General features: G+C 44.3%; 55 protein-coding genes, 1 tRNA gene and 1 riboswitch (2 of these 57 running past the window's edge). Of the genes, 24 read left to right on the top strand and 32 right to left on the bottom strand.

The features are described 5' to 3' along the window. Both QNI24_RS03955 and bicA read right to left on the bottom strand, forming a co-directional pair. A protein-coding gene (locus QNI24_RS03955) for a M14 family metallopeptidase (RefSeq protein WP_267174984.1) crosses the window boundary here: on the bottom strand, window positions 1-1,697 show its 5' portion. The gene continues 1,231 nt to the left of window position 1, outside the view; the window shows 1,697 of its 2,928 coding nt (coding positions 1-1,697); its start codon is at window positions 1,695-1,697; the stop codon falls past the left edge of the window. 123 nt (window positions 1,698-1,820) lie between these two features. Further along, the gene (bicA, locus tag QNI24_RS03950; RefSeq protein ID WP_267174983.1) at window positions 1,821-3,467 is read right to left on the bottom strand and encodes a bicarbonate transporter BicA; all 1,647 of its coding nucleotides are present in this window, start codon (window positions 3,465-3,467) and stop codon (window positions 1,821-1,823) included. A 203-nt stretch (window positions 3,468-3,670) separates the two neighbouring features. Here bicA and QNI24_RS03945 point away from each other — a divergent pair, with 203 nt between their 5' ends. Beyond that, the gene (locus tag QNI24_RS03945; RefSeq protein ID WP_267174982.1) at window positions 3,671-3,889 is read left to right on the top strand and encodes a BON domain-containing protein; all 219 of its coding nucleotides are present in this window, start codon (window positions 3,671-3,673) and stop codon (window positions 3,887-3,889) included. Window positions 3,890-4,476: 587 nt separating this feature from the next. On the opposite strand, the gene QNI24_RS03940 is transcribed toward QNI24_RS03945, so the two are convergent. Then, window positions 4,477-4,659: a hypothetical protein gene (locus QNI24_RS03940; protein WP_283708499.1), complete on the bottom strand. Its 183-nt coding sequence runs from the start codon at window positions 4,657-4,659 to the stop codon at window positions 4,477-4,479. A gap of 83 nt (window positions 4,660-4,742) precedes the next feature. Next, a riboswitch (TPP riboswitch) is annotated at window positions 4,743-4,854 on the top strand. A gap of 41 nt (window positions 4,855-4,895) precedes the next feature. On the opposite strand from QNI24_RS03940, the gene QNI24_RS03935 reads away from it, so the two are divergent. From QNI24_RS03935 to QNI24_RS03915, 5 genes are all read left to right on the top strand, one after another. Beyond that, window positions 4,896-6,998, top strand: coding sequence for a TonB-dependent receptor (locus tag QNI24_RS03935; RefSeq protein WP_267174980.1), 2,103 nt, complete (start codon window positions 4,896-4,898; stop codon window positions 6,996-6,998). A 14-nt stretch (window positions 6,999-7,012) separates the two neighbouring features. Then, the gene (locus QNI24_RS03930; protein WP_267174979.1) at window positions 7,013-7,267 is read left to right on the top strand and encodes a YkoF family thiamine/hydroxymethylpyrimidine-binding protein; all 255 of its coding nucleotides are present in this window, start codon (window positions 7,013-7,015) and stop codon (window positions 7,265-7,267) included. Beyond that, entirely contained in the window at window positions 7,260-7,877 is a 618-nt protein-coding gene (gene pnuC, locus QNI24_RS03925; RefSeq protein ID WP_267174978.1) for a nicotinamide riboside transporter PnuC, read from the top strand. The genes QNI24_RS03930 and pnuC overlap by 8 nt, the downstream gene beginning before the upstream one ends. Continuing rightward, window positions 7,837-8,589 (top strand): phosphotransferase, encoded by a 753-nt coding sequence (locus QNI24_RS03920; RefSeq protein ID WP_283708498.1) that lies wholly within the window; start codon window positions 7,837-7,839, stop codon window positions 8,587-8,589. Before pnuC ends, QNI24_RS03920 begins: the two co-directional genes overlap by 41 nt. A 93-nt stretch (window positions 8,590-8,682) precedes the next feature. Beyond that, a tRNA-Leu gene (locus QNI24_RS03915) sits at window positions 8,683-8,769 on the top strand. 19 nt (window positions 8,770-8,788) lie between these two features. On the opposite strand, the gene QNI24_RS03910 is transcribed toward QNI24_RS03915, so the two are convergent. Then, a complete protein-coding gene (locus QNI24_RS03910; RefSeq protein ID WP_267174976.1) occupies window positions 8,789-9,007 on the bottom strand; it encodes a hypothetical protein in 219 nt (72 codons plus the stop codon). Between the two features lie 251 nt (window positions 9,008-9,258). Between QNI24_RS03910 and QNI24_RS03905 the strand changes: the two genes are divergently transcribed. Further along, window positions 9,259-10,173, top strand: coding sequence for a M23 family metallopeptidase (locus tag QNI24_RS03905; RefSeq protein ID WP_267174975.1), 915 nt, complete (start codon window positions 9,259-9,261; stop codon window positions 10,171-10,173). A gap of 41 nt (window positions 10,174-10,214) precedes the next feature. Here QNI24_RS03905 and QNI24_RS03900 read toward each other — a convergent pair whose 3' ends face one another. Beyond that, the gene (locus QNI24_RS03900) at window positions 10,215-10,679 is read right to left on the bottom strand and encodes an Lrp/AsnC family transcriptional regulator (RefSeq protein ID WP_267174974.1); all 465 of its coding nucleotides are present in this window, start codon (window positions 10,677-10,679) and stop codon (window positions 10,215-10,217) included. A 134-nt stretch (window positions 10,680-10,813) separates the two neighbouring features. Between QNI24_RS03900 and QNI24_RS03895 the strand changes: the two genes are divergently transcribed. The 3 genes from QNI24_RS03895 to QNI24_RS03885 all read left to right on the top strand — a co-directional run bounded on the left by QNI24_RS03895 (window position 10,814) and on the right by QNI24_RS03885 (window position 14,562). Continuing rightward, on the top strand, window positions 10,814-12,925 hold the full coding sequence (locus QNI24_RS03895; protein ID WP_267174973.1) for an alpha-ketoacid dehydrogenase subunit alpha/beta: 2,112 nt from the start codon (window positions 10,814-10,816) through the stop codon (window positions 12,923-12,925). Continuing rightward, window positions 12,922-14,187: a dihydrolipoamide acetyltransferase family protein gene (locus tag QNI24_RS03890; protein WP_267174972.1), complete on the top strand. Its 1,266-nt coding sequence runs from the start codon at window positions 12,922-12,924 to the stop codon at window positions 14,185-14,187. The genes QNI24_RS03895 and QNI24_RS03890 overlap by 4 nt, the downstream gene beginning before the upstream one ends. Window positions 14,188-14,361: 174 nt before the next feature. Next, a complete protein-coding gene (locus QNI24_RS03885) occupies window positions 14,362-14,562 on the top strand; it encodes a hypothetical protein (RefSeq protein ID WP_267174971.1) in 201 nt (66 codons plus the stop codon). Between the two features lie 108 nt (window positions 14,563-14,670). On the opposite strand, the gene QNI24_RS03880 is transcribed toward QNI24_RS03885, so the two are convergent. Then, a complete protein-coding gene (locus QNI24_RS03880) occupies window positions 14,671-15,345 on the bottom strand; it encodes a tetratricopeptide repeat protein (protein ID WP_267174970.1) in 675 nt (224 codons plus the stop codon). 67 nt (window positions 15,346-15,412) lie between these two features. Beyond that, window positions 15,413-15,817 carry a hypothetical protein gene (locus tag QNI24_RS03875; RefSeq protein ID WP_267174969.1) on the bottom strand — a complete coding sequence of 135 codons (405 nt, stop codon included), beginning with the start codon at window positions 15,815-15,817 and terminating at the stop codon, window positions 15,413-15,415. 250 nt (window positions 15,818-16,067) lie between these two features. Between QNI24_RS03875 and rph the strand changes: the two genes are divergently transcribed. From rph to QNI24_RS03855, 4 genes are all read left to right on the top strand, one after another. Beyond that, entirely contained in the window at window positions 16,068-16,784 is a 717-nt protein-coding gene (rph, locus tag QNI24_RS03870) for a ribonuclease PH (protein WP_267174968.1), read from the top strand. Further along, on the top strand, window positions 16,785-17,390 hold the full coding sequence (gene rdgB, locus QNI24_RS03865; RefSeq protein ID WP_267174967.1) for an RdgB/HAM1 family non-canonical purine NTP pyrophosphatase: 606 nt from the start codon (window positions 16,785-16,787) through the stop codon (window positions 17,388-17,390). It begins immediately after the preceding gene. After that, entirely contained in the window at window positions 17,387-18,544 is a 1,158-nt protein-coding gene (hemW, locus tag QNI24_RS03860) for a radical SAM family heme chaperone HemW (protein WP_267174966.1), read from the top strand. Before rdgB ends, hemW begins: the two co-directional genes overlap by 4 nt. Window positions 18,545-18,618: 74 nt before the next feature. Beyond that, window positions 18,619-19,812 (top strand): alkaline phosphatase PhoX, encoded by a 1,194-nt coding sequence (locus QNI24_RS03855; RefSeq protein WP_283708497.1) that lies wholly within the window; start codon window positions 18,619-18,621, stop codon window positions 19,810-19,812. A 69-nt stretch (window positions 19,813-19,881) separates the two neighbouring features. Here QNI24_RS03855 and QNI24_RS03850 read toward each other — a convergent pair whose 3' ends face one another. After that, on the bottom strand, window positions 19,882-20,334 hold the full coding sequence (locus tag QNI24_RS03850) for a GNAT family N-acetyltransferase (RefSeq protein ID WP_267174964.1): 453 nt from the start codon (window positions 20,332-20,334) through the stop codon (window positions 19,882-19,884). Window positions 20,335-20,440: 106 nt separating this feature from the next. Here QNI24_RS03850 and QNI24_RS03845 point away from each other — a divergent pair, with 106 nt between their 5' ends. Together QNI24_RS03845 and QNI24_RS03840 are read left to right on the top strand one after the other, a co-directional pair. After that, window positions 20,441-21,379, top strand: a complete 939-nt coding sequence (locus QNI24_RS03845) for an MBL fold metallo-hydrolase (protein WP_267174963.1) — start codon at window positions 20,441-20,443, stop codon at window positions 21,377-21,379. A gap of 127 nt (window positions 21,380-21,506) precedes the next feature. After that, complete coding sequence (locus QNI24_RS03840; protein ID WP_267174962.1) at window positions 21,507-22,301, top strand: ion transporter; 795 nt, start codon at window positions 21,507-21,509, stop codon at window positions 22,299-22,301. A 79-nt stretch (window positions 22,302-22,380) separates the two neighbouring features. Here the strand turns inward: QNI24_RS03840 and QNI24_RS03835 are convergent, their stop codons facing one another. The 5 genes from QNI24_RS03835 to QNI24_RS03815 form a co-directional block, all read right to left on the bottom strand. Continuing rightward, window positions 22,381-22,665 carry a hypothetical protein gene (locus QNI24_RS03835; RefSeq protein WP_267174961.1) on the bottom strand — a complete coding sequence of 95 codons (285 nt, stop codon included), beginning with the start codon at window positions 22,663-22,665 and terminating at the stop codon, window positions 22,381-22,383. A 310-nt stretch (window positions 22,666-22,975) separates the two neighbouring features. Further along, window positions 22,976-23,470: a molybdenum cofactor biosynthesis protein B gene (gene moaB, locus QNI24_RS03830; RefSeq protein WP_267174960.1), complete on the bottom strand. Its 495-nt coding sequence runs from the start codon at window positions 23,468-23,470 to the stop codon at window positions 22,976-22,978. A gap of 13 nt (window positions 23,471-23,483) precedes the next feature. Further along, window positions 23,484-24,659, bottom strand: a complete 1,176-nt coding sequence (locus QNI24_RS03825; protein WP_267174959.1) for a vWA domain-containing protein — start codon at window positions 24,657-24,659, stop codon at window positions 23,484-23,486. Window positions 24,660-24,668: 9 nt separating this feature from the next. Further along, window positions 24,669-25,514 (bottom strand): AAA family ATPase, encoded by an 846-nt coding sequence (locus QNI24_RS03820; RefSeq protein WP_267174958.1) that lies wholly within the window; start codon window positions 25,512-25,514, stop codon window positions 24,669-24,671. Between the two features lie 68 nt (window positions 25,515-25,582). Further along, complete coding sequence (locus tag QNI24_RS03815) at window positions 25,583-26,272, bottom strand: cupredoxin domain-containing protein (protein WP_267174957.1); 690 nt, start codon at window positions 26,270-26,272, stop codon at window positions 25,583-25,585. A 165-nt stretch (window positions 26,273-26,437) separates the two neighbouring features. Between QNI24_RS03815 and QNI24_RS03810 the strand changes: the two genes are divergently transcribed. Together QNI24_RS03810 and QNI24_RS03805 are read left to right on the top strand one after the other, a co-directional pair. Further along, window positions 26,438-28,243 carry a DUF1800 domain-containing protein gene (locus QNI24_RS03810; RefSeq protein ID WP_267174956.1) on the top strand — a complete coding sequence of 602 codons (1,806 nt, stop codon included), beginning with the start codon at window positions 26,438-26,440 and terminating at the stop codon, window positions 28,241-28,243. 10 nt (window positions 28,244-28,253) lie between these two features. After that, on the top strand, window positions 28,254-29,579 hold the full coding sequence (locus QNI24_RS03805) for a DUF1501 domain-containing protein (protein ID WP_267174955.1): 1,326 nt from the start codon (window positions 28,254-28,256) through the stop codon (window positions 29,577-29,579). Here the strand turns inward: QNI24_RS03805 and QNI24_RS03800 are convergent, their stop codons facing one another. Together QNI24_RS03800 and QNI24_RS03795 are read right to left on the bottom strand one after the other, a co-directional pair. After that, a complete protein-coding gene (locus QNI24_RS03800; protein WP_267174954.1) occupies window positions 29,580-30,437 on the bottom strand; it encodes a hypothetical protein in 858 nt (285 codons plus the stop codon). A 49-nt stretch (window positions 30,438-30,486) separates the two neighbouring features. Further along, window positions 30,487-30,690 carry a DUF465 domain-containing protein gene (locus tag QNI24_RS03795; RefSeq protein ID WP_267174953.1) on the bottom strand — a complete coding sequence of 68 codons (204 nt, stop codon included), beginning with the start codon at window positions 30,688-30,690 and terminating at the stop codon, window positions 30,487-30,489. Window positions 30,691-30,766: 76 nt separating this feature from the next. Here QNI24_RS03795 and ttcA point away from each other — a divergent pair, with 76 nt between their 5' ends. Then, the gene (ttcA, locus tag QNI24_RS03790; RefSeq protein ID WP_267174952.1) at window positions 30,767-31,570 is read left to right on the top strand and encodes a tRNA 2-thiocytidine(32) synthetase TtcA; all 804 of its coding nucleotides are present in this window, start codon (window positions 30,767-30,769) and stop codon (window positions 31,568-31,570) included. Window positions 31,571-31,604: 34 nt separating this feature from the next. On the opposite strand, the gene QNI24_RS03785 is transcribed toward ttcA, so the two are convergent. The 4 genes from QNI24_RS03785 to QNI24_RS03770 form a co-directional block, all read right to left on the bottom strand. Continuing rightward, window positions 31,605-32,984 carry a GntP family permease gene (locus tag QNI24_RS03785; protein ID WP_267174951.1) on the bottom strand — a complete coding sequence of 460 codons (1,380 nt, stop codon included), beginning with the start codon at window positions 32,982-32,984 and terminating at the stop codon, window positions 31,605-31,607. Between the two features lie 86 nt (window positions 32,985-33,070). Then, complete coding sequence (locus QNI24_RS03780) at window positions 33,071-33,832, bottom strand: 3-hydroxybutyrate dehydrogenase (protein ID WP_267174950.1); 762 nt, start codon at window positions 33,830-33,832, stop codon at window positions 33,071-33,073. Further along, entirely contained in the window at window positions 33,829-35,760 is a 1,932-nt protein-coding gene (locus tag QNI24_RS03775) for a 3-hydroxybutyrate oligomer hydrolase family protein (protein ID WP_267174949.1), read from the bottom strand. Before QNI24_RS03775 ends, QNI24_RS03780 begins: the two co-directional genes overlap by 4 nt. A 64-nt stretch (window positions 35,761-35,824) precedes the next feature. After that, window positions 35,825-38,047, bottom strand: coding sequence for a TonB-dependent receptor (locus QNI24_RS03770; RefSeq protein ID WP_267174948.1), 2,223 nt, complete (start codon window positions 38,045-38,047; stop codon window positions 35,825-35,827). Between the two features lie 146 nt (window positions 38,048-38,193). Here QNI24_RS03770 and QNI24_RS03765 point away from each other — a divergent pair, with 146 nt between their 5' ends. Beyond that, window positions 38,194-38,835, top strand: a complete 642-nt coding sequence (locus QNI24_RS03765; RefSeq protein ID WP_267174947.1) for a TetR/AcrR family transcriptional regulator — start codon at window positions 38,194-38,196, stop codon at window positions 38,833-38,835. A gap of 49 nt (window positions 38,836-38,884) precedes the next feature. Here QNI24_RS03765 and QNI24_RS03760 read toward each other — a convergent pair whose 3' ends face one another. From QNI24_RS03760 to QNI24_RS03750, 3 genes are all read right to left on the bottom strand, one after another. Then, entirely contained in the window at window positions 38,885-39,478 is a 594-nt protein-coding gene (locus tag QNI24_RS03760; protein ID WP_267174946.1) for a hypothetical protein, read from the bottom strand. Between the two features lie 232 nt (window positions 39,479-39,710). Then, entirely contained in the window at window positions 39,711-40,421 is a 711-nt protein-coding gene (gene mtgA / locus QNI24_RS03755) for a monofunctional biosynthetic peptidoglycan transglycosylase (RefSeq protein ID WP_267174945.1), read from the bottom strand. Between the two features lie 29 nt (window positions 40,422-40,450). Continuing rightward, on the bottom strand, window positions 40,451-41,263 hold the full coding sequence (locus tag QNI24_RS03750; protein WP_267174944.1) for a M23 family metallopeptidase: 813 nt from the start codon (window positions 41,261-41,263) through the stop codon (window positions 40,451-40,453). Between the two features lie 76 nt (window positions 41,264-41,339). On the opposite strand from QNI24_RS03750, the gene tsaB reads away from it, so the two are divergent. Next, complete coding sequence (gene tsaB / locus QNI24_RS03745) at window positions 41,340-41,990, top strand: tRNA (adenosine(37)-N6)-threonylcarbamoyltransferase complex dimerization subunit type 1 TsaB (RefSeq protein ID WP_267174943.1); 651 nt, start codon at window positions 41,340-41,342, stop codon at window positions 41,988-41,990. Window positions 41,991-41,994: 4 nt separating this feature from the next. On the opposite strand, the gene mgtE is transcribed toward tsaB, so the two are convergent. Next, on the bottom strand, window positions 41,995-43,356 hold the full coding sequence (gene mgtE, locus QNI24_RS03740) for a magnesium transporter (RefSeq protein WP_267174942.1): 1,362 nt from the start codon (window positions 43,354-43,356) through the stop codon (window positions 41,995-41,997). Between the two features lie 131 nt (window positions 43,357-43,487). Here mgtE and rimI point away from each other — a divergent pair, with 131 nt between their 5' ends. Beyond that, entirely contained in the window at window positions 43,488-43,967 is a 480-nt protein-coding gene (gene rimI / locus QNI24_RS03735) for a ribosomal protein S18-alanine N-acetyltransferase (protein WP_267174941.1), read from the top strand. Between the two features lie 58 nt (window positions 43,968-44,025). On the opposite strand, the gene QNI24_RS03730 is transcribed toward rimI, so the two are convergent. From QNI24_RS03730 to rsmG, 5 genes are all read right to left on the bottom strand, one after another. Next, window positions 44,026-47,100 (bottom strand): Ig-like domain-containing protein, encoded by a 3,075-nt coding sequence (locus QNI24_RS03730; RefSeq protein WP_267174940.1) that lies wholly within the window; start codon window positions 47,098-47,100, stop codon window positions 44,026-44,028. A 254-nt stretch (window positions 47,101-47,354) separates the two neighbouring features. Next, complete coding sequence (locus tag QNI24_RS03725; RefSeq protein ID WP_267174939.1) at window positions 47,355-49,103, bottom strand: phosphoenolpyruvate carboxykinase (GTP); 1,749 nt, start codon at window positions 49,101-49,103, stop codon at window positions 47,355-47,357. Between the two features lie 154 nt (window positions 49,104-49,257). Beyond that, complete coding sequence (locus tag QNI24_RS03720) at window positions 49,258-50,178, bottom strand: ParB/RepB/Spo0J family partition protein (RefSeq protein WP_267174938.1); 921 nt, start codon at window positions 50,176-50,178, stop codon at window positions 49,258-49,260. Then, window positions 50,171-50,944 (bottom strand): ParA family protein, encoded by a 774-nt coding sequence (locus QNI24_RS03715; protein WP_267175173.1) that lies wholly within the window; start codon window positions 50,942-50,944, stop codon window positions 50,171-50,173. Before QNI24_RS03715 ends, QNI24_RS03720 begins: the two co-directional genes overlap by 8 nt. Before the next feature lie 7 nt (window positions 50,945-50,951). Beyond that, window positions 50,952-51,590, bottom strand: coding sequence for a 16S rRNA (guanine(527)-N(7))-methyltransferase RsmG (gene rsmG / locus QNI24_RS03710; protein ID WP_267174937.1), 639 nt, complete (start codon window positions 51,588-51,590; stop codon window positions 50,952-50,954). 136 nt (window positions 51,591-51,726) lie between these two features. Between rsmG and QNI24_RS03705 the strand changes: the two genes are divergently transcribed. Together QNI24_RS03705 and QNI24_RS03700 are read left to right on the top strand one after the other, a co-directional pair. Then, on the top strand, window positions 51,727-52,365 hold the full coding sequence (locus tag QNI24_RS03705; RefSeq protein ID WP_267174936.1) for a protein-L-isoaspartate O-methyltransferase family protein: 639 nt from the start codon (window positions 51,727-51,729) through the stop codon (window positions 52,363-52,365). Window positions 52,366-52,439: 74 nt separating this feature from the next. Further along, on the top strand, window positions 52,440-53,723 hold the full coding sequence (locus QNI24_RS03700) for a TolC family outer membrane protein (RefSeq protein WP_267174935.1): 1,284 nt from the start codon (window positions 52,440-52,442) through the stop codon (window positions 53,721-53,723). Here QNI24_RS03700 and QNI24_RS03695 read toward each other — a convergent pair. From QNI24_RS03695 to QNI24_RS03680, 4 genes are all read right to left on the bottom strand, one after another. Then, the gene (locus QNI24_RS03695) at window positions 53,698-54,030 is read right to left on the bottom strand and encodes a PilZ domain-containing protein (RefSeq protein ID WP_283708496.1); all 333 of its coding nucleotides are present in this window, start codon (window positions 54,028-54,030) and stop codon (window positions 53,698-53,700) included. The genes QNI24_RS03700 and QNI24_RS03695 overlap by 26 nt on opposite strands. A gap of 20 nt (window positions 54,031-54,050) precedes the next feature. Next, window positions 54,051-56,348: a DUF1631 family protein gene (locus QNI24_RS03690; protein WP_267174933.1), complete on the bottom strand. Its 2,298-nt coding sequence runs from the start codon at window positions 56,346-56,348 to the stop codon at window positions 54,051-54,053. 197 nt (window positions 56,349-56,545) lie between these two features. Then, window positions 56,546-57,145: a DUF937 domain-containing protein gene (locus tag QNI24_RS03685; RefSeq protein WP_267174932.1), complete on the bottom strand. Its 600-nt coding sequence runs from the start codon at window positions 57,143-57,145 to the stop codon at window positions 56,546-56,548. A 174-nt stretch (window positions 57,146-57,319) separates the two neighbouring features. Further along, window positions 57,320-57,671, bottom strand: partial view of a glyceraldehyde-3-phosphate dehydrogenase gene (locus QNI24_RS03680; protein WP_267174931.1) — the end only. Its footprint extends 1,121 nt past the window's final position; 352 of the gene's 1,473 nt are visible here — the last part of the coding sequence; the start codon falls outside the window, past its right edge; its stop codon occupies window positions 57,320-57,322.

Genomic DNA, 57,671 nt, shown 5'->3' with positions numbered 1-57,671 from the left:
GAGGCATCATCGGCGCCATCAATGACATAGGCAATGGCATTGGGTTTGTTGATCAAGGCAACTGGTTGCTCGGGTGCTTGGTAGGGCGCTATATTGGTGTCAACAAAATCATTGATGGTGTAAGCCTCAAGGCCATGCATCATGGTTAGGTTCCAAGCAGTGGTGTCATACATGATGCTGCCGCCGTCTCGCAGCACATTTTGTCGCTCTTCAACCAGCACTTTATCATCCAATTTCACATCAAACTCCAAGATGGCTGCCAGTAACCGAGCCTCTGGCTGTCTGTTTCTGATGATCAGCGAGCCCTTAGGCAGCTTGGCCTTGACCTTATCACCGAGTTGATTGCTGGCATCAGAAAAAGTAGTTTCCTTCGATAAAGTAAACAACTCAAAACCTTGTAATTCCATCAAATCAATAAACCCTTGCATGCGTTGGCTGTTTTTATTAGGCGGTAAGGCAAAGGTGGTATTGGCATATACACTGTCAGATGAAATGCTTTTTCTTCGATCTTTCAGGAAGTCTCGATACATCTCTTTTGAATGTTTGGCCAGGGTTTTTAAATTGGTGATGGTGCTGACCAATTGGTGATGCACAGACTCTTGGTAAGTAACAATTCTGCCATTGGCTTGGCGAACGCCATCCTCAGCTATGCGTGCTTGTTCATACAAGATATGAACACTGCCTCGAAACTCAGCATAGCTGGAGTAACCTGGGTACAAGTTTTCAAACCATTCTCCAGTAAAGTATGGCCAATTTTCATCGTCAAATGATGCCGCTTGATCATCGGCAAAAATGTTGCCCCACTTTTTTGTCGCCGCAGACATGTTTTTATTAATCGGCTCTCTTGAAGGTGAAAATAAATAAGTACTTTGTGAACCCATTTCATGGCCATCAATCATCAATTGAGGGTACCATTGATTGATGGCCTTCACGCGACCAATGGTTTCTGGGTGCACCCCTAAAATGAAGTCACGATTTAAGTCAAATAAATAATGATTGGTCCTGCCATAAGGCCAAGTACCAGAATGCAACAAAGATTGGTTATCGACATTAGGTGCAATGCCTCGGGCTTGTTGCAGGCCTTTGGTAAAACGAGCTCGGCCATCTGGATTCATCGATGGGTCGATGATAACAATACTTTGCTGCAACAGTTCTTTGATGTCATCTGCTTCAGAAGCAATCAAATGATAGATAGCAGCCAGTGCCGCATCCGAACCAGATGATTCATTACCATGTATCGAATAGGCCATCCATGAAACTGCTGGTAATCTTGCGATGATTTCATCGGCATCAGTGGCACTGAGTCCTTTTGGATCAGCTAATTTAGCCAAGTCCGCTTTGACCTCATCAACTCTGGCTAAATTATTTGGGGTAGAAATCAAAGCGTAATACAGCGGCCGGTTCTCATGTGATCGCGCATATTCAATGAGTTGCATTTTCGGGCTGGCTTTATGCCATTGATTAACTGCCTCTGCTATTTGTTCTGGCGTGGCAGTTCGCTGACCCACTGCAAAGCCGAGGATTGACTCGGGTGTGGGGATGGAATCATCGTAATCACCTGTCAGTAAAGCCTTGTTGTAATCCAAACCCTCCAGTGGTGTCGGCGTCATTTTAATAGCAGCTTGACTGGTATGACTGAAAAGAAGCACTGTAAAAAACAAAGTTTTTACTGCTAACCCTGAGATAAATTTAATCATGAATTCCACCTTTACTGTTATTTTGGCCAATACAATAACACATAACTAAATCCTTGTTTTACCCAAAACCTCCTGCCAATCAACGATCAATAGATGGCGATCAAACAAATAGCAGATTGAATGTTAAATGAGTAAATCATTTTTAGCTAATTCTAAAGCTTCTTTCCGGCTGGATTTTACGTGGTTCAAAGGCATCATTTCAAAAACCGCTAGCTTTTCCAATGTCGCAAAAGCGTGCTTACCTGGCTTGACCATGTAAACCTGTTTATTCAGTTCGACCGCTTGTTTGATGACATTTTCAATCGCCAATGATACCGTGGTGTCCATGTGTGGCACATCAGATAAATCTAACAGTACAGATTCATAGTTTTCAATGGCGCGATGCTCTCTAGCAATCGCTTTGGATACACCAAAAATCATTGGCCCACTCAGATACATCACTAAGATTTTATCATTGACCGCTCTCAATACAGACTTTTCGTCGTCATTCATGCTGATATGATCATCAGAATCACTGATTGATTTGACGTTTTTGGCTTGCAGTGCACTGAGTTGTTCGATGGTAATGATGTTGGCAATAAAAACGCCCAAACCCACCGCCACTATCAAATCAACAAATATAGTCAGAAACATCACCCCATACATGATGCCAGCAGCTTCCCAATTCACCCGGTGAGCGCGCTTGACGAAACTCCAATCAAGTATGTTGATACCCACTTTGATGGCAATACCGGCCAACACTGCCAGTGGAATATTGGCGGTTAGCTTGGCGGCACCAAATATCACCACCAACAGTATCAAAGCACGGACCACGCCAGATAAAGCCGTTTTGGCGCCACTTTGGATGTTAACCACTGTACCCATGGTGGCACCGGCTCCAGGTAAACCACCAAATAAACCAGAAACTAAATTTCCCACACCCTGCCCGACCAATTCCTTATCCGACTTGTGTTCTTGGCGCGTCAAGCTGTCGGAAATCATGGCGGTTAACAAGGCATCAATACAGCCTAGTGTGCCCAGAACAATCCCATCCAAGACCATCGAAGTGATTTGATCGGCAGTGAATGTCGGTATGATCAAAGACGGCAAGCCCAAAGGAATTTCACCGATGCGCCTGATCTCAGTATCGGTAAAAAACCAAATCGAAACCAAGGTACCCACCACCAATGCCAACAAAGGTGGTGGTAGAAAGTTGGCCCATTTTTTCGGCACCAAAAACAACACCGCCAGCGTCAAACAGCCTAAGATGGTCTCAACTGGCTCTATGTTTTGCCACAACTCAGGCAAAGCAAATAAAGTGGCACTCACCCCACCGGGCGGCGTGGCCTGTCCCATAAAGGGTGCCAGTTGCAGCAAGATAAGAATTACGCCGATACCCGACATAAAACCAGAAATCACACTGTAAGGCATCAGAGTGATGTATTTACCCAGCTTCAAGGCACCCAAAGTGATTTGGAATACCCCAGCAATCATCACCACAGTAAATGCCATGGCCATGCCATTATCGGGATTGGCTGCCATCATTGATGTGAGAACGGCTGTCATCACCACCGTCATCGGTCCAGTGGGTTCAGAAATCAGGGTAGATGTGCCACCAAATAAAGCCGCCAACAGACCCACCAAGACCGCACCATACAGGCCAGCAACCGGACCTGCGCCAGATGCCACACCAAAAGCCAAGGCCAAAGGCAACGAGACAATGGCCGCAGTCAAGCCGCCAAAAACATCGCCTTTGATGTTGTCAAACCTGATGTCGTTGAGTATTTTCATGGATGGCATTCAAATGATTGAGCTGGCATTTTACAAATTTAAAGGCTCAGTGACCAGCCTTAGATTTTTCACAATTTGATGGTTTTGCAACTTTTATTTTGTCAAAGCAACGACACGGTCACGGCTTATCAACAACAATTTCACCTCCTTAACCATAGAATACACTACAGCAAATAACAACTTCACCTACAGCAGAACGACCCATGAACAACATACAAGATAAAATCAAGGAAAGCATCAACCACCGATTAGGACTGGCCAACGTCATATTGAATCAAAACCTACAAGCCGTATTCAATGGTGATGAAATTGTGCTGAAAGGTGAAACTCACTTTGCGCAAAACAGTCAGTTGGCTGAAAAAATGATCAAAGAAATCAGCGGTTCACATGCAGTGGTCAATCGCACCCAAATCAAGCCATAGATCAGATACCACCACAACCAACAGTACTTGAAATATCGGCCTGCTAGACTCACAATCCTGGCGCCGATTGTGCTGCCTGAGTTTTGACCAATTTATTTATCAGAATCGTAGGTTTCGATTTACTTTTCTTGTTATCAGAAATAACTTCCCCTGCTGAAGCGTTCATGGCTTTCTTGAAATTGCTGAATTGGAGTTCATTCTGTAAATCACGCGGCCATCAACACAGCACCACCTAAACGCGTTCCCCGCCTCATCTTTTGATGGCCACAAATGTTAAATTCAATAAAAACTCCCTCGACTTCAGAATCTTTATAAAAAGTGGCCAAATTACAAAATAAATTTCTATATTGATCAAAACGCAACTTCACTTGTGCCATCCATGGCAGTTCGTGCCAACTTGATCGCATACTGATTCTGTATATTATCTGTGCATCCATACCACTGAGAAATTTTTGTTGTTGAAAATCACCTCGCTTGATGCAAATTTTCCCCTCCAATGGATGGCGAAACAAAGACCAAGAAAAATGCATATCAGCGTAGCTAGTGGTTGTCACATACTCAAATAACAAACCACTTTTAATCGACTCTCAATCATCATGAAACATATCGCGGTAATCATCGATATAAAATTCAAATGCATTCATTAATTGGCTGAACTCTGCAGAGGAGATTTGATTGTATTGAATGGCAGCAACTTTCGCATCAATATTTAATTGTGCTTGCACATCAAACCCCAAACAGAATGTGATCATCAACAAAACTTTTTTCATGCTCATTTTGAACAAGAACATAATCAATAGTTCATTCTTAGCAGCGTTTTTATTTCACTATCAACATAAGTTTGTTAGAATGCCCATCATCCGAGGGGTGGCTGAACAATCAGCCTGAGATGTCAAAAAATATATGACAAACCCTTTGAACCTGATCCGGTTAATACCGGCGTAGGAATGGGTAGCACAAACCACACGCCAAAACCGGGTCTCTGATAACCTAATTGAGAGATCCTATGTTAAAAAAATTCACACACACAGCCTGTTTGCTGACTTTGTCTTGTTCGTTGATGGCACAAGACAATACCGACACCGAACAACTCACCGATTTAACCGTTACCGCTGATTTGCGCGATGACACCACCAGCCGTGACGTGGCCACCAGTCTGACTGTACTGGATGAGACAACTTTGTCCCAAGCCGGGGTGCAGCATTTCGAAGATGTGATGGGCTTGATCCCTAACATCAATTGGGCTGGTTCAACCAGTCGTCCCCGCTACTTTCAGATTCGTGGTATTGGTGAACGCTCACAATATGAAGGCGCACCCAACCCTTCAGTCGGCTTCATCATTGATGACATGGATTTTACTGCCATCGGTGGTGCCGCGACTTTATTTGATCTACAACAAATCGAAGTATTGCGTGGTCCTCAGGGTACGCGCTACGGCGCCAACGCGTTGGCTGGTTTGATCTATGTGCGCAGTCAAGACCCCAGTTTTGATCAGGCTTACCACCTTGAAACCACACTGGGGGATAATGGCACTTATGCGGCAGGCTTCAGTGCCACTGGAGCCCTAGGAAGTACAAATGGCGGTGATTCTGAGCGCGCCGCTTATCGCTTCGCCATTCACCAATACAACAGCGATGGCTTTCGCTACAATGATTTTTTCAACACAGACGATACTGATGGTAAAGATGAATTCATGAGCCGTGCCAAGTTGCGCTTCGATGTCAGTGATGCCTGGCAAATGAATTTGAATCTGCTGTTGGTTGACATCAACAACGGCTTTGACAAATGGAACCCCGAAAACACCTTCACCACCCATTCAGATGATTTAGGTATTGATGACCAACGTTCTGTGGGTTTCAGCATGAAACACCAATTCACCGCAGCCAACGCTTTTGATTTGGTCAGTATCACTGCATACACCGATTCAGACATACAGTATTTCTTTGATGGTGACTGGGGCAATGATGATTATTGGGGTGAGTTTGCACCCTATGACTACACCTCGAACAATGACCGTGAACGCAGTAATTTCACCCAAGAATTCAGGCTACTGTCAAAACCTGATGCAGCCATCTTCAACCAATCAACTGACTGGCTGGTGGGTGTTTACCTGGCAGAGCTGGATGAAGACAATCAGATTGACGAGTTTTTTAATGATGAAGTATTTCGCCAGATTAACAGTAACTTTGAAGCCACCAATTGGGCTGTGTTCGGACAACTAGATAGCCAGTTGAATGAGAACACTGTATTAACCACTGGCTTGAGGTTTGAACAACGCAGCAGCGACTATGTTGACAGCAATGGCTTGAACTTATCACCCACCGATGACATGTGGGGCGGCCAACTGTCAATGAATCACAGCCTCAATGCACAACAAAATATCTATGCCACCATTTCCAGGGGCTATAAAGCCGGCGGCTTTAACCTCAGTATTTCACTGCCAGAATCCAGACGTGCCTATGACCCTGAATATTTAATCAACTATGAAGTGGGCCTGAAATCACTTTTGTTGGATTATCGACTGAATTTGAACATCAGTGCGTTTTATTCAGAACGTCGTGACATGCAAGTCAGTACTTCCGTGCAAGAAGACCCGACTGACCCTTTGACTTTTGTATTTTTCACTGGCAATGCGGCAGAAGGGGAAAACTTGGGTTTAGAAATGGACTGGCAGTACCAAATCAATCGTAATTGGACCTTCCATGGGGCGCTGGGACTGTTGGACGCCACCTTCTCTGACTACGTCACCACTGATGTGGACTTGACGGGTCGTGAGCAAGCGCATGCACCTGATTACACTTATAACATAGGCTTAACTTACCAGGGTGATACGGGCTGGTTTGCTCGGGCTGACTTGAATGGCGCCGATGAGTTTTATTTTTCCGACTCACATGATCAGATTGCCCCCAGCAGGAACTTGTTGAACTTAAAACTGGGTTACCAAGCTGATAATTGGGCGGTTTATGCTTGGGGCAGAAATGTAACTGATGATGAGTATGCCGTGCGCGGTTTCTTCTTTGGCTTGGAACCACCTAACTTTGAAGATAAACTGTACCAACACTTGGGCGACCCGCAGCATTTTGGTGTGACTGCTCATTTTGACTTTTAAACGAGGCCATAACCATGCAAGTTTCCCTTGAAATCACCTTGTATCCATTGGATCAAAACTACATTCCACCGATACAAGACTTCATCGATCGACTCAATGCCTATGATGAGTTAAAGGTCATAGGCAACACCATGAGTACGCAGGTCTTTGGTGATTACAGCCGGGTGTTTGAAATCCTCAATAAAGAAATGCAGCGCACCCATTCAAACACGCCCAAAGCGGCTTTCGTGATGAAAGTTCTGAATGGAGACCTGTCCCCGGATGCATGATATTTGGGTCCAAATCTTAACGGCTTGGCAGGCACAATCGGGGCTTGAGGTCATTGCCGTTTTGGCTGCCATCATGTATTTGGTTTTGGCCATCAAAGAAAATATCTGGTGCTGGTTGTTTGCATTTATCAGCACGGCCATATACATCTATCTGTTTCACAGTGTGTCTTTGCTCTCAGAGTCTTTATTGAACGTGTACTACTTGATCATGGCTGTGTATGGCTGGTATCAATGGCGCAACGGCCATTTAAACCAACAACGGTCAATCACCAGTTGGTCATGGCAAAAACACATAACATTGATATTACTCACAGGATCCTTAGTCCCTATATTGGGTTACAGCATGCAAAAACTGGGTGCATCTATACCTTACCTTGATGCCTTTACCACCTGTTTTGCGGTGTTGGCAACCATCATGGTGGCACATAAAGTACTACAAAATTGGCATTATTGGTTGGTTATTAATGTAACATCGGTATATATTTTCACCCAAAAAGAACTGTTTTTAACCGCAGCCATGTTTGTGTTGTATGTGATTTTAACCATCATTGGCTACATCAAGTGGAGTCATGAGTATGCCCAACAAAGAACATTGGCAACACCAACTTGAATCTATCCACACCATCAAAGCCGCTGGATTAAAGCACTGGGAGCCAATCCACTCGGGCAGCAGCAATTATATTTTCAAAGTAACCACATCTGCAGGACTATGGATTGTTCGATTCAATCGAGCCGCCATGGGAATTTCTCGACAAGAAGAGCATCGTATTCTGGAAAAAATCAAACCTTTAGACATTGGTCCAAATGTGATTGAAAACGACCCTGATGCAGGCCATTTAATCACTGAATACATCGACCAACCCACTTGGCAACGCAGCGATCTTAAAAACCATGACAAACTGAATCAGTTGAAACAAGCCATGAACAAATACCATGCCATAGATTATGAGTATTTGCCGAGCCGGTTGGATCATCGCTTGAGGCTGTATTTGAAAAACATCAAAAAAATTCCTGAAAGAACGACCATTGATATACTTGAGAACATTCAAAAACTCGATTTTTTGGGTTTTTGGCGGGCCAACAACAGCCTCTATCATTCTGATTTGAACCTGGGCAACCTACTTGGTGACGACTCGTTAAGAATCATTGATTGGGAATTTGCTGGGCAAGGCCACCCTTTATTGGACTGGTTGATACTTGAGCATGAAGTTAAAATGAACTTGTCAGATCATTTTCCTGATGACGTACTGCCAGTTTGGATTGCCCCAGCCAGACGTTTGATCCGTGCCATAATGAAATTATGGCCACATGAAAGCCCTTGAAATTTCATTCGAAGATTAACCTTACCACTTTTTTTCATAGCACCAATCAAGTAGAATACACCACCTGTTGATTGATTCAATCATCACACCCCTGCCCAGGTGGTGGAATTGGTAGACACGCCAGCTTCAGGTGCTGGTGGCCGCAAGGCCGTGGAGGTTCAAGTCCTCTCCTGGGCACCATCATATGATGTACTTATTGTTATTGCGGCTGTTTTGATTGTCGCAGGTAATCCCTCAAGTAATTAATCTTTATCATTACTTCTTCGATTTCTGCTTTGCTGTTGGGTTGGAAAGACAGGCGCACCATTTCTTTCTGTAGTGCTTTGATGGTTTCTTGGATTTCAGAATTACCGCCTAGATTCAGTTTTTTGTTGCGTATACTCGCAATTGATTGTTGTGCTATTGATGTACCAAACATAAGTTCCTCGCTTACATAGTTTATGTTTTATGCGTGTGTGATTTTTCACTACACGCGCTTTTGCACATCACACGTTAACAACGAATATAAGTGATTCGTGTGAAACGCTCAAACTATTTGTGTAGGAATGTACATTAATGTGATGGGGTTAACATTTTCAAAAAACTGAATACTTGTTTTGCTGCAAAACAATGACCTCAACTTAACTGTGTGCGCTTGTTGTTCAGAGATAAATTTGCTACATTTAAATCATGAAATTACTCACCATAATTTTAGCCGTGGCATTGGGCTTTGGGACCGATGTACTGGCAAAGAAATACTACAAACACACCGATGAAAATGGCATCACCCATTACTCGGACAAGCCACCTATGGATACCGATGATTTTGAAAGCTGGCAAGTGCGGCCTGAAGACAGTGCGTATGAACTGAAGGTCATTAACCGCGGCACCAAAGAAACTCCCATCTTCTATGCCATCAATCGCTACCATGGACCGATTGAAGTGTTGATGGATGTGGTCAGCCGAAAAAATGTGGTGATTGAGCCTCAATGGCCAGCGACATATGTGGTTCCAGCCAACAGCGAATTCTACTTGGCGACAGTTAAGCCCAAACACAAATACATGGCATGGTCTTTCCAATACAACATATCATCTTCTTTGGGCGACCCATTCACCACCCATGACGATGAATATGCCTATGCCTTGCCTTTCCCCGGCAATAAACACTTCACCATCACCCAAGGTTGGAATGGCGCTTTCAGTCATTCTGGTGAACAAAACTTACATGCACTTGATATTGCTATGCCTGAGGGAACACCGGTGTTGGCGGCACGTGCTGGAACCGTGATGGACATTGCTGAGGATTTCTATGACAGTGGTGCCGAGGCCAAAAACCTGCAACGCGGTAATTACATTCGCATCTTGCATGATGATGGCTCAATGGCAGTCTATGCACACTTGAAACTCGAATCAGTGATTGTCGCTCGCGGCCAACGCGTTGAAAAACAACAAAAGATTGCCGAGTCTGGCAACACTGGCTTTTCAACCGGCCCCCATCTGCATTTTGTGGTGCAAATGAATACGGGTCTCAAGTTAGAATCCGTGCCTTTCATGTTGCGTCACAAAAGCGGTGAAATCAAAGAGCCCAGTGTCGGGCCCATTTGATTCAACGAGAAAAATTAACAGCGTTGCCCAGCAACTGCGCTTCACCCAGTTTCAACAATCGGCAAATGCGAAGTGCGCTTTTTCTGTTGCATGGAAAAGCTGGTGTTGATGGATCGGATCGAGGGCAGTCGCAGGATTTTTTCATAGATTAGTTGGTTGTATGCATTCATGTCACTGGCCACAATTTTTAATAAGTAATCTGATTCACCACTGGTGGCATGACATTCCAAAATTTCTGGCCATTGTTGTATGCCCTGATCAAACTGTTGCACCGTCTCTGGGTGGTGATTTTCCAAAGATATTTGAGCGAAAGCTGTGATATTCAAACCCAGCATGTCCTGATCAACTATGGCGGTGTAGCCTTTTATCAACCCCTGCTTCTCTAAAGCATCAACCCGGCGCCAACAGGGCGCTTGTGACAGCGATACCTGTGCGGCCAATTCCTTGTTAGTGATGCGGCCGTTGCGTTGCAATGCCTTTAAAATCTTTTTATCATATGAATCCATACAGAACAATTTAATTTTATTAATTGATATTTTCAAGAAATATTTATGCTTATAAGACATTTTTCGCGCATATATCGAAAACACATTTCGCGCTGAATAGAAGATAATATCCACCCCTGAAATTGAGTCTCACCATGCAGCTGTTTAAAAACCAAGATGATTCGCCCAGCACCGATAACACCGAACACACTTTTGATTGGTTAAAAATTGCCAAAGATGTGCTCATATCTAGGGCGTTGGACGACCTAGAAGAATTTGACTTGGTTAAACAAAAAAAGGTTTTGTATCAATTTTCAGCCCGCGGACATGATATGGCCCAAATCATGTTGGGACAGATACTGAACCGCAAGAAAGATGCGGTCTCAGGCTATTACCGCTCAAGACCTCTGTTGTTATCTTTAGGCTTACCCGTTGAGCAGTTTTTACAAGCCACCATGATGAAACAAGGTGGTTTCTCAAACGGTCGTGACATTGGCGTGGTGTTTAACCAGCCTAATCATGATGGTCCCTGCGTTTTACCCATGTCTGGCGGTGTTGGCGCACAATACACACCGGTGGCCGGTTGGGCCCAAGCGGTTGAATACCACCGTGAACATTTGAATGATACAGAATGGGATGAGGCGATGGGCTTGGTACTCGGAGGTGATGGCTCGGTCGCCACCAATGGTTTTTGGTCATCATTAACCATGGCCACCACTTTGGAATTACCGATGCTGTTTTATATCGAAGACAACGGCTATGGCATATCAGTACCCTCACACTTTCAAACCCCAGGCGGTAACATTGTCAAAAACCTGGCCTCATTTCGTGGCATAAAAATACTTTCAGGTGATGGCACCAACCCCCAAGAAGCTGCAGCATTGATCAGCCAAGCCAACGAGCACATCAGGAAAGAACGCAAGCCGGTATTACTGCGACTGACCGTGCCACGCTTGAATGGCCACTCGGCGCAGGACACCCAAAGTTACAAAAGCGATGATCGCATTGAGTTTGAAAAACAACATGACCCCTTACCCAAATTAAAAAAATTCCTCATTGATAACAACCACCTGACCGCCAATGAGTGGGACAAGATGACTCAAGAAGCGAAAGACCATTGTTATGCGAGCTACCAAAAAGTGGACCAACAAGCTTTCGCTGAGCCCACTGAAGTGGAGCAGCATGCTTTTGAAGAGCAGGATGATACAGGCCAACCTGTACTTCAAGCCCAAGGCGGCATACATATAGACAACCCCACCTTCCCACCATCATCAACTGAAGTCATTGCTGAAGGTGGCCGCATCAACATGGTCACTGCCATTCGAAAAACTTTAGATTTTGAACTCACTCACAACAACAAAATGTTGGTATTTGGTGAAGATGTGGGGGCCAAAGGGGGTGTTCATGCAGTAACACTGGGACTACAAGAAAAACATGGGGAAGCCCAAGTTTTCGATACCAGTTTGTCTGAAGAAGGCATCATAGGTCGGTCTATTGGTTTGTCTTTGGCAGGATTGTTACCGGTGCCTGAAATTCAATTCAGAAAATATGCCGACCCAGCTGAAGAACAATTGAACGAAACAGGCTCCATGCGTTGGCGCACCAACAACCGTTTTGCAGCACCCATGGTGGTGCGCATGGCAGGTGGTTACTTTGGATGTGGTGATCCTTGGCACTCACAATGCGCCGAAGTCAAGTGGGTACACGCCATTGGTTGGCAAGTGGCCATGCCCTCAAATGCAGAGGATGCTGTGGGCTTACTGCGCTATGCCCTACGCAACAACAACCCCAGCATCTTTTTTGAACACCGCAAAATGCTTGACCACATGTGGGCGCGCAGACCTTACCCGGGTGACCAATATATAATTCCTTTTGGCCAAGGTAAAAAGATACTCAATGGTGATCGTCTGACAGTGGTAAGCTGGGGCGGCATGGTTCATATGTGTCAAAGCGCCATTGAAAAAACGGGTGTCGATGCAGATTTAATTGACTTACGCACCTTGCGCCCATGGGACAAAGAGATGGTGTTAGAATCAGTGAAAAGAACAGGGCGTTGCTTGATTGTGCATGAGGACAACATATCGGCTGGTTTTGGCGCTGAAATTGCGGCGGTATTGGCCAAAGAAGCCTTCTTTTATTTGGATGCACCGATCGAGCGACTGGCAACAGCCGACATCGGTAACCCACATGATCCACGTTTGATGGAGCATGCCCTGCCTAACCCTGACAGCATTGCAGCACGTATCATTGAATTGGATCAAGTATGAGTGATAAAGAAATGAAATTGGTTGACATCAAACTTTCAGCCGATCAAACCGAAGGCACCCAAGCCACCGTCGCCCAATGGCTCAAAAGAACCGGTGAGCAAGTGGTTAAAGATGAGCCCATCATTGAATTAGAAACGGACAAAGTAATGATGGAAGTGGTGGCTCCCGTAGATGGTGTATTACATGAAAAATTGGTGTTAGAAGGTGAACCGGCAGAAGAAAATAAAATATTGGGAACTATTGATGAAACAGGCGTGTCCAACCCCTCGAACGAAATAAAAACTGATACAAATTTAGAAGACAGGGCCGAAACAACTCCAAATAATGTTTCAATCGATTTACCTCGTAAGGACCCGACTGCTGGGTTACCCAATCCTCCTTCTACCTTCATAAGCCCAGCAGTTCGGCGTTTGAGCCAACAACACAACATCGACCTCAATCAAATCCAAGGCAGTGGTAAAAACCACCGCATCACCTCACGTGACATCAAGGCATACCTGGCGACCAGCCCAAATGATCACGCCACTGCGGCACCCGCACTGGCAGCACAGGTTGAACCCACGGCAGCTGGCAGTGAAATCATTCCACACACGCAAATGCGCAAAATCATCGCGGAGCATATGCAACACAGTGTACAAACTGCACCGCACGTGACTTCAGTGTTTGACTTAGATTTGAGTGCCATCATCAAACACCGCAAGTCACACAAACAAGCATTTGCAGACCAAGGCGTGAAACTGACTTTTACCGCCTATTTTGTTGCAGCTGCGGTCCAAGCCATCAAACACCAGCCCAAAATCAACTCGCAATTCCATGAGCATGGCTTAGAAGTCTTCAAACATGTTAACTTAGGCTTTGGTACCGCGCTGGGTGATGATGGTTTGATCGTGCCAGTGATTCAACAAGCGCAAAACATGAACCTGATGCAAATCGCTGCTGAGTTGACTCGATTGACTGATAAAGCCAGGAATAATCAGCTCAGCCAGAAAGAAGTCCAAGGCGGCACCTTCACCATTTCGAACCATGGTGTATCGGGCTCCTTGGTTGCCACGCCAATCATCATTAACCAACCCCAGTCAGCCATTCTGGGTTTGGGTAAAATGGAAAAAAGGGTGGTGGTTGAAGAGCACAACGGCCAAGACATGATGGTGATCAAGCCCATGTGCTATATCAGCCTAACCATCGACCACCGTGCCTTGGATGCCTATCAAACCAATGACTTCTTAAGTCATTTCAAAGCGGTGATTGAAGCTTGGCAGTGAAATCCTTTATTCACTGAGATTGGGGCTTTTGAAAATATTGATTCAGGTTTGGAGCCTGATGTTGTTACGGTAAATTCACTGTTTTGTGATTGATTTGTGACATGTTGCAATTAATATGGACTCATGTTCAGACTGCTGATTCATCTATCCATTAATTAACATGAGACTCATAACATGACCCACATCATAGAATCACCCAAGCTACACAAAACCATTGATATCAACCCTGAAAAAAATGCCGCCATTAAAAATTTACAAAGAAAGTTGGTGGCATTGAGTTTTTCCACAGGCAACCAATCAAAAGCGTATCAAGAGACTTTGAATCAAATCAAGGATTTAAGAAAAGCCAAAGGATTTGATGCAAACAGTCATTGAAAGAAATCAAGCGCAAAAAAACCCACTATAAAGCAGGTTTTTTCAGTGTTCAAAATTCAACAGAGTTTATCAGATACTTCTGACAATGAATAACAACGCATTGGGTTGCTAAAGCTGTAATCGCAACATTTCTTTTCTTTTTATTAGTTTAATTTTTTCTTCTCTTAATTGGCTATATTTCAGTGATTGCTTGAAAGCCTTGTCTCGCAAAAACAAGTTTTCCTCATTGTGATGAATCAGTCCCATTAAATAAAAAAGATCAGCAACAATAGAGTTGGGTGGACTGACAAACTTTGTTCTTTCACCCAGCTGATAGACCAACCCATTCATTGCCTTGCCAGAATCTACAGCATTTAAATCAATAATTGAATTGTCATTGAGCCAATCTGAATTTAATCTTAAGTTTTGTTTTGCTTTTATAATCTCATAATGTAGCCACTCGGTACCATCATGTGAATCAGGATTTATCTTGATACCCTTTTTTATCCAAATCAAAGCATCATCGAGTAGGCCATCTAACTCATAGGCTGTTCCCAAATTACTTGCTGTTTCATAACGACCCGGACTGTCCTTCTCTAATGCAGTTAAAACTTCAATGGCTTTTTGACTTTGACCTGCGATAATTAGATCAACAGCATTGTTTATTCCTTTTATATATCTTAATTCTTTTTCTTTGTTTTCAGCCAACAAACCATCCATGTCGATGGGGTATATTTTGTTCAGACAAGCCCATGCCGGATTGCTGAAAAGCAACACCAGCAGTAAAAATTTGCTGGTGTTCACCAAGAAACTCCATAGCTGAAGTTTCATCTTTTCTAATCGACCTGCGTGAATTCAGTGATATTTTTACTTAGATACTTCTGACAATCAGTAATATCGCCACTATCAACGCCACCAGACCCAGCGTTTCTTTGATTGGTGCGGCTTTATCAACCACCTTGTTCAACGCATCGGTGGCGCCACTGTTTTTACTTGACCATTGACGCAACAGGGTTTGTGAATACAACACACCCAATAAAAACATGGTCACAGCACCAATCAGGGCCAAGAAAAAGCCGAAGTTAAAGTATTTGATGTACCACAAAACGCGGAATACCCAAAAGCCACCCAAGAAGACCGAAACGATCCCTATCCATCCCTCTGACTGTTTCAAGAACGTGATTAAGTCTTTGGTGGCTGGAGCCATTTTCATGATGCGATCAGAAGCCGCCAAAGTGCCCAGAACAATCAGAGTTAAAACAAATACAAAAAACATAACATGCTCAAATTTTTAAAGTAATTATCTTAGCAAAAAGAAATCAATTAATCACCTTTTTGCCAATGTGGTTCTGAGAAAGCGGCACGGCATCACATTTCATCTAAACTCATTTCCGACCATCAAAGGTCAAGCCAAGCCCAGATAAGCCATTGGAACCGACATTTTTTTGTGTCATGGAATCCACCAATAAACAAAAACTTCAATGAGTGAACTGTTAAAATACCATTTTTAAAACCATCAGGTACTTATGCGACCATCCAAACGCAACAACGACGAAATGCGCCGCATTTCAATCGAACGCAACTTCACCATGCACGCCGAGGGCTCGGTGATGATTTCTTGTGGCAACACCAAAGTCTTGTGCAATGCCAGCATAGAAGACAAAGTGCCCGGTTGGCTGCGGGGCAAAGGTCAAGGCTGGGTGACCGCAGAATACGGCATGTTACCACGCTCTACCCATTCAAGGATGGGTCGCGAAGCAGCCCGTGGTAAACAAGGCGGTCGGACTTTGGAAATACAAAGGCTGATTGCACGGTCATTGCGTGCTGTGGTTGATTTAAAAGCATTGGGTGAACGCATCATCACGGTAGATTGTGATGTGATACAGGCCGATGGCGGCACCCGCACAGCATCCATCACCGGTGCTTATGTGGCGATGTGCGATGCAGTCGACTCGATGCTTAAATCTGGCCATTTAAAAAAGAACCCCATTCATGGCGCCATCGCCGCCGTCTCAGTGGGTATTTACAATGACCAGCCGGTGTTGGATTTGGATTACCCAGAGGATTCTAATGCCGAGACAGACATGAATGTGGTGATGAACGATGGTGGACACTTCATTGAAGTACAAGGCACGGCAGAAGGCCACGCGTTTCGACGCGATGAACTGAACTCGCTGCTTGATTTGGCAGAAAAGGGCATCAACGAATTGATTGTGGCTCAACAAACCGCATTGAATGAATAAATGAATCAAACAAAAAAAATCATACTGGCCAGTGGTAATGTCGGCAAACTCAAAGAGTTCAAAGACGCCTTTGAAAATTTAAACCTCGAATTATCAGCGCAACCCAAAACCGCGGAGTATGAGGTGGCAGAGACCGGCACCACTTTTGTTGAGAACGCCACCATCAAAGCACGCCATGCCAGCAGACTCAGTGGCTTGCCGGCTTTGGCCGATGATTCAGGCCTGATCGTACCAGCACTGAACGGCCAACCGGGTGTTTATTCGGCACGTTACGCCGGCACAGGCGCCAGTGATTTGGATAACCTGAACCTGTTGCTTGAAAACATGCGCGGCATTGAAAATCGCTCCGCGCATTTTTTCTGTTGTTTGGTATACATGCGTCACCACCAAGATCCTGATCCCATCATTGCCAAAGGCATCTGGCAAGGCAGTATTGCCAATGAGGCATTGGGTGGCGGTGGTTTTGGCTATGACCCCATCTTTTACCTGGCATCACACCAGTGTACAGCCGCCGAACTACCAAAATCCATCAAACAACAAGTTTCTCACCGCGCACAAGCCATTCAACAAATTGAACCTTTGCTGGCTGCTACATTACAGGCATGATTCCTCCCAAACTCAGTCTCTATATCCACTTTCCATGGTGTGTTAAAAAGTGCCCTTATTGTGATTTTAATTCACATGCCATGAAGCATGGGCAACAAAACAACTTACCAGAAGGTGATTACATACAAGCCCTCATACAAGACTTGCAACAAGACTTGCCGCAAGTTTGGGGTCGCCCGGTGAATACCATTTTCATGGGTGGTGGTACACCCAGCTTGTTTTCAGCCAAAGCCATGCAACAATTGATGCAACAAATTCGTGCTTTATTGCCCCTGCGCCCCGATGCTGAAGTGACTATGGAAGCCAACCCTGGCAGCCAAGAGTTTGATGCCTTTGACGGTTACTTAGCCGCCGGCATCAACCGCCTGTCCTTTGGCATTCAATCGTTAGATGATAAACAGTTACTTAGTTTGGGCCGAATCCATAACAGCAGCCAAGCCAAAGAAGCGGTCAAAGCCGCGGTGGCAGCAGGCTATGAAAATTTCAATTTAGACATGATGTTTGGCCTGCCGCTACAGACCTTGAAAGCGGCCGAGGATGATTTGTTGCGACTGCTTGAGTTAGAACCCACTCACGTTTCTTATTACCAATTGACCATTGAACCCAATACTTTGTTTGCGCACAAAACACCAGCGCATCTGCCAGACATGGAATTGCAATACGAGATGTTCTTGCAAGGCCAGGAAATACTGTCGGCCCATGGTTTTGAGCAGTATGAAGTCTCGGCTTATGCCAAAGACAAGCAGCGCAGCGAACACAACCTGAATTATTGGCAATTCGGTGATTATTTAGGCATCGGTGCAGGTGCTCACAGCAAAATCACCATGGGCCATGACAGTAGCATTCAACGCCAAATCAAACAAAAACACCCACAAAGTTATCTCAAACATGCTGCCAGTGATAAACGCATTGTTGACACCCGCATCTTGGATGAAAAAACTTTGCCTTTTGAGTTTTTATTGAATTCACTGCGGCTGAAACAGGCTTTCACTTGGGACAAGTACCGCCGCGTCACTGGGCTGGACCCACAGGCACTGAAGGATTGTTTTCTTAGAGAGGTTCCGGCTGAATGGTACCAACTGGATGACGCAAAGTTTGAACTGACACCCGCTGGCTTTCTGATGAGTGATGAAATACTACAAAAATTCATTTAAAAATCAGCGCTTTTAATGGGCTTTTCACAAAACTTCAGTAAAATGTGACCCCTAAAAACAATACCTACAATGCCATGCCTGATCGAAGAAGTTTTGTCACCAACGCCCTGAAGATATCCGCTTTGACCTTGGCCCTGCCAAAAATCGCGGCGGCCAAAAAGAAAACTGATGCAAGCATCATGCATTTGATGCCTGCCGACGAAAATGGCATGCGCCTGCCCTATGGTTTCAAATCAAGGATTGTCGCGGTAGAAGGCGCAGCACCCACTAAAAACTCAAATTATCTTTGGCACGAAAAACCTGATGGTGGCGCTGTTTATCAAGATTTCAGCCGTAACAATTTAGGCGGTTGGATTTATGCCTGTAACGAAGAAAGTAAAACCGGTGGTGTGGGTGCGCTGAAGTTCAATGTCCAAGGCGAAGTCATCGATGCCTACCGAATTTTAGACCATACCTTATATAACTGCGCTGGCGGTAAAACCCCATGGAACACCTGGTTGTCAGCTGAAGAAGTACCCTATGGCAAGGTTTGGGAGTGTGACCCGTATGGTAACAATTCAGCCAAGCCGGTTGATTGTTTGGGCTCGTTTGAACACGAAGCCTGTGCGGTTGACCCAATCAACCGAGCCATTTACCTGACTGAAGATGAAAAGGATGGCCGCTTTTACCGCACTGTCTTACCCAATTATCCCAGTTACGAAGGCGGCCAATTACAAGTGGCTGAAGTACAAGGCGATGTTTTCAAGGGCGATGCCAAACTCACTTGGCACGATGTGCCCCAACCCAACCCAGTAAAACCACAACAAGAAACCCGCCACCAAGTACCGGCATCGACCATTTTCAATGGCGGCGAAGGCTTGTGGTATTTTGCTGGTTTCGTGTATTTTTCTACCAAAGGAGACAACCGCATTTGGTCAGTGGATTTAGACAACCAAACCATCAAAGTCATTTATGATCTGGCCACCACACCCTACCCCGTACTTTCCGGCGTGGATAACATCACTGTTGATAACAACGGCATTTTGTATGTGTGTGAGGACGGTGGTGACATGCAAATTGTATTGCTCTCAGAAGATGGGGTTGCCGCGCCGTTGTTACAAATTGAAAACCAAGACAAGTCTGAAATCACCGGTGTGGCTTTTACCGCGGATGGCAAACGCATGTACTTCAATTCCCAACGAGGCCCTTCAAAAAATGGTAACTTGGGTATTACCTATGAAGTAACCGGCCCCTTTGAACACGTGCACCAATTGTTCGATCCTGTCTGACCCCAGCAATGGGAGTGCCCAGTCAAATGTTGAACGCCGAATGATTGAAGCAGTCTGCGCAGCTGAACTTTAACCGACTTGGCTTGGTAAAAAATAATGGTAGGTACTTTCTTGCTTTTGGTAGCCCAATTTATCATACAGCTTTTGTGCTTGTACGTTGTCCCAATCGGTCTCTAGGATGATGCCTTTGCTGTGTGTGGACTCAGCGAAATCCCTGGCGGCATGCATCAATGCTTCTGCCACCCCTTGTTCTCTGGCAGTTGCTGCGACAAATAGATCATTCAGAATCCACAAGCACTGCAGACTGACCGATGAATAACTCGGAAACAGTTGAGTGAAACCAAGCAGTTTATCCTGTTGTTCCGCCACAAAAATAACCGACTGATTATTTTCCATGCGAAGTTGAATAAAGTCACGTGCGCCGTCTAAATCAGTTGCTTGTTGATAAAACTGACGGTATCCATCAAACAGTTGACTTAGTTGCTTCAAATCTTTTTGAGTTGCTTTTCTGATATTCATCATTGAACTTCAATTACATTGAACATATGATGATTATAAATGAGACTTTTAATGAATTCACTTTTTGTTGCTGTCTCAAATACCAAACAACTTAAGACAGGACATATTCATGAGAGTAAAATATTTTAAAAGTACATTGCTATCCACCGCAATGTTTTTCAGTGGGATCAGTGTTGCCAAAGATGAACCCAAAGTCAGTTTCAAAAGTACCGAAGTAGGTGATGGCATCTACATGCTGGCTGGCGAAGGTGGTTTCACCGGTGGCAATTTAGGATTATTGGTGGGGGATGATGGTGTGGTTTTGATTGATGATTCAATGCCTCCTTTCTTGGACATCATGAATGAGGCCATAGCGTCCATCACTGACCAACCAATTGACTTCCTGATAAATACCCACGTGCATGGCGATCACATCGGAAACAACGCCACTTTGGGTGAAGGTGGTACCCACATTGTGGCTCATGACAACCTACGCAAACACTTGGTCACCAAAGGTGTTCAAGGCGAAGACGGCATGGTACCTGCACCTAAAGCCGCTTTACCGGTATTGACCTTCTCTGAAGAAATGAGCTTTCACTTCAATGGCCAACCGGCCAAAGCCATCCATGTACCCAAAGCCCACACCGATGGTGATGCTGTGATTCATTTTACTGCTGCCAATGTGATCCATGCCGGTGATACATTTTTCAATGGCCTATTTCCTTATATTGACCTGGACTCAGGTGGCTCAGTTGATGGTTATATCAACGCCCAAATGACCATGATCAGCATGTCTAACGATGAAACCACCATCATCCCAGGCCATGGCCCACTGTCTAACAAAAAAGAACTGCAGTCGGCTGTTGATATGTTGATAGATGCCAAAGCAATCATCGCCAAGCACGTCAAAGACGGTAAATCACTGGAAGAAGTAGTTGCAGCCAATCCACTGGAAAAATACCATGAAGGTTGGAATTGGGGTTTCATCACCACTGAGCGCATGACCACTCAACTATATAATGATGCTGTCAAAGGGCACAGCCATGGCGGACACGACCACAGTCACTGATTGGTAATTAATCACACCGATAAAGGCCAGTTTTCAAACAACTGGCCTTTTTTGTGACGCATTAACAATTGTAATTTCACCTGTTTGCCCTCATAAAGTCAGGGTTTGCCAAGCCACATTGAATTTTATGAAAGCCACACTCAAGAAAATACACGACAACAAGATCTTCGAATGGTCGGTGGTGACCGTCATCATCCTTTCTGCATTACTTATTGGGGCCAAGACTTACCATTTACCCCAGCCTTTTGTCATTGCCTTGTCCTATGCCGATATTGCAGTGACCTTGTTTTTTTTGGTTGAAATAACCATTCGATTCATCGCCTCTGACGATAAAAAGAATTTCTTCAAAAGCGGCTGGAACATTTTTGACACTTTGATTGTGGTGGTCAGTCTGATTCCGATTGAGGACTCTGAAATGGCGCTGATTGGGCGTTTGGTACGTGTATTCAGGGTGTTGAGGATGGTATCGATTGTGCCCGAGTTGCGGATTTTGATTAACTCGTTGATCAAAGCCATGCCTCAATTATCTTATGTGATGCTGTTGATGTTCATCATATTTTATATATACGGCGCAGTGGGCAGCTTCTTTTTCAATCAAATCAACCCAGTTTTGTGGGGCGACATAGCCACCAGCATGTTGACTTTATTCAGAGTCATGACTTTTGAAGACTGGACCGATGTGATGTATGAAACCATGGGCACCTACCCCTTGAGTTGGTCTTTCTATTTATCTTTTATATTTTTTACAGCTTTTGCCTTTTTAAACATGGTCATTGGTATTGTGGTCAGCGTGCTTGAAAAAGAGAATGCAGCACATGATCGCCAGATTTTATTGGATAACAGCGAGGAAAAGTTGACTCAATTGGATGAAATTCAAGCTGAGTTGGATGAAATCAAAGCATTACTAAAAGCCAAGCAATAAAAATGATTGAGTTGAAGCGACCAGATTTACTATTTTCCATTTTTTATTTACTGAATATCTTAAAAAGGATTTAGATGACCTAAGGCCATCCATCTCCTCCTTCCATTGTTATTTGACTATAAGAACCTATCAAAACAGCCAAACCAGAAGGTTGACAGATTGAATAAGTCTGAAACCTAACAGTTAATTTATAAAAACCCTGAGCATCCAAATAAAAACTACCAGTTGAACCAATTGAATATCCTATTTCGATGTCAAAAGGTACACCCATTGATGTGCAGCCATTGGGGTCTGTTTTTGATTGAGAGGGCTCGTTAACCAATAAGCTACAAAAAATCAGCATTCCTAATAATAACTTTTTCATTTTTTTCTCATAATGTGGATTGAAAGTACAAAGTATTTAATTTACATATAATATTGGTTTATTTTATAGCTGAAGTCAATGTGTTGATGGTCACTATAATCTTATTATTTAATAAGCTCGTTTTCTTGATTGAGACTATTTTATTCAATGAAAATGGCCATCTACAATGTGTCTAGTTCAGTTTAAGAAAATGCAGCTGATGCTTATCTAATTTTGATGAATAAAAGAGATTAAAATTTGATTCTAGATGAATGAAACACCAGAAGACAAAAACAAGTTATGGACTATGTTTAAGCAAAAAACTGCAAGGTTAATTAATCAACTGGACAAAGTTACAAGGCTTATGATTGCTGTCTAATTGATCAGACAAAATATTTTTCCATGCTGTTTTACAAGCACCTGTTGAACCAGGTAATGCCGCGACAAATGTTCGATTAGCAATGCCTGCTGTCGCTCTGGATTGTATCGTTGAATTTCCAATTTCATCATAGGAAACCTGTCTGAACAATTCTCCAAATCCAGGAATTTTTTGCACCAGCAAAGGTTCAATGGCATCAGGCGTTACATCTCTTGATGCAAAGCCAGTACCACCAGTGATCAGAATGACATTGACATCAGCCTGGTGAATCCAGGCTGAAACCACTGCCCTGATATGAAACAGGTCATCTTTAACAATCATTTTCTCAACCACAACATGACCGCCCGCTTCAGCACAGTTTTTCAGGGTCAATCCGGATGTATCGGTTTCTTCAGTGCGGGTATCACTGACCGTCAAAATGGCGATATTTAAAGTTGTAATTGTCATAATTTCCTCTGTTTTATTTCGCCAATGTATTAATGGCAGCCTGTAAACCATCCAGGTTTAACGGGTACATCCTGTTTTCGACTAATTTTTTTATCATCTCAGTTGAGTGCGTATAGGACCAGTATTCCTCTGGAATTGGGTTTAACCAAACTATATTCGACCATTGATCGGTTATTCGTTGCATCCAGGTGATTCCTGATTCATCATTCATGTGTTCAACACTGCCATATGGTTCGGAAATTTCATAGGGCGACATCGAAGCATCACCAACTATCATGACATGATAATCGTTACCATAGGTATTGATGATGTCCCATGTGTTTAAATTTTCTTGCCAACGCCTGTCGTTATCATTCCACAATTTCTCATAAATGCAGTTATGAAAATAATAGTACTCCAAATGCTTGAACTCAGACTTAACCGCTGAAAACAATTCTTCACATTTTTGTACGTGGTAATCCATCGAACCACCGACATCAAAAAACACCAACAATTTAACCGCGTTGTGGCGTTCTGGGCGCATCTTTAAGTCCAACAAACCTGCATTCTCGGCAGTGGATTTTATGGTCCCAGATAAATCGAGTTCATCGGCAGCACCCGTGCGCGCAAACTTTCTCAACTTACGCAAAGCCATTTTCATTGACCGGGTATTTAATTCTGCTTGTCCATCGAGGTTTTTGAATTGACGCTTTTCCCAGACTTTGGTGGCGCGATTGTGCCGACCTTCTCCACCGATGCGCACACCTTCTGGGTTGTAACCACCATGACCAAAAGGCGATGTACCGCCAGTACCAATCCACTTGTTACCGCCTTGGTGTTTTTTCTGTTGTTCCTCGAGGCGCTTTTTTAAAGTTTCCATCAACTTGTCAAAACCGCCCAAAGCTTCTATCTGGGCTTTTTCTTCCTCGCTTAAGCTTTTTTCCCAATCGGGTTGCAACCAATCATGCGGAATCAAAAATGATTCAAAATCCTCAATCATCTCCAGGTCATGAAAATAATGACCAAAGGCCAAATCAAAGCGGTCATAATATTTTTCATCCTTGATCATGCATAATTTGGCCAGCTGATAAAAATCATCAATAGAGGCAAATACCACCTGTTTTTCAAGTGCGTCTAACAACACCAAGAGCTCCTTCACCGTCACCGGTAGTTGGGCTTTTTTCAGGGTGTAGAAAAAATCAATCAGCATCGCTGTTATTTAACCGTTGCGGCGCATCATGAATGCCAGTTTCTGCAGCATTTCAACATCTTGTTCGTTCTTCAATAATGCACCATACAGCGGCGGAATGGCCTCCTTGATGCTTTTGTTTTGAAGGGCTTCCAGTGGGATGTCATCTGCCACCAATAACTTGATCCAATCAATCAACTCAGAAGTCGAAGGCTTCTTTTTCAAACCAGGCACCTCACGCACTTCAAAAAACACTTCCAAAGCCGAATTCAACAGCCCTTTTTTTAAGTCTGGGTGGTGCACTTTGATGATTTCCTGCATGGTCTTTTTGTCAGGGAAATTAATATAATGGAAAAAACAACGACGCAGAAACGCATCTGGCAATTCTTTTTCATTGTTACTGGTGATGATAATGATTGGACGGTGCTTGGCTTCAATGGTTTCACCCGTTTCATACACGCTGAATTGCATCTTATCCAGTTCAACCAATAAATCATTAGGAAACTCAATGTCGGCTTTGTCTATCTCATCGATTAACAACACCACTTGTTCATCGGCAGTGAAAGCCTGCCACAACATGCCTTGTTTGATGTAATTTTTGATGTCATGGACTTTATCATCGCCGAGTTGTGAATCTCGCAACCGGGACACCGCGTCGTATTCATACAAACCTTGTTGGGCTTTGGTGGTTGATTTGATGTGCCAACTGATGAGTTTCATGCCCATGGCGGCGGCCACTTCTTCGGCCAACATGGTTTTACCAGTACCCGGTTCACCCTTAATCAGCAAAGGTCGTTGTAGGGTCACAGCCGCATTGACGGCCAGTTGTAAATCGTCTGTAGCGACGTAACTATCAGATCCAGTGAATTCAGTCATGGGTTATCAGTCGGTCAAATACCTTATTTTAACAACCCCAAAACACAATCACCACCTCAATGACGTGCTTATTGAAAGCCGTTACTGAATAACACATCTGAAATCACATTGATCAACCCAGTTTGTTCGGTATGAGCTGGGTTGGCACAAAAGTATGGCACGCTAGCAACCTCATCAAAACGCAGATAAAACTCCCATTGAAAACCGGTGGGATCGGTGTTGACTATTTGGCCATCCCCCTCGCAGCCTTCGGCACAAGTTAAACTGCCATCAGCAGTTTCTATATTGTGCACACCGCCTTGGTTACTGAAAAAAACCACATCGCCAGCCGTGATGGTTAATTCATTCGGTGTGAATTCATTCTCCAGTCCAGTTTCAACTTGATGCGTGACTCCTGTGTTTGGCGCTTGTACCACCACGGTGCCAACCATGCCAAATTGAACGTGAGGTTGGCATTCGTAGGGAAACGTACCTGGGTTCCTGAAAACCACTTCTGCCACCCAAGCTGCGTTGGAAGGATCGCCATTACCACCATTGGCCTCACAACCATTGGCACACCTGAAATTACCCACAGAATAAACATTGTGAGCACCAGGGCCCTCATTGACCCAGCGGACCGTGTCACCTGCCTCAATCACCACCGTAACCGGACTGAATGAATTGTCTCTGACGGTAACCACATGGGTGGTGGCATTGAGCACCGAAGTGCACAGCAACAGCATGCAGATGATTTGGGTCTTGTTAAATGGTAGTTTCATGGTTTGAATTGAATAAAAAGTGCTTCAACGTTAATTATGCCCACTGCAAGGGTTAAGATTTTGCTAAATGGCACACATTCTGTGGTATTTTTTACTTTTAGTGTGAGCAATATCGCAATTATTCTCTTAAGCTTGATTTATTCTAAGCAAAAGAGAGGTAAACACATGAACATTTTTGCTAAAAAATACCATCCACGAGATGCCATTCCATCAGCTGAAAAGAGTCAATCACCGTTAAAGAAACCACGCACAAAACCGAAAAATTCTGCACAGAACTTGGCACAAACGCCCACAGTATTGGGCGGCACAATAGATACGCCTAATCTGACCCACAGGGTGTTAAGTAAGATGGCATTTGGACCATCACGGGCCGACATCAACCACATCGAATCATTACCTGGTAACACCGAGACCGATCGAATTTTAGCCTACATAGATGAACAACTCGATCCACAGAACATATCAGACACCACGACTGATAACATGTTGATGCAAGGCTTTGAAACGTTAAACAAAACCCAACAACAGTTTTTCCAAGAACACGTGCACCTTCCAAATGGTGCTGAAATTCCCTGGGATGTACATATCAGGCCGGGTCGTGAAACCTCTTATGCTGCTTTTATCCGTGCCATCAACAGCAACAGACAGTTGTTCGAGACGATGACAGATTTTTGGCACAATCACTTCAATGTTTACCTCGAAGGAGACAACATTCAACCCATGTTTGTGCATTATGACCGTGATGTCATCCGCCCTGAGGCCTTAGGCAACTTTCGCAACATGATGTATCAAGTGACCCGTTCAAATTGCATGCTGTCCTATCTGGGCAACGGTGTTAATGAACAGTCAGCGCCCAATGAAAATTTTGCCCGTGAATTATTGGAATTACACACCATTGGCGCAAAAAACTACTACGGCCATCTACCCTGGCAAGACGTACCTACTGATAACCAAGGCCGTCGTGTGGGCTATGTGGAAGAGGATGTGGTGGAACTGGCTCGGGCTTTGACTGGTTGGTCTTTCAGTGGTGCCAGTTGGCAAGACTATCAATATTTGTATCCTGCGCCTGGTGATCCGGTTGATTTAAGCCAAGCACCAACAGGTACTTTTTTGTTCAGACCTGACTGGCATGACCAAGGAGTCAAGCGTGTCATGGGCACTGACTTTCTGTATGACAGTAATGACCCAGAAAAAGACGTTAATGACATTTTAGACATGCTGGCAGAACATCCTGCCACTGCACAGTTTTTGGCTTATAAACTTTGTCGTCGGTTCATTGCTGATGAGCCACCACAAAGCATTGTCGACCAAGTGGCCAACACCTTACAACAAAATTGGCAAGCCAGTGACCAGATCAAACAGGCCATGGAAGTGTTGTTAAAATCCACTGAGTTTCTCAACACCTGGGGTGAAAAAATCAAACGCCCTTTTGAAAAAACCATCGCGGCCATGCGTCAGATTGAATATAGTTTTGCTTTTAATCCCAATGAAGAATATTCCAGCTGGCATTATTGGGGTTTCAGAAACTCAGGCCAACCACCCTTCGGTTGGACTTCACCCAATGGTTATCCTGATACAAAATCTCACTGGCTGGGCGCCTCCAGTAATATGTCGACTTGGAAATTCATCCAGTGGATTTGTCGCTTCAGGGACGGTAACAACAACGACGCCTCGTTCAATAACATCCTGGCCATCACTGCCGAAGGCATACCTGCAGAAGCCGATAGAACTGCCAACAACCTTGTGAACTTCTGGTATGAAAGGGCCTGTGGCCATCCCCCGGATGTAAACACCCAAGATAAATTGGCTAAATTCATGTCATATATGGACGTCGCGCCAGATGTACCCATACCGACTGATCGTGACACAGCCATCGATATTTTTCACAATGATTGGCCCAGTTACAACAGCGAAAGGCTGGTGTCTGTGGTTTCAACCCTATTTTTAACCGCTGAATTCAGCTACCGTTGAGGAGATCATCATGAAAAAAATAAATCGCAGAAATTTTCTCAAAGGTTCAGGCTTAGTCAGTGTGGCTGGCCTGGGTGGTATGCAACTGGGATTTGCCAATCAGCTGCTTAAAGGCGGTTCTGGGAATGGCAGAGATCTGTTGGTCTATGTGTTTTTGAATGGCGGCATGGATGGCTTGAACATGGTACCACCAAGATCAGGCAATGATTACAACCAATACAGCAATGTATTGCGCCCTTCTTTACATATCCCTAATAACGTGTCTTTGCCACTGAATGGTCAAAATGCTTTTGGCATGCACCCTTCTGCCACTGGTTTGGCCAATTTATTTAACAGTAATAAAATGGCGATTGTGCATGCCACCGGACTGGTTGAGGCCAACCGTTCACATTTTGAGGCTACTCGGTTTTTAGAGCTGGGTTTTCAGGGTAGCAATTCCTTGGGCACAGGCTGGCTGACCAGATACTTTAACTCTTCGTTACATACCCCAAATGATGCCGTTATGCCATCCATAGTGCCATCCTACGACAATACAGATGCTGTTTTAGGCGACCCCACCGCATTGGTTTTAAGTAACCCGGGTGATTTTGCTTTGACTGACGGGCATTGGACCTGGGGCGACACCATGCAGGATATTTTACAAGAAATTACAGAAAATCCAGTTTCATTGGAACAGCTGGTTAACCACCAAATCCTTAAAGCATCAGACATCATTCAAGCCATTGATTGGGCTAACTATGTTCCTGGAAATAGTGCCAGTTACCCTGAAGGCTTCCTTGGAGAACAATTGCGCATGGTGGCACAACTGTATAAAAGCGATGTTGACCTTGAGGTGGCTTATGTGCCGACTGGTGGCTGGGATACACACGTCGGACAAGGAACTGGAACTGAAGGACAATTTGCGGACCTGACCAGTGAGTTGTCGGCCGGGCTGTATGCTTTGTACCAAGATTTAACTGCCTCACACAATGGTCGATTCACCATTATGGTACAGTCTGAATTTGGGCGTCGTGCTTACGAAAACAGCGCCAGCAGCACCGATCATGGCTACGCCAACCCCATGTTTATTATTGGTGACAATGTCAATGGCGGCTTCCATGGCCAATTTCCTGGATTGGCTCCCGAGCAGTTATTTGAAGGTGACGATGTCAATGCCACTGTTGATTATCGAGATGTAGTCAGTGAGGTTTTGATCAAACGCCAACGCAACCGTTTCCTGGGCTATATTTTCCCCGGTTACGATGATTATTCACCTTTGGGTGTGGTTAATGGCGCAGATTTGAGTCCAGTCTATGAGGAAAACTACGATCCGCTGTTTGCCTCTGGTTTTGATTGATTACTGGAATGACCAGGCATCAAGCCACTGGGTGGATACTGGCACCATATCAAAATCAGCGATGAGTTTTTCATGGAAGTCAGGTAAGTGACCGGCGCCATAAAAGATTGCGAAGGATTTGTTACCATCATCTTGCAACGCAATGCTTAAGACTTTCAGTGCCTTGTTGTTGCGTTCGCTGATGATGGTTGACCCTTCTGAGCCTTCCAATGTTTTTAACATGTCCATGTCCAGTAACACCGTGGCCAAAATTTTTCTGAATTCATTTTCTCTGTCTGTGGCCATCATGGCCTTCATTAAGTCGAAATTATTGATGGGTGAATTGCCGGTCAGTTGGTTGGCATAGTCTGCCCGCATCATTTTGAAAACAATACCAAAAAATGATTCACCCTTATTTTCCATGCTTTGTTGGAACTCAGTGGGGGTCATGTCTGCATGCAGAAAGTGTTTGCTTGAATAATCAACTTCATTCATTTGAAAAGACAAACCCATAAAATCGGCAATGCCGCTTTGCAACCCAGAAAGTCCACTTTTTTCTGTCGGTCCACCCACCGGAATTGAAGCCCCCTCTGGCATGATGGCCTCATACAACACGGCATCATAGTTTTTAAACATTTCATTGAGGTTTTGGTAATATGTTTCATCGGCGATGTGAACCGCACCAACCAAATCAACATAACGCTCACCGCCTGTGCGTGGTGCATATCTGACCATTGCGACCTGAAAGGATTTGACTCCATCGCGGTCGAGGATGCGGGTGTATTTTTGTTCTGATGAGTCAACCTGAAAAGCCAATGTGGCAGTGTTAGCCAAAACAAGGATAAAAAACAACAGTGGTAGTTTAATCAACTTATGCATATATGTGGGTGCTTCTGTATGGGTGTTTTTAGTATGTGGGGACAAAATCTCAAGCATCAATATCAGGTATCAACATGTTTTCATAACAAATCATCATGTCTTTGATCAATAATTTGCGTTTTTTCAAGCGTTTAATTTTTAACTCATCTACCTCGCCAGTTTTAATCAACACAGCAATGATTTCGTCCAATTCACTGTGTTCATTCTGTAGATCTGCAATTCTTTGAATGATTTCATTTTGGCTGAGAGACATCTATATAGTAAAAAATAGTTGATTACCTTAAAATTTTACCCTATCGTTCACCACATTTGTCGAAAATACTTCAAGCATGGCCATTCAAAATCAATCTTTCAATCAATTAGAAAACAAACTGCGTCGCCAAATGGCCAAAGCATCCGGCGATTTTGGTTTGATAGAAGCTGGTGACCGCATCATGGTGTGCTTATCCGGTGGCAAGGACTCCTATGCCATGTTGTCGCTGCTGCAGCTGATCAAAAAGAAAGCGCCGTTTGATTTAGATTTGATTGCAGTTAATTTAGACCAAAAGCAACCCGGCTTTCCAACCCATGTTTTGCCGGACTATTTAAAGGCAATTGATATTGACTATAAGATCATCGAAGAGGACACCTATTCTATTGTTAAAGAAGTCATTCCTGAGGGCAAAACCACTTGTGGTTTGTGTTCGCGTTTGCGCAGAGCCATTTTATATCGTGTTGCTGATGAATTGGGCTGTAATAAACTGGCCTTGGGACACCACCAGGATGATTTGGTAGAGACTTTGTTTTTGAACATGTTTTTTGGGGCCAAGCTGAAAGCCATGCCACCCAAACTACTCAGTGACGATGGCCAACATGTGGTCATCAGGCCAATGGCATACATCCGTGAAAAGGACCTGATTGCCTATGCCGAATTGAAAGACTACCCAATCATCCCCTGTAACCTTTGTGGCTCACAAGAGAACTTACAACGCCAAGCCATTAAGCACATGTTGCTGCAGTGGGATTTAATCAATCCTGGCCGGGTCGAGAACATCGCCAAAGCCATGTGCAATGTGGTGCCATCACACCTCAGTGATACCGATTTATTTGATTTTATCGGTTTGAAAAAGTCGAACCACCTGAAAGTCATCTGATTCGCAGACCCGATGTTTGAGTTGATTCAGTGGTTTAAATAAGCAGGCTTAAAACTGCCACTGTTATGGCGGTTACGGTGACAGGGATTACCAATGAGACCATAAAAATGTCTTTATAGGACTGCCTATGTGACAAACCACAGATGGTCAACAATGTAATCACCGCCCCATTGTGTGGCAACGAATCAAAACCACCGGATGCCATGGAAGCCAAACGGTGCATCCATTCAGGATTGATGTTGAATTGCTCTGCCAATTGAGCATATGTTGACCCCAAAGCTTCTAACGCGATGGTCAAGCCACCTGAAGCTGACCCAGTGATTCCTGCCAACACATTGACTGCCACCACCTCTGAGACCAAAGGGTTCTCTGGTGATATATTAATAACCGCTTGTTTGACAATTAAGAAGGCACCCAAAGATGCAATCGTGCCGCCATACCCGACCTCAGATGCCGTGTTGAAAGTGGGCAACATAGAGCCCATAGCACCTTTGGTCATGGTGCCATTGACATCGGTGAACTTGGACCAATTAAACATGACCACGGTGGCGATTGCCAAAATCAATGCCATGATCATGGACCATATTGATTTGACTTTATTAACGTCCATGTTACCGAATTTTTCGGCAGCCAAGTAGCTGGTATCCCAAGACGGAATCAATAACTTCTGGAAAATAAAATTAGCTGCAACAACCGCAATGATTGGTAACAGAGCAACCAACAAGCTGGGCAAGTTGCGTTCTTCTGTCAGTAACGGCTCATTGCTGTGGTTTTCACCGTAGCCTTCATTTTCATGGGTTGTTATGCGTCGATTGATCCACCACAAACCGCCCAGCATCATGGCCAATCCGGCACACAAGCCCACCAGGGGGGCAGCATACATGTCCGTCCCAAAATAACTGACTGGAATGATGTTATGAATTTGTGATGTGCCAGGCAAACAAGTCATGGTAAAAGTAAACGCACCCAATGCAATGGTCGCCGGTATAAAGCGTTTGGGTAAATTGGCTTCTCTGAACAACGCCGCTGCCAATGGGTACACGGCGAAAGCCACCACAAATGCCGACACACCACCATAAGTCAATAAACCACAAGCCAAAACTATGGCCAAACTGGCGTGTTTGATGCCCAAGGTATTGATGATGGATTTGGCGATGACTTTGGCAGAACCGGAGTCTTCCATCAGTTTGCCGAAGATGGCTCCCAGTAAGAAAATAGGGAAGTACTTGATTGCAAATGAACCCATTTTAGTCATGAATATTTGCGTGTAGATGCCAAGCATTTGTCCACCTTCACCCGCCAGCACAACAGCCAACATGGCCAATACAGGTGCCAATATAATCACACTGATACCACGATATGCCAGATACATCAGCAGCGCCAATGACAGCAGTATGCCTATCACACCTTCCATAATTATCCTCTTTTAGTTGGGTTAGTATTTCATTTAATTCATTGGTTCAATTTGCAACTGCTGATGAACATGGCTTTTGTTGAGAGTCAATGCGCTGTCCAACCACCATCTAAAGTAATGGCTTGGGCCGTGATGTTTTTGGCAAAAGGTCCTATCAGAAACTCCACTGTTCCTGCCAGCTCTACAATTTCGATGAATGTTTTTTTTGGCATGTTTTTGAGCATGATTTTTTCAATGACCTCCGATTCAGAAATTTGATGAACAGCAGCCTGTTGTTTGATTTGATCTCGCACCATATCGGTGTCAACGTAGCCTGGACAAACAGTGTTGATGGTGATGTCGTGTGCAGCAACCTCCAAGGCCACTGTTTTTGCTAAGCCAATCAAACCATGCTTGGCCGCAACATAGGCACTTTTATAGGCAGATGCCACCAACGAGTGAACTGATCCAATGTTGATGATGCGGCCAAAATTCTTTGCTTTCATGGCTGGTAAAACAGCCTGCGTGGTCATGGCTGGTCCAACCAACATGATGTCAATCAGCTGCTGCCATTTTTGTGGCGGAAAATCCTCAATTTTACTGACATATTGCATACCAGCGTTGTTAATCAAAACATCAATGCCTTGGCTTTGGGCCTGTTGTTGCAGCGATGCCAGATCTGATTCACTGGTTACATCAAAAACTTGAGCCTCAACTCGATGACCTTGTGCCCGTAAATCGGCTTGAGCCGCCTTGATTTTATCGCCATCACAATCACTGATAATGACATGATTCTTTTCAGCCAAATGTTTCGCTATGCCCTTGCCTATACCACTGCTGGCACCTGTGATGAATATTTTTTTCCTCATTGAATCACCAATTGGTTGTTACTTAATGTGATGGTTTTTTCAGCTTGTTGCCGAATGACCGGCACATGGAGCGCTTCTAGGTCATTGTTTTGGCCCCTTGGTTGAGTAGGTATTACTTGGCTTGGTGGCAGTGAACTGCCATGGCGTAAGTGGTTCAGCATCATTTCCATGGCCTGTTCAAAATAGGGGTGCATGGGCACATATTTTTCTTTGAACCCAGGATACGCCAAAAAAGCATCAAAATGCTGGGCGTTTTGAATCTCATAATATTTCAGGCTGGTGTTTTGATGGTCAGCACTTTGGTTGCGGTGATAATAAGCCCTGCTGGTGTGATTGACTGCCACTGTTCCATCATCTTGTCCATGTAAAATGATGGTAGGCAGTTTATTTTTATGCGGCTGGGCCATGATTTTTTGCAGAGCCGTCTGCATCGCTGAGGTATGCCTTAAATCAGCAAAACAAAGCTGTGATGACAAACCAAAATCTGCTGCCAATATCATCCTCGATTGAACTTCATTTTCAGCATTGGTGTGAGCCAATTCAACACCGTTACTGGGTGCTATGCCATTGGAAAGGGCGAACATGTTGTTGACCTCAGTGACAGTTAATGGCCTAGGCTCACCCGTTGATGTAAAGGCACTCATTGCTGATTGACACAGGTTATCCTGCGCCGTTTTTTGAAGGTAACTGTTGCTGTAGGTGTGATTGATGGCTGACCACATACCTACCAAAGTATTGATTTGAGACAATTGCAACGCCGCAGGTTCGATGTGCATAGCTAGGATTTTCTGCAAAGCTGCAGCAGCTTGTTCACTCACATCTTTACCTGCTATCAACCCTGCAGCAACAAGCGCCTGACAGCGATTGATAAGCAGCGCCTGAATCATCAGTGTGTTGGCTTTGAAGGGCGCATCCATCAAAGACGAATCCAGCGCAGCACATGGCTCCATCAGACTCATCATATTGGCTATCTTTAATAGCGGTTTACTTACGATGGTCTCATTTTTTTTATGTTGTTGCAAAATGTATGTGTGTTGCAAATTGACTTGAGGTTCACCCGCCACGACCGCATCAATGATACCCACCAGATCTTTTTCTGCTGCTCGCAACACCGCACCGCCGCCATTGGAGAGACTGGCGGCGACGACATGAACCTGCTTTCGAGCTAACTCACGTTCCGCTTTGAGGAGTTGCAGAGCGTATTGAGCAGCATCTAAAACAAATTCGCCCCAGAACTGTTCTGGGTGTGCCTGAGAATAGGCATGGGTTTGTATCACATGTAGGTCACTGGCCGGCTGTAACTTTCGCGCTGATAGCAGACCGGTCTGATCACCAGTCCTTAATTTGACCACTCCATCTATTTGATAAGCTTGGTCACCAATCAAAGCAATTTCAGTACCGCTGCCTTTGTCGGTGTATACCACAGCACATCCTTGCAGCAACGCCCAAGCACCGCTGGTTCCCACAGCACCCAAAACATTTCTTGAACCACTTGATGGCGCCACCACCAAACAAGGATGTTCACGATTCAAATGATCTGGGATTTGTACCACAACGGTATGCAATGGGCCGGCTTGCAGCTTGCGTTGTGACCAGTATTCAAAACCCGCAATGGGCTTTTGATTCTCTTTCATTCCGTACAATCGACCATATCCACCAGCTGCTGTGAGGTCATTCAACGCCCTGAATTGGTGGTAATAACTGGCTTGTCGCAAGGCTTTTGCAGTGGGTGTTGCTGATATCTCAGGTGCCGGTCCTCGCAAACCCGATAAACCGAGACCGGCTGTTAACAGGTCATCAGTGGTGCCATCATAATAGACTTTTTTCAGGTAGGGCTGGTTAAGCTGATGGCGTTGGTGCTTTTGTTTATCAAAAGCACAGGCCATCAAAGCGCTCAACACCAGTATCAGCAACATGTAATTTTTCACGGCTTTCCTCAAATAATCACAACGCTGAATTATATTTTCAGCGTTATTTTAAAAGTGTGATTCATTAAAACCTGTAGTTCAATGCAGCATACCAAGTTCTTGGATCACCATAATAAGCGGTTTGAATATTGGCTACACTGGAGAACTCTTGGGCATCAATTTTGTATACTTCATCAGTCAGGTTCTTGCCACCAATGGTTATTGACCAAGCTGGGTTGGCAAAGTCATATATGGCATAGGCATTGAATAACCAGTAATCATCTTGGGTCAAGGCTTCTTGATTATCAACAGACAAATACATGTCCCCAGTGTAATTGCCATTCAAGCCAAAGCGAATGGCAGCACCGCCATCCAAGTAAACGGCGTGATTCATACCTATTCTGAAAGTCCAATCAGGAGAAAACGGTGGCACATCATCAGAGCGATCCAAATCTGGCTGCCTGAAATCAAAAAACTTCTTATAATCCGAGTCCAAGTAACCTATTGAGCTATAAACAGTGGTTGATGCACTCAACAGCCATGTCAGTTCAAGTTCAGCACCTGATATATCTAGCTCAGCCGCATTGATGACTGGAAAACTTGAGATATCCTCAGCCACTCGGGCTTGAAAGTCTTCATAGTCAGAAGTGAATATCGCGTAGTTCAAGCGCAACCGATTATCTAAAAACTGCGACTTTCCACCTAATTCATAAGTCCATACTGTCTCTGGGTCAAATGAACTGACGTCAGATTCTGCGTTGGCCCTGCCATTGAAACCACCTGATTTAAAACCTTTTGAAGCACTGGCATAGAGCATATTGGAATCATTGATTTGGTAATCAATACTCACCATTGGCGTCACACTGTCCCAACTGTCGGAGTCAGCGAAAGCAAAGGTACCCTCTAAAAATGGACCTGCCGTTGAGAATGTGCTGGTGGTGCGCTTGTAGTCTTTTTCATCTTTGCTGTACCTGATGCCAGCAGTCAAACCCCAGCGGTCACTCAAAGTCCAGTTACCTTGAGCAAAAAATGCATAGCTGGTGGTTTCCAAATCATCATCAATGGTGCGCAGGAAATCCAGCGGAACACCGCCAAATAACAAAAAGTCATCAGCATAAGCCTCTTGCATTGATGGCACATCCTCTTGCATGTAAAACATACCTAAAACAGCATTGAATCCACTGTCGCTATTGAACAAAAACTGCAGCTCTTGACTGACTTGCTGCTGGTCTACACCAACAAAAACATCGCCCAACTCCAGTTCAGTCGCATCAATATCAATGAATGAATCCGAATCTAAATCTCGGTATGCTGTGATTGATTTAAGGTCCCAGAAATCATTGAGGTTGTAGTTCAAGGTAAAACTGGCTCCCATGTGTCTCAATTCTTGGTTTTCATCATCGGTGAATGACGTCCTGCCAGTAAAATCGTATTCATCTGATGAGGGTAGATTCAACAATACTGGGCTGCTTAAGTCTGCAAAGTCCAAAGCAATCAATGGTGCCTCTGAACGCCCCAGCGTCAAGGCATTTTCCTGATCAGTGTAGTCCAACGAAAAGTCCAGTGATAACTTGTCTGTTAACTGTGAATTAAGCAGAAAACGCATGGATGTGTTGTCCCTGTCGTTGTAATGCTGACCCGTTTGTGCATCAGTAACAAAACCGTTGTCTAAGCGATACAAAGCAGAAAAACTGGCATTGGTGCGTGCCGACAGTGCACCTTTAAAGTATGTAGAAGCTGATGTGGCGCTGTAATCACCCGCCAAAACTCGAAACTCACCACTGGTGACTTCATCTGGCCTTCTGGTAATGACATTGACCGCACCGCCAATGGTGTTCTTACCATACAAGGTACCTTGAGGACCACGCAATACTTCTATGCGCTCAACATCATGTAAACTCATTAAAGCACCTTGTATCCGCGACATATAAACACCATCAACATAAACACCGACACCTGGATCGAATGTTTGTAATGCATCAGGCTGACCTATTCCACGGATATAGATATTGGCACTGCTGGCAGAACCCCGACCTTGTACCAGGTTCATGTTTGGCACAGCGCCTTTCAACGAATCCAGATTTTCAGCTTGGGCATCTTCCAGTTCTTCCCTACTGAAAGAGGTCACGGCAACCGGCACGTCCTGTAAAGACTCTTGTACGCGTCTGGCTGTGACAGTCACATCATCCAATGCCAATGTTTCTTCCTCATCGTCGTCTTGTGCGTAAACAATTGGTCCTGACAAAGTCAATAAACCTATTGCCAAAAAGGCATGCTTAATGCCGCATTTGGAGTTGTAATCTTGCATAATTTTGTCCCCGAAATTATAAAACTGTTTAAGATATTACATTATGTATTTAATATATTTCAACACTTGTTTAATTTTTTGTTCTTAAACTGTTTTATCAGCGTGTTAAAATAACCCACAACACCTAAATAAACCCTGAAAAATTGATGATGTCCACCAAAAAGAAAACCAAGGATTTAATTCTTGATGCTGCTGAGCAATTATTTGCTGTGCGCGGCTTCTATGGTGTCTCCATCCGTCAAATCACCAGCAAAGCTGAGGTTGATCCTGCCCTCGCCAGTTACCACTTTGGAAAAAAGCAGGACATTTTTGAGGCCGTGATGTTGAGGCGGGCAGAAATATTAAACCGTGAACGCATCCAAATGCTTGATGACTGTATCAGAAGGGCTAAACCCAATCCGGCACCTCTGCATGAAATAATTGATGCTTTCACCCACGCCTTGCTTAACCGCAGTAACAAAGGTGGCCAAGGTTGGAAAAGCTATTTTGCCATCATTGCCCAAATCAATAACCACCCTGAGTTAGGGGGTGTTATCATGAGTCAATATTTTGATCCACTGGCCAAAAAATTCATTGCAGCCATCCATGAAAACATACCCAATGCCAAAGCAGAAGATTTGTTCTGGTGCTATCACTTCCTTTCTGGCGCGTTGACCCTGACTTTTTCAGGTACAGAACGTATCAGTAAGTTATCTGATGGTTTGTGTGCCTCAAGCGATTTAGATGCCGTTCATGAGCGCCTGGTTCCATTCATTACCGCTGGTTTTAAGGCCTTTGAAAACAACTAAATTCTCATTGTTTTTTTAATAACTAAAGATTGGCCATTTTTTTCAAGTTTTACTGAATTCTGGACTTTAATTTAAAGTGAGCACATATAAGAATGACAAATAATAGCATTATGTTCACATTAAGTGGAACAGGTTCGGGCGTTCCAAAAAAGACAAATGAAGCAGAGTTATTGTCTGTAGATGGGTCTGTGAAATTGTTCAGCCACCACCTAGTTTCTAAGAAACCACTTTCCTCAAATGATAATGTTATGTCACAAGATACCGACTGTCCCATCTCAAGTGGTGTGGTCAATTTAAAAGAGTGAAGCGGAGTAAAAAAGTCATCTATGGGTGGCCTAGGGTCACCACTGAAGAAGTTGAATTCACAACCAGCTGAAATAGGCTCATTATCAAATAACTCATAAATGATGAATTTGTCCTGAGTCACATTGTAGGAATAAAAGATATCAAACTCTGAACCACTGGGAAATGAGCTTGGCCCAAGGTTGGTTAAAGTCATAGTAAATATACCTACCTCACCATCTCTGATACCATCACTGAAATCTTGAGAACTGACATCAAGACTCAAATCAGCAACGAAATCCTGCGCAAAAACCATTCCAGTGTTGAAAATAAAACTCAAAATAATAAAGCAAACTTTCATATTCACGAACCTTTTACAAAAACACTATCATACGATAACAGCCACCAAATTCAAGCCACCCAGGGCTTACCCTGCTACTCACATATAAGGATTGATTCCTTTCAAGATTTGATTACTGAAAAACACATTCGAAAGAATGCAGGATTTAATTACAATATTGAGTTGAAGGTGCGGTGGTGGAGCTGTGCGAAAATAATCAAACTTATAAGTTGCCGTTTCAATAAAAACCGCTTCATAATTTATAAAGATAATCCTCGCCACCAAGCTGCTTTGCTTGTTTTTGAATCCAACGAGCGCGTTGTTGCATGTAGTCTGATGGCGGCTTGATTTGATAGCGCTTGGGTGCAGGCAAGCGCGCAGCCAGTAAAGCCGCCTGATTGGCATCAAGTGATTTCGCATCAACACCAAAAATGGATTGCGCAGCAGCCTCAGCACCATATACACCATCTCCAAATTCCACCACATTCAAGTACAATTCGAGGATACGCTGTTTCGGGATTATGGCTTCAATGGCGGTGGTAAAATACACTTCCAAACCTTTGCGAACCCAACTGCGCCCAGACCACAAAAATAAGTTCTTGGCCAATTGTTGAGAAATGGTACTGGCACCACGCATCTTTTTACCAGCCTGGCGATCTTTGATAACTTGCTCAATGGCCCCCACATCAAAACCCCAATGATCAGCAAACTTTTGATCTTCCGAGGCGATCACTGACATGGACAATTGAGGTGATATCTGACTCATATCACGCCACAGATATTGCAGTCTTATCGTTTCATATTCACTGCTGTATTGGCGCTGTAACATAAAAGCCGTGGTGGGTGGATCCAACCAGCGCAGCGCCAACACCGAAGATAAACTAACCACCAACCAAACCAGTAAAAGACTGACTAGCCAACGCCTCATTTTTGCTAAGAACGTCCGCTTCTTGTTTTTAGTCATGGCGCATGTCCAGCAATCAACCTGCCAATTTAAGGTTTTTCTGGGATAATCAATTGTGGATCTAATCTCAGTGATGTACCAATGTTCAAACGCCAATCGAGATGGGACCCTGTGGCTCGACCAGTGGCGCCGATTTCACCAATTTTCTGGCCTTGTTCCAACACCTGACCTTCACTGACGTTGACTTGGCTGAGGTGTAAATAAGTGCTGTTCAAGCCATAACCGTGGTCAATAATGATGGTGCCGCCGGTGTAGTAATGGTCGTTGACCGCCATGGTGACCACACCACTGGCTGGCGCTATCACCGGTGAACCGGTAACGTTGGCGATGTCCATGCCGTAATGCGGACGTTTGGGCTCACCATTAAGAATTCTACGAGAACCATAAACACCACTGACCCGGCCTTCGGCAGGCCATATGAATGGTTCTAAAAAAGCCTTTTGTTCTGACCAAACAGCTCTGGCCGTCTTGACTTGTTTGGTTTCTTTGGCTATGCGGGCCAGACGCTCAGCCGGTGGATTGACTTTACTGGGTGGCAAACCATCAATGCGTTCGGTGGGAAATTCACGTGCCTGAACAGGTACTGTGGTTTGGTAATTGTGCCCTTGGTAATTGATACTGATAATTTTGTTTTTGTCATCAAAGCGCCCAAAACCAAATATAAAATGGCCATCATCAGTCACAGCAACTCTTTTATCATCCACTTTGACTTCAGCACCAACCACGGTCTGACCAATGATCAAAGCACCTTGAACTGGTGCACCTTTGAGTTTAAGAAAATACGCATCTGCCAAGACATTGAAGCTGAGACAACTGAGTAACACAATAAGTACATTTTTCATGGCTTTGAATTATAATTAAAACTTTATTTTAGCATCAAACTGATTCCCATCAATGCGGGAATAACGAGTCTTAATCATGAATCTGATTGCCATTGAAACATCCACTGAAAATTGCTCTGTTGCTTTACTGCATGCTGGCAACATAACCAGCCGTGATAAAGTTGCGCCACAAAAGCATGCCGAATTGGTGCTGGGTTTTATCGATGAATTACTTTCAGAACAGGGACTTAAAAAAACCCAGGTTGAGGGCATTGTATTTGGCCAAGGTCCTGGCGCATTCACCGGCGTCAGAATTGCCATGTCAGTCGTGCAAGGCTTGGCTTTGGCATGGGAGGTGCCAGTGATTGCCATTTCAACCATGCATAACATGGCTCACCAAATTTGGCACAAAGCACCTGTTAAGCAGCAAAAAATATTGGTTGCCAATGATGCTCGCATGGGTGAGGTTTACTGGGCTGCATTTGAGGTTCAAAATGAATCATTGCTGCGCTTAACTGAGGATGCTTTGCATGCGCCTGAAGCCATTAAAACCGAAGGGTTCGACGTCTGTGCTGGCAGCGCGTTTTACAGTATGGTAAAACTCAAAGGTGACGCTGATGTGTTTGCAGATAGCTTACCGAATGCGGCCAGTCTGATTCAAATGACACAAGGTAATTTCAAAACCAATGCCCAACACATCAGTGCAATCAAACCCGCTTACATCCGCGAAAAAGTGGTTTTTAATTGATATGTCAGTTAACCAACATCCAAGTACCCAGCGACAAGAAGGAAACGAAACCAACCAAATCAGTAACTGTCGTTAGCACCACACCGCCAGCAATCGCTGGATCAATACTCATGCGCCTGAGCAATACTGGCACCAACACACCAGCCAGAGCACCAGCCACCAAATTAATCGCCAAGGCCATGGCAATCACTAGGCCCAAATCATAGTCCTGAAACCACAAGACGATAATACCAGCCACCACCACAGCCCAAATAAAGCTGTTGATGATACCGATCATTAACTCTCGACTGAGTAAATCTTTGATGTTACCACTACCCACTTGACCAGTGGCCATACCGCGAATCATCAAGGTGAGGGTTTGTGAACCTGCAATGCCACCCATGGAAGCGACCACCGGCATCAAAACACCCAAAGCCACTACTTGTTGGATGCTGGCCTCATAAAAGCCAATGGCAAAAGCCGCCAATAAGACCGTTAACAGATTGATACCCAACCACACCGCTCGGCGTTTGGACGAGGTCAATATCGGCGCAAACATATCACCTTCTTCATTCAAACCGGCCATGCGCATCACTGATCGTTCCGCCTCATCACGAATCACATCAACTATGTCATCAATGGTGATGCGCCCAATCAAAATATTCTTATCATCCACTACAGGCGCTGAAATCCAATCATTGTGTTCAAAATCCTGAGCCACTTCACTGGCAGGGGTTTTATCCAATATGGCTGGCGCATCTTCATTCATGATGTCTTTGATCATGGTTTTGGGATCGCTGACCAACATGGTTTCCAAATGAACCCGTCCTTTGTAGTGTCCCTTGCGTCCTACCACGAACAAGTCTCCGATAGGCTCTGGAATGCTGTCTCTGAATTGCATGTAACGCATTACCACTTCAATGCTGACATCTGATCTCACTGTCAACACATCTGGATTCATCAAGCCGCCCGCTGAATCCTCATCATAGGACAAAACCTGATTCAATAAATCCCTTGAGGACTTGTCCATCGATAGTATCAATTGACTTGAAGCCTCTTCGGGTAAATCAACGATGATGTCCGCCATATCATCGAGATCCAAATCTTTGGTCACCTCTACCAATTGTTCGGTGTCCATTCTTTCAATCAGGTTATCACGCACCTCATCATGCAGTGACACCAACACTTCACCCTGAGTGGATTCATCGACCACATCCCACACCGCTTGGCGTTTATCACCTGGCAATGATTCCAAAAACAACGCCACTTCAGCACCGGGTATGCCATTTACGATACGGGTAACAGCCCCCATGCGCTCATCTTTTAAAGCATCATTCAGGGCGGAAATGTCTTTTTCTGTGGCCTCATTGGGCACTGATTCAACCATGATTCTCTCAGTTATCAAACAGCAATCTTGCTGAAATTCGGCAATTATTTGCGCATTAAAAAGTCATATATATGATAATACAATTCTTTCATCATTGTATACTTAACGCTTCATATAAACCTGACAAGACATTGAAAAATAATATTATTTTTTCAAAAATAACAGCAGATGATTGGCCACAAATCATGGCCATTGAAAACCAGACATACCCCAACCCATGGCCACTGAAGGTCATGCAGGATTGTCAGCAAGCCGGATACCAATGCATCAAAGGCACCGTTTCTACCAAACCCAATGAAATTGCTTGTTATGCTTTTTTGATGATTGGGTTTGAGGAATCCAATTTATTGAACATCAGCGTTAACCCTGTTTTACAACGCCAAAACATCGCCAGCCAACTACTACAACGCCTGTTATTAATCAGCCGCATCAACCACGCCAAAAATATTTGGCTGGAAGTCAGAGCCAGTAACCAAGCCGCCATCAATTTGTATGAAAAGTTTCATTTTAAGCAAATTGGAACGCGGAAACATTATTACCAATACATCGACGCATCGGGTCAAAAAATCAAAGAGCATGCCCTCATCATGTCAAGAAAAGTGAATCTTTGAATCACAAAAAAGCCCGTGCATTGGCACAGGCTTTATTGTTTTTAAACGCAGCTTTTAATTATTCGAAGCCATCTTCAAAGATCAAGTCATTGTCTTCAAGGAGGTACAACACAAAACCATCATGATCTGTTGATCGCAAGGTCGTGGCAGCATCTTCTTCGAAATTGATAGTGGCATCCGCTTGGCCTCTGACAAATTGAATGTCTCTTAAATTCATCAAACCAATATCATTAGTCAGTGCATTGTCCAGAATCTGCGCGCTGCCACCGAAAACAAACGAATACTGCTGATTAGCTGGTAAAGTTTGTACCGCTTGCGTCAACGGTGTGTCAACCAATACTGGCTCTGCCCACAACAAATTATCTTCCTCTACAGCCTCACCAGTGATTTGTCCGACCACATCAACATAACCATCAGTGAACTGGAAGGCGTTGAAGTCACCTAAAACATACAGAGATTTTTCAGGGTCTTCCAATAAAATGTCCTCTGCCATTGCAGCTACCGAGTTGGCTTGGTTCAAACGCTTGTTGCGAACCCGGTCCCCTTCGGTGTTGTCATCGATGCTGCCACGTGAACGCAAATGTACGTTGAGTAAATTCAATGGCAGTGAACCTTCGGCCAACAACACATCAGCTTCTAAGCGCAAAGGTGGCCTGTCATGCAGTAAGGAGCCATCAAAGTCATTCAACTCATCTTTACCCAGTTGAGTCAAAGTGATGCCACTCAAACGGCCTGATTGGTACATGTAAGCCACATCTATGCCACCTTGGTCATTGCCCTCAATTAATAAGGGAATGTAGGCAGGGCCGCCATAGGCGTTGATCTCTGCGACCAAATCTAACAAGACGTCGCGGTTCTCAATTTCTTGCAAGGCAATGATCACTGGTGATTTCATGTCATCAACCAAGTAACGACTGATTTTAACCAGTCTATCGGCATAAACCTGAGGGTCTTCCAACTGGTCATCATCCTCCTCACCTGGGTCATTGACATCGTTAAAGAAACGGCGGATGTTGGCTGAAGCGACAGTCACTTCATCACCGACGGCATCACGTACAGCACCTGGGATGACATTTTCATTCAGCACAATCAATTCCGATGGCTGTAACTCATAATCACCAAATCCAAAACCGATCACCCCTTTGGCAGAAATTTCAGTGCCTGCGCTGAAGTCTTGGAACGGTAAGCCCAGGGCTTCGACACTCATTTCGATCAGCTCGGGGTTGCCATCAAATACCGGCAAACCAGGCAGACCTGGGAATTCGATGCCAGGTTCACGTTCGGCTCGCGCACTTCCCGCTCTGACAAACACATCACCACGATCACTGCCAAAAAAACCAACAGACGCTGCACTGATAAAGCCTTGTGGCATTTCGAAATACATGCCTTCCAGACACTCCCTTTCTAAGGCTTCATCACCACAATCAAAAACTGTTGGATCATTAGAAGGAAAGGTATCGTCCAGGATCAGTGGAGTCGGCAGAGGGTTGCCATTGCTGACAACAGTGATTTGTTGGGTACTTGGGTTGGTGAATTGAGTTGAGTCAAAAAACTCAGTCACTTCAGCAGTGATGTTAACCAAATCTCCGACTGCTACAGTTGGTGCACCACCGGTGAAGATGAACATGCCGTTTGAAGTGGCAAGCACACCATCATCACGATCATCAGGTGTTTGGAAGTAAAAGCCATTGGTATCCAAGGCTGTCACTATGTTGTTATTTGAAGTCACCGTAACGCCGACAAATGGACTGGTCATGCCTGCGCCTTGTATTTCAAAAACCTCAGCAACAGGAAATCCAACAATGAATGATACCGCAACGTCGGCAGCCATATTGTCTGCCGTGCCATCATTGTCTACCACTTCAGCAGCCAACACAGTCAGATCACAAGTTTCACTGTCAGTTAAATCAACCGTTGGATCAAGTACGATAGTGCTTGAATCATCAACCGGCAAACCGGTAAAACTCACTGAACCAGTCGATGAACAGGTCAAAGTCACGGCGTTTGCACTTGCATCAATGACCTCGGAGAAGTCAATGCTGATGTTGGCCGTATTATCGAAACCAAATGAACCATCAGCGGGGGCTGTTGATGATACCTCTGGCGGCAAGTCAGCAACAGTTGTGAATGAGAACACAAAATCAGCCGCCATCGTATCGGGGATGTCATCTCTGTCTACCACTAAATTTTGGTTCACGGTAACAGTACAAAGCTCTGAGTTGGCAAAATCATTGGCATCAATATCCAACGAGGTCACATCATTTGCGACCACAACAGGGAAATTTTGCACGCCACTGCTGGCACAATCAATAGTAACGGCATTGGCCAAAATATCAACAGATTCATTGAAGTTAATCAACACATTGCTGTCAATGGCCACATCAACAGCAGCATCAATCGGCGAGGTCGTTGTGACGGCTGGGGGGGTGTCAACCCCAGTAGCATCTCCAGTAAGAGTGAAATCATCGAAAGCAAATTCTTCGCTGCCTGAATCAACAGTGACTGAAATCCTCAAATCCAAGGTATTACCTGTGGCCGGAATGTTAAACCCAAAACCCTGCATCGCAGGAGTCAATTGTACAAATGGGGCATCGGCCTCGCCATTGCAATCAGCATCTAAACCATAAGGTTCATTGAAATCATCACCATTATTTTGATAGGCAAAACAGACACCAGCCGTGTAAGGGTCAGCTCCTGAGCCATCAATGCGGTATTCAATGACTGTTGGGTCACTGATGTCATAATTACTGGCACCTGCCCCATTGGTATTACCAGCGCCAAATAAACCGCTGAATGATAAATTATCAAATCCTGAAATATTGATGTCAACGAACTCTATGGTTTGTTCAGACAGCCCATTGCCACCGTTGTCATTGATGTCTTCAGCAGCCCAGAAAAAAGTGCCATCAAACCCGGTGTAAGGACCTGAGACATTACTGATGTCGGAACCATCCGTTCTGGCCCAATGGTCATTCACACCATCATTGAATTCTGATGTACTGACGTACCTGCCATCGCCGGTCAGGGTACTGCCGTCTGTTTCAAATGACTCAACCAATAAATCAACAGCACCTGCTGTTGGTATCAATCCCGTTGCCAACACACTGGTTAACACTATTTTATTCAATTTCATTTTTACCTCTTACCTCGAATTATTCAAACCAACATAACCAACATCACCTGGTGTAGCTAACTAATCAGGCACGCTTGAATGTTTGTGTTGGGTTATTTTTGCGCGTATATTAGCACCGATATGTGTCAGTTTGGTCACATTTGTCACATAAAAACCGGAATAGCAAACAGCCTGTTGGATGATGGAAGTTGGCACAAAAAAAAGGTCTTGAAAATTCAAGACCTTTGCGCACTTTCTTGAAGCGGTTTATTGTCTCAAGCCAATTGTGATTGCAGTTGTTTTAATTGATCAAAAAGCGCTTTCGGCACACGATTGCCGTATTCTGAGAGAAATGCTTCTACCGATTCGGCTTCACTTTTCCAGCCAGCTGCATCTACCGCCAACAAATCTTCTAAAACATTCATGTCCATGTCTAAATTGTCGGTGTTGATGTCATCTTTTGAGGGCAAATGACCAATGGCTGTCTCGGTGGCACTGAGTTCACCTTGGCAACGACCAATGATCCACTCTAATACACGCATGTTTTCGCCAAATCCTGGCCACATGAATTTACCTTGATCGTCTTTTCTGAACCAGTTGACCGTAAACACCTTTGGTAGGTGATTGGCTTTTTCTTGCATCGCAACCCAATGGGCCCAATAATCGCCAAAGTTATAACCACAGAATGGTTTCATGGCCATGGGGTCTCGCCTTACCACACCCACTGCTCCAGTTGCAGCTGCAGTGGTTTCCGAGGCCACAGTGGCACCCATCAGAACACCATGGTCCCAACTCTTGGCCTCAGCCACCAAAGGTACCAATGAAGCACGACGACCACCAAAGATAATGGCATCAATTGGTACACCTGCTGCTGCTTCAGATTCAGGTGAATAACTGGGACAGCGTTTGGCTGAAACAGTAAAACGTGAGTTTGGATGTGCTGCTGGGCCGTTGGCTGGATCAAACGGTCGACCTTGCCAATCAGTTTTTGGTGTGCGGTCATCCAAACCTTCCCACCATGGCTGTCCATCTTCGGTTTCGGCCACATTGGTGAAAATAGTGTCTTTGTACAACATCTTGAGGGCGTTGGGGTTGGTTGCTTTGGCTGTGCCTGGGGCCACACCAAAAAAGCCAGCCTCAGGATTGATTGCCCACAGACGGCCATCTTCTCCAGGTCGCATCCAACAAATGTCGTCACCCACGGTGCTGATTTCCCAGCCATCCTTGACATAGCCCTCAGGTGGAATCAACATGGCCAGATTGGTTTTACCACATGCTGAAGGGAAAGCAGCAGCCACATAATGCTGTTTACCTGCAGGTGTTTTGATGCCCAATATCAACATGTGTTCCGCCAACCAGCCTTCGGTTTTGGCTTGGTAGGATGCAATCCTCAATGCATGACATTTCTTACCTAACAAAGCATTACCACCATAACCTGAGCCGTAACTTTTGATAGCCAATTCTTCAGGAAAGTGCATGATAAATCGTCGATCAGGATCCAACTCACCGGTTGAATGTAATCCTTTGACAAAACCACCTTCACGTTCAATTCTGGCCAACGCATCACTGCCCATGCGAGTCATTAAGCGCATGTTTTGAACCACGTAGGCACTGTCAGTGATTTCCACCCCACAGCGAGAGATCGGTGAATCAATTGGGCCCATGCAATAAGGAATGACGTACATGGTGCGCCCTTGCATACAACCTGCGAACAGGTCGTCTATTTTTTGGTGGGCATCTTGTGGCGCCATCCAATGATTATTGGGGCCAGCATCCGCCTCTTTTTCGGTACATATAAAGGTCAGGTGTTCAACCCGTGCAACGTCCTGTGGATCAGATAAGTGTAGAAAACAATTGGGGTGGGTTTCTTCGTTGAGTTTTTTATAGGTGCCGTCTGCGAGCAACATGTCATTGAATTTTTGCTCTTCGGCTGCGGTGCCATCACACCAGTAAATTTGATCAGGTTGAGTCAGCTCAGCAACTTCTTTGACCCAATCGGCCAAGACTTGGTTGGTTGTTGTCATGTGGATACTGTTCAATAGAAAAATTGGTGCCAAACCTTAACCTTTAAAAACCAGAAAATCAAGCAATTCTGGGATTTCACAGGCTAATAAATTCAATTTTTTTAAACGCTTGTTTGAAAGCACCCAGAGTCAGCTGTTTTTGTCGCCTGATTTATTATTTTAAGCGCGCCAAAATTCCTTCTAACTCATCGGCTCCATGGTAATGAATCACCAACTTACTTTTACCTTTGGCTTTATGCTGTATTTCCACCTGAGCACACAATTGCTCAGATAAATTTTGTTCCAGTCGAGTGATGTCAGCGCCTTTTGATGTCTTCTCCTGGCCAGTTGTGGTTTTGGGGCTGGTGATGTTTTTAACCAAAGCCTCAGCCTGTCTGACAGAAAGCTTCTTATTGGCTATTTCTTTGGCTGCTTGGTGTTGTTGCTCAGCCGCCAAAGGCAGCAAACACCTTGCGTGTCCCATTTCCAACAAGCCATCATTGAGCATGTCTTTGACTTTTGAGGAAAGCTCCAACAGGCGCAACAAATTACTCACCGCCACTCGAGATCGGCCCACAGCCTCAGCTGCTTGAGCGTGGGTGATATCAAATTCTTCGATCAAACGAGCCAACGCCAAGGCCTCCTCTAGTGGATTCAAGTCCTCTCGTTGGATGTTTTCAATCAATGCCATCGCAATGGTTTGTTGGTCATTGACTTGTTTCACCAACACTGGCACTTCAGACAGTTTGGCCAATTGCGCCGCTCGCCAACGTCGCTCACCAGCGATGATTTCATACTTGGTGGCAGTTATCTTTCTTACCACTATGGGCTGGACAATGCCTTGGGACTCGATAGAATCTGCCAACTCTTGTAATTTATCTTGATCCATGATGCTACGAGGTTGGTACTGGCCAGGCTGCAGTTGTTCAATACCCAAAGATTGTAGCTCACTGTCGTTATGCTGAGGGTTTGACTCTTGTTCACTGCGGCTACCCAACAGCGCATCTAAACCACGACCCAAGGTGCTTTTTCTTAACACTTTTTTCTTGGTGGTTTTTTTCTTAGTTAGCTTTTTTTTTGGGGATTCATCAACCATGGTTTCTCCTTAATAATTCACTGGCCAAACCTTTATAGGCAACTGCTCCACGTGACATTTGGTCATACTCTATGGCCGATTGACCAAAACTCGGGGCTTCTGCCACTTTCACGTTTCTGGGAACCACTGTGGAGAAAACCTTGTCTCCAAAATGCTCATGAATTTGGGCTGCCACATCATTGGCCAAGTTATTGCGACCATCAAACATGGTGCGCAACAAGCCCTCTATTTGTAAGTTAGGATTGGTGGTCTGTTTGACCCTTTCGATGGTGTCCAATAGAGAAGTCAGACCTTCCAGGGCATAGTACTCGCATTGCATAGGAATCAATACACTGTGCGCAGCCGTCAAAGCATTGACTGTCAATATGCTTAAGGACGGCGGACAATCAATCAGTACAAAATCATAATTTGTAGCGACTTCACTGAGCTTTTGTTGCAGGATGCTTTGTGGTTCTTCGTAATCCATCATTTGTAATTCTGCAGCAGTCAGGTCGGTATTAGAACCAATCAAATCCAAAGCATCAAATGGCATGATGGCATCGCTGGCCTCACACTCATCCATCAACAGTTCGCAAGCAGACAGTTTTAAATCTCTGGAGTCGGCACCGCAGGCCATGGTGGCGTTGCCTTGTGGGTCAAGATCAATCAGCAGGATTTTTTTGCCCAACTGGGACAGTCCAACTGCCAAATTAACCGTGGTTGTGGTTTTACCCACACCACCTTTTTGATTGGCAACTGCAATGATTTTGTGTTTTTTTTCTACCATAATGTGGTTATCTAGTTGTTTTTTTGAATCGATATAACTTTCTTTGTTCTGCCAAAAAAGGTACATCAATGTCCCAACAAGCATTCTGCTCAAAAGGCAAATCTGCATGCAGCGGTTCTGGCCGTGGTCCTTTCATGGCCAGAAAAATCCCATCATTGGTAACCAAGTGGGACGAAATGGACAAAAATTGCCCCATCTCTGAAAAAGCTCGTGATGTTACCACATCAAATTTTTCTTCAGGAAAATAATTTTCCACACGACTGTGCACAACTTCGGCATTAGAAAGTGTCAATTCACGCTTAACTTGCCGCATGAATCTGGCCTTCTTACCCACTGCATCTAATAAGGTCACAGATTTCTCAGGGCACATGATCGCAAGCAAAAAACCAGGTATACCACCACCAGTACCAACGTCGACAACCCGTTGACCTGTAAAGTATTTAATCACGGCCAATGCATCTAAAGCATGGTGTGTCACCATCTCGTCTAATTGTTTAATGGCTGTGAGGTTATAGGCTTTATTCCACTTCTGCAATAACTGCAAGTAAGACATAATGGTCGGTGCTTTATCCACATCCAACGCCAACATTTCCATACCTGCTATCAGCTTATTAGTTTGTAACTTTATTAATTTGGCTTCGTTCATTGAAGAAAATATCATAAAATGTGACTTTTAACCCATGATTTGGTGCTGATAATCAGTAAGCTAATTATACACAGCTCTGCGGGAAACACCGGCAAGATCAGACAGCCACATCATAACAAAAAAGGCGAATTAATACATGAATTTTGATACAGCAAGACACAACATGGTCAAGCAACAGGTGCGTTCTTGGGACGTGATTAACAAAGACATCCTCAATGCCATGCTCAATGTGCAAAGAGAGGAGTTTGTGCAAGTACCACAGAGGAAATTGGCTTTTGCCGACATGGCATTACCAATCGGTCACGGCATGAGCATGATGAAACCAGTGGTTGAAGGCAAAATGCTGCAAGCGCTGGATTTGGATAAAGGCGATTTGGTGTTGGAAGTAGGTACTGGCAGTGCCTATGTAACCGCCCTGTTGAGTCGCTTGGTTAGCCATGTCCATTCTATTGATATACAGCCTGAATTTATTCAAGCCGCAAAACAAAAATTGAAAGAAAACCACATAGACAATGTCACTTTGGATAATGAAGATTTTTTCAACTTCAAACCAGTACAAAAATATGACTGTGTGGTCATCACGGGATCATTAGAGGAATTACCTGCTTTTGTCTTTGATTGGCTTAACCAAGACGGCAAAGTTTTTGCCATCATCGGTCAAGAACCAACCATGGAAGCCCGGGTATATAAATCTAGTGATGCATATTCATCACATTTCGACACAGTTGTTGCGAAACTGACTCAGCCGGAACAACAACACACATTTAAATTATAAATCCTATGAAAAAAATACTTTTATTAAGCACCTTGTTTGCCGGGTCCGCCTGCGCTGAAAATCTTGTTGATATCATGAATACAGCACTGGAGAAAGACCCCCAGCTGCGTGCTGCGAAATTCAACCAAGAAGCCAGTTTGGAAAACCGCAAACAAGCCATGGCAAATTTTCTGCCACAAGTTTCTGGCTCATGGTCAAAATCACAATCAGACAGCGAAACCAGTTTCGATGATGGGCGTTTCAATAACCCACCAAAATCAGAATCGGATGGCTGGGACCTCAGTCTTAATCAAAGTATATACAACCATGCCAACTTTGTGCGCTTAAAGCAAGCCGACTTGCAAGAGGCCAGAGGGTATGCCAACTATGGAATAGCAGCACAAGATTTCTTGATCAGAGTGGCGCAAAACTATTTTGATGTGTTAACCAATATTGACGCGGTCAGGTTTGCTGAATCAGAAGAAAAGGCCATTCAACGACAGTTGGAACAAGCTGAACAACGTTACGAAGTCGGTTTGGCTGCCATCACCGATGTGCATGAAGCACGCGCTCAATATGATGGTGCACGGGCCAGTGTAATCAGTGCCAAGAATGTCCTGGATGATGCCAGAGAAGCACTGTATGAAATCACCTTGCAATACTACACTGACTTGAATGGCCTACCTGATGAATTCAACCAGTTGAAGTTGGTGAATGATGACGTACGTTACTGGGAAGACTTGGCATTGCAGAATAACCCAACCCTGGCCGTGGCTGAACTGGATGCTGAAATTGCCGAGAAAACCATGAAAATAGAACAATCAGGCCATTACCCAACGGTCAGCTTGTCAGCACGCAGGGGACGGAATAACGATGCAGGTCGCTCATTCCAAGACATCGACGCAGAAGGTAATTTGATCGTCAGAAACATTGCAGACTCAACCACAGATTCAAACTCGATTAACCTCACTGTCAATGTACCCATCTATGAAGGTGGTCGAGTTTCTTCTTTAACCAGACAGGCTAAACTGCGCTACAAGGCAGCCATGGAAGATTTGGATCGCATCACTTTTTCCACGGTCAGAAATGTTCGCAGCGCATTACAGAATGTTGAAGCAGGTTGGAGCTCTGTGCAAGCCAGGCAGTTGGCCGTGGTTTCTGCTAAAAGCGCCGAGGAAGCAACTGCTGCGGGTTTTGAAGTTGGTACCCGCAACATTGTTGAGGTGTTGAATTCACAAAGAAGCTTATACCAAGCCCAAAGAGACTATTCTCGTGCCAAATACGATTATCTATTGAATGTACTGCGCTTGAAGCAAGCTGCTGGCATTTTGGAGCAAGCTGATATTTTAACAGTCAATGCGCTGTTAACTGTTCAATAACTTCATCCAGCTTGGCTTGGTTGTCGGCTGAAATATCTATGATATGAAAGCCGGCAAAAGTAATACCACTGGTTTGAAGATCAGCCCATATACATTCCGCGCCCACTGATATGTGGGCGTTTTTCATTCCAGCTACAACTACTTCAAGTTGGAATATCATCCCTGATTTGATTTTATTGCGGCCAACTAACAGAAATCCACTTGCAGAAATATCCACAATGCGTGCAAATTTTTGCTGATTCAACTGGTTGGTCACATATGAACCCTCCGGTGGATTAACCCTTATGTTTTCTCTTTTTTCTACCATAGTTTTTCTCAAGTCCTTGTTTAAGCAGCCATTTTTTTCAATCTATCCATAATGTTACTCAAAGCTTTTCTAAAATAACCCCCTTCTTGCACTTCAACTTTGATGATGTTGTTGCGGTGGATATCAATGGCCAGTCGAGGCAACTTCATTTTATGCGGATGTCGGCCGACCAAATCCACAAACAATACCGTCTCACTCATGGTGCTGACCCAGCTCAACTTTCTTCGCAGCGTTTCTTTCTGTTGGTTAATCACAAAATCAAACATGGTCCCATAGGGCATGTTAATAACCTGTTCCATGATTAATTTTTCATTGTCATTCAGCTCTCTGATTTCCTCAATTTTCTTATTAGAGGACTCAATTTCTTGGGATTTAACCGCCTCATCAATGGACAGTACTTTCTTTAGTTTTGGTTTGACTTCTTGCTGCTCTTTTTCATCACTTTCTTGCCACCCCAAGCATGAATGGATGTTGTCTTTGGTTGAAATGCGGTCTCGTTTCGAGAACCCCAGTTCATCCATGGTTTGGTCAAGGTGGTGCATGGCCGCCAACTTATCTGGACCACTGAGCTTCATGAACTCATTTTTATTACCTATTTGCGAAATGATTTTCGCCGACTTGGTCTTCTTTTGCCATTGTTCTGAGTCTTTGCCCTCACGAAGCAAGGTCAAGGTCAATGAGTCCTTCCAAACATGTTGAATGATGTCACGAATGAATTTGATGTCACAGCCTTCTAAAATCTCATCCAAATGCGATTCAACCTCAGCCTTGGTAAGCTCCATTTTCTCCTTGCCTTGTGCCGCACTGACCCACTTTTGTTCGGCTTTCTTAGCCCTGTTTTCAGTCACTTCTAAATATTGCGTGAGTTCTTTCAGCGCACCCACAAAAGACTGTGTGGAACCATCAAAAGACTTGGCTGCAGAATCGCTGTATTGATGGATTTGTTTGATGATGTTGGTGCCATGCCACTTTTGTGAAGAATCAACCAAAAGTTCCATGAATTTTCGTGCTGGGTGAGCCGCATCAGTGAAGAAGTTTTCATCATTCACCGCCATTCTTAACAGCGGTACATTGATGGCATTGAATGAAGACCTGATGTGAGAATCGATGCTGTCATCTTTTTCAATTTCATCATAGACCATGCCCATCAAATCAAGGGTTTTGTTTTGTTTTGGTGACAGTTCTGGGTAATAATTGCCGGTGTTGTTTTTGACTTGATCAGCCAGCATTTCCTTTAGATTATGGATGTTTTTGCTGGTCGCCACAATCCCGGATTCTTGCGAAATTTGCGACAAGGCTTTATCAAAATCATTATCGGCAATTTTTTGTACTTGTGGCGCACCATTTGCTGCTCCTTGGCCTTGAGCGGCATCACCGCCCTGTGATTGACCGCCTGCATAACCTTGTGAAGATTGAACAGCTGACCCTTTAGGTGGCGATAACAAATCAAAAATTGATTCAACCAACTGTTTGGTTTGTGGATCAAATTGTCGTGACTGAGTTTGTTGATATTCACCGGCAGCAATCTCGTTTTGACCTGTTCCAGGAGCTGCGTTTGATGCTGCTCTCGATGTCACTGGTCCCGAACCCGTCTGGTTTGGCATCGGTGATTGCTCGTTGTCTTCAGCTTCACTTGGTGCATCTGTCTGGGCATCTGTTTCAGGCTCGGTTTTTACGCCACGGTCTTGATTACTTGTTACACTGACCTCAGGTTGTAAATTGGGCAAAATCCCCGCATCAATAAATACTTGGTTTATTTCCTTGTATGCCTCGTTGATGCTGCCGCTGAATTCTTTCGTTACAAAATCAATGATCATGGTTTTGACTTGCACTTCAAAGTCGACTGACTTGAATGCATGACTGAATAACCAAACAATTGAAGCCGGTGAAAACGGCATGTTGGTTTTATCTATTTTTTCATTACCAAAAATCACATTCATCCGTTTCTCAAGGGTATAGAGTTCGGCGTGACTGACTACTTCAAGCGTCGAGTCCAATTGCGTTAAGGACAAAGAAATCGACAGCTCTTCATCTTCCACCAACGACAATGACATTTTGTTGTCAGATTTATTAACCTCTGCAGAAATGAATTCAGGCATCGATTTGATTTGGGTGCGCATGCCGCTGGAGAGGCTCTTGGCGCCACTTTTCAATTGTCTATATTGAGTAAAAAGGGATTGTTCGTCTTGGTTGGAAGTGGCGTTTTCGGCCAGTTTGAATAACTTTTTAAGGGTGAGATTCATGGCCGACTTGAGGTTGGCCTGTAAATGACGATCGAAAATAACAATACATTCGTTTAATATTTGGTTTCTATTCATGCTTGATTTTAATATTCAGCTAAGCTTGCACTTTGATTATGAATTGATTGAGTGTTATTTGATTGTAGTGATTGTTACTTGATCAAAACCCCACCTCCCTTAGCTGAATAAATTACTAGATAACATTATGATTTGCAAGGTTTATCACAACCAGTGCATTGAGCTGGTTGTGATGCCTACTTGCCTTTAGTTGCTTTTTATCTTTTAAAAAATCCTGATAGCAAGCCAGAACCCTGCTTCATGACGTCAGATAAATCAACATCACCATCACCATCACTGTCCAGAGCTCGTTCCAAAAAACTCAGGTTGGGTTGTTGCTTTTTGATTTGTTTGCGTTCTTGTTTCAACATGTCTTGTAGACCTGAAACGCCCAGATTATTCTCTCGCTTGACCTTACCCACAGCGCCCATAACAACGGGTGCCAAATTAGCCAATATTTTACCTACATCTGCACTGTCCAAACCGGTTGCTTTACCCAATTGATTTGACACATTTTGTTGTCTTTGGCCTAACACGTGACCCAAAATTTGTTCACCCATGGATTGCGTTTTTGACTGTCCCAACATCGAGCCCAAATTGCCAAGGATGCCACCATCATGGTCGCGCTCCAGTGCGCCTGCCAATGCCTCAGCACCACTTCTTGATTTGCTGTTCTTCTGTAGTGCCGATAACAACATAGGAATGGCAGCTGCCATGGCCCTTTGTGTTGCTTCTTTGTTGCCGCCCACCTGTTGACTGACTTGTTCTAACGCCTGCTCGCCGATGTTGCTTTTGATTAAATCGAGAATACCTGTCATGTTTGTTTCCTGTAAAAATTGAATGACATTAAAATAATACTTGGCCTCCTGTTGTGCAAGTAAAACAATGTGAACAACCTTTAAATAGCCAAAGGGCCAACACAACAAAATTAAAACCCCAGCACAAAAAAGGGTGGACAGTGCCACCCTCTTGATATCTGTTGTGCTGAATGATCAGCTGTTTGGGTAGGTTGGCCAATTGACCCCAGCGAATTTTTCCAAACAACGCAGCACTTGACACGAATAGCCAAATTCATTGTCATACCAACAATAAAGCACCACATTATTGCCATCAACAATGGTGGCCTGTGAGTCAATGACACAAGCTTGTCTTGAACCAACAAAATCGGTTGAAACCGCTTCTGATGAAATGGTGTAGCCTATTTGTTGTTGCAGCTTAGAGTGTAATGATTTACGGCGCAAAAACTCATTCAACTGCTCCAAATCTGTCTCTTTCTGCAGGTTGATATTAAGGATGGCCATAGAAACATTGGGGGTAGGAACTCGAATGGCATTACCCGTCAGT

The organism is Marinicella marina, from assembly GCF_030065545.1.
GTDB classification, from domain to species: Bacteria; Pseudomonadota; Gammaproteobacteria; order Xanthomonadales; family Marinicellaceae; genus Marinicella; species Marinicella marina.
Note: the sequence above shows the minus strand (reverse complement) of the source record. Positions and strands in the feature narration are given on the sequence as shown.

Coding starts and splice junctions, on each gene's coding strand:
- bicA (WP_267174983.1), bottom strand. CDS start 3,467: ATGAAAATACTCAACGACATCAGGTTTGACAACATCAAAGGCGATGTT.
- QNI24_RS03945 (WP_267174982.1), top strand. CDS start 3,671: ATGAACAACATACAAGATAAAATCAAGGAAAGCATCAACCACCGATTA.
- QNI24_RS03940 (WP_283708499.1), bottom strand. CDS start 4,659: ATGAAAAAAGTTTTGTTGATGATCACATTCTGTTTGGGGTTTGATGTG.
- QNI24_RS03935 (WP_267174980.1), top strand. CDS start 4,896: ATGTTAAAAAAATTCACACACACAGCCTGTTTGCTGACTTTGTCTTGT.
- QNI24_RS03930 (WP_267174979.1), top strand. CDS start 7,013: ATGCAAGTTTCCCTTGAAATCACCTTGTATCCATTGGATCAAAACTAC.
- pnuC (WP_267174978.1), top strand. CDS start 7,260: ATGCATGATATTTGGGTCCAAATCTTAACGGCTTGGCAGGCACAATCG.
- QNI24_RS03920 (WP_283708498.1), top strand. CDS start 7,837: ATGAGTATGCCCAACAAAGAACATTGGCAACACCAACTTGAATCTATC.
- QNI24_RS03910 (WP_267174976.1), bottom strand. CDS start 9,007: ATGTTTGGTACATCAATAGCACAACAATCAATTGCGAGTATACGCAAC.
- QNI24_RS03905 (WP_267174975.1), top strand. CDS start 9,259: ATGAAATTACTCACCATAATTTTAGCCGTGGCATTGGGCTTTGGGACC.
- QNI24_RS03900 (WP_267174974.1), bottom strand. CDS start 10,679: ATGGATTCATATGATAAAAAGATTTTAAAGGCATTGCAACGCAACGGC.
- QNI24_RS03895 (WP_267174973.1), top strand. CDS start 10,814: ATGCAGCTGTTTAAAAACCAAGATGATTCGCCCAGCACCGATAACACC.
- QNI24_RS03890 (WP_267174972.1), top strand. CDS start 12,922: ATGAGTGATAAAGAAATGAAATTGGTTGACATCAAACTTTCAGCCGAT.
- QNI24_RS03885 (WP_267174971.1), top strand. CDS start 14,362: ATGACCCACATCATAGAATCACCCAAGCTACACAAAACCATTGATATC.
- QNI24_RS03875 (WP_267174969.1), bottom strand. CDS start 15,817: ATGTTTTTTGTATTTGTTTTAACTCTGATTGTTCTGGGCACTTTGGCG.
- rph (WP_267174968.1), top strand. CDS start 16,068: ATGCGACCATCCAAACGCAACAACGACGAAATGCGCCGCATTTCAATC.
- rdgB (WP_267174967.1), top strand. CDS start 16,785: ATGAATCAAACAAAAAAAATCATACTGGCCAGTGGTAATGTCGGCAAA.
- hemW (WP_267174966.1), top strand. CDS start 17,387: ATGATTCCTCCCAAACTCAGTCTCTATATCCACTTTCCATGGTGTGTT.
- QNI24_RS03855 (WP_283708497.1), top strand. CDS start 18,619: ATGCCTGATCGAAGAAGTTTTGTCACCAACGCCCTGAAGATATCCGCT.
- QNI24_RS03850 (WP_267174964.1), bottom strand. CDS start 20,334: ATGATGAATATCAGAAAAGCAACTCAAAAAGATTTGAAGCAACTAAGT.
- QNI24_RS03845 (WP_267174963.1), top strand. CDS start 20,441: ATGAGAGTAAAATATTTTAAAAGTACATTGCTATCCACCGCAATGTTT.
- QNI24_RS03840 (WP_267174962.1), top strand. CDS start 21,507: ATGAAAGCCACACTCAAGAAAATACACGACAACAAGATCTTCGAATGG.
- QNI24_RS03835 (WP_267174961.1), bottom strand. CDS start 22,665: ATGAAAAAGTTATTATTAGGAATGCTGATTTTTTGTAGCTTATTGGTT.
- moaB (WP_267174960.1), bottom strand. CDS start 23,470: ATGACAATTACAACTTTAAATATCGCCATTTTGACGGTCAGTGATACC.
- QNI24_RS03825 (WP_267174959.1), bottom strand. CDS start 24,659: ATGCTGATTGATTTTTTCTACACCCTGAAAAAAGCCCAACTACCGGTG.
- QNI24_RS03820 (WP_267174958.1), bottom strand. CDS start 25,514: ATGACTGAATTCACTGGATCTGATAGTTACGTCGCTACAGACGATTTA.
- QNI24_RS03815 (WP_267174957.1), bottom strand. CDS start 26,272: ATGAAACTACCATTTAACAAGACCCAAATCATCTGCATGCTGTTGCTG.
- QNI24_RS03810 (WP_267174956.1), top strand. CDS start 26,438: ATGAACATTTTTGCTAAAAAATACCATCCACGAGATGCCATTCCATCA.
- QNI24_RS03805 (WP_267174955.1), top strand. CDS start 28,254: ATGAAAAAAATAAATCGCAGAAATTTTCTCAAAGGTTCAGGCTTAGTC.
- QNI24_RS03800 (WP_267174954.1), bottom strand. CDS start 30,437: ATGCATAAGTTGATTAAACTACCACTGTTGTTTTTTATCCTTGTTTTG.
- QNI24_RS03795 (WP_267174953.1), bottom strand. CDS start 30,690: ATGTCTCTCAGCCAAAATGAAATCATTCAAAGAATTGCAGATCTACAG.
- ttcA (WP_267174952.1), top strand. CDS start 30,767: ATGGCCATTCAAAATCAATCTTTCAATCAATTAGAAAACAAACTGCGT.
- QNI24_RS03785 (WP_267174951.1), bottom strand. CDS start 32,984: ATGGAAGGTGTGATAGGCATACTGCTGTCATTGGCGCTGCTGATGTAT.
- QNI24_RS03780 (WP_267174950.1), bottom strand. CDS start 33,832: ATGAGGAAAAAAATATTCATCACAGGTGCCAGCAGTGGTATAGGCAAG.
- QNI24_RS03770 (WP_267174948.1), bottom strand. CDS start 38,047: ATGCAAGATTACAACTCCAAATGCGGCATTAAGCATGCCTTTTTGGCA.
- QNI24_RS03765 (WP_267174947.1), top strand. CDS start 38,194: ATGATGTCCACCAAAAAGAAAACCAAGGATTTAATTCTTGATGCTGCT.
- QNI24_RS03760 (WP_267174946.1), bottom strand. CDS start 39,478: ATGAAAGTTTGCTTTATTATTTTGAGTTTTATTTTCAACACTGGAATG.
- mtgA (WP_267174945.1), bottom strand. CDS start 40,421: ATGACTAAAAACAAGAAGCGGACGTTCTTAGCAAAAATGAGGCGTTGG.
- QNI24_RS03750 (WP_267174944.1), bottom strand. CDS start 41,263: ATGAAAAATGTACTTATTGTGTTACTCAGTTGTCTCAGCTTCAATGTC.
- tsaB (WP_267174943.1), top strand. CDS start 41,340: ATGAATCTGATTGCCATTGAAACATCCACTGAAAATTGCTCTGTTGCT.
- mgtE (WP_267174942.1), bottom strand. CDS start 43,356: ATGGTTGAATCAGTGCCCAATGAGGCCACAGAAAAAGACATTTCCGCC.
- QNI24_RS03730 (WP_267174940.1), bottom strand. CDS start 47,100: ATGAAATTGAATAAAATAGTGTTAACCAGTGTGTTGGCAACGGGATTG.
- QNI24_RS03725 (WP_267174939.1), bottom strand. CDS start 49,103: ATGACAACAACCAACCAAGTCTTGGCCGATTGGGTCAAAGAAGTTGCT.
- QNI24_RS03720 (WP_267174938.1), bottom strand. CDS start 50,178: ATGGTTGATGAATCCCCAAAAAAAAAGCTAACTAAGAAAAAAACCACC.
- QNI24_RS03715 (WP_267175173.1), bottom strand. CDS start 50,944: ATGGTAGAAAAAAAACACAAAATCATTGCAGTTGCCAATCAAAAAGGT.
- rsmG (WP_267174937.1), bottom strand. CDS start 51,590: ATGAACGAAGCCAAATTAATAAAGTTACAAACTAATAAGCTGATAGCA.
- QNI24_RS03705 (WP_267174936.1), top strand. CDS start 51,727: ATGAATTTTGATACAGCAAGACACAACATGGTCAAGCAACAGGTGCGT.
- QNI24_RS03700 (WP_267174935.1), top strand. CDS start 52,440: ATGAATACAGCACTGGAGAAAGACCCCCAGCTGCGTGCTGCGAAATTC.
- QNI24_RS03695 (WP_283708496.1), bottom strand. CDS start 54,030: ATGGTAGAAAAAAGAGAAAACATAAGGGTTAATCCACCGGAGGGTTCA.
- QNI24_RS03690 (WP_267174933.1), bottom strand. CDS start 56,348: ATGAATAGAAACCAAATATTAAACGAATGTATTGTTATTTTCGATCGT.
- QNI24_RS03685 (WP_267174932.1), bottom strand. CDS start 57,145: ATGACAGGTATTCTCGATTTAATCAAAAGCAACATCGGCGAGCAGGCG.